Below are 42,368 nucleotides of genomic sequence, written 5' to 3' on the forward strand. Positions count from 1 at the left end.
GGATCTCGGTGCTCATGGGGTGTGTCCTTCCAAGTGGTGGAGCGCTGGTGTGCAGTGCTTCTGGGCGGTTCATGTACTTGGAGGCGACCTCGGGCCGGAATGTTCCCGGGAGGTCGGGAGTCGTTCGGACGGCCGATCCGACGACCGACTACCGTTTGTCGTATCACTCGACTTCGGAGGTTCACTGTGCAGCAGATCGGCGTCATCGGCGGAGGCACCATGGGTGCGGGCATCGCGGAGGTGTGCGCCAAGGCGGGCAGCGATGTCGTGATCGTGGAGGTCAAGCAGGAGTTCGCCGACGCCGCGCGTGGGCGCGTGGAGAAGTCGCTGGCCAAGGCGGTCAGCAGGAACAAGCTCGCCCAGGACGACGCCGACGCCGCGCTGGGTCGGCTTCGGGTGACGACCGACTACGCCGACCTCGCCGATCGCGAGCTCGTGATCGAGGCGGCCCCCGAGATCGAGGAGCTCAAGCGCGAGATCTTCGCGAACCTCGACGCTGCGACCGGCGCGAACACCATTCTCGCCACCAACACGTCGTCGATCCCGATCATCAAGGTGGCGACGGCGACGAAGACTCCCGAGCGGGTCGTCGGCGTGCACTTCTTCAATCCGGTGCCGGTGATGCCACTGGTCGAGATCATCTCCACGCTCACCACCGCACCCGAGACGGCCGACGCCGTGAGTGCGTACGTCACCGACACGCTCGGCAAGACCGCGGTCCGTGCGGGCGACCGGTCCGGGTTCATCGTCAACGCCCTGCTCATCCCGTACCTGTGCCAGGCCATCCGGATGTTCGATTCGGGGTACGCCTCGGCCGAGGACATCGACCTCGCGATGAAGGGTGGCTGCGGATACCCGATGGGTCCGCTCACCCTGGTCGACACCATCGGCCTGGACATCACGCTGTCGGCCGCGGAGTCGCTGTACGAGGAGTTCGCCGAACCCCATTACGCGCCGCCGGCGTTGTTGCGCCGCATGGTCGACGCCGGGCGGCTCGGACGAAAGACGGGCCGCGGCTTCTACTCCTACTGATCTGCCCCGGGCCGATCTGGATCTGTCCCCCACCGATCTCCCTGCGGATCGCCGCCGAACCCCGGCTCACCTCGGAGTGAGCCGGGGTTCGCCGCGTTCGGGGTCGCTCGGCCGGTGCTCTCACCCAGTGCTGTCGACCGGTGCGCAAACAGGCGCTAAGCTGACAGCAAGACAATCAGACAACACGTGTTATCAGAATGGGTGGGGCCATGACGCAGGGTGATCAGCGCATGTCGCGGGCGGAGATGGACGATATCGACAGCAGTTTCTTCGCGCGTTCGCCGCTGACGATGGGGCAGACGATGAGCACGACGAACGTGATCATGCAGCTGGCGAACCCGGCGGTCGGATACGGAGTCGCACACAGCAAGGTCGAGAACGGGCGGCTCGATCGGCATCCGGTCAAACGCGCGCGGACCACCGCCTCGTATCTGGCGGTCGCGATGCTGGGCAACGCCGACGACCGGCGCCGTTACCGGCATGCCGTCAACCGGCAGCACGCGCAGGTGCGTTCGGATGCGGACAGTCCGGTGGAGTACAACGCGATGAACACCGACCTGCAGCTCTGGGTCGCCGCCTGCCTCTACTACGGGTGGGAGGACATCTACGAGCGTGTCCACGGACCGCTGCAGGACGAGGAGCGCGAGAAGTTCTACCAGCAGGGCAAGGTCTGCGGCACGACCCTGCAGATGCCCGCGGAGGCTTGGCCGGCCTCGCGTGATGAGTTCACGACCTTCTGGGACGAGCAGGTCTCGCGGATCGAGATCAGTGACGAGATCCGCGACTTCCTGCTCGACATCGCCAACTTCGGCTACGCGCCCACCCGCATCCAGGAGAAGTACGGTCCGGTCAAGCTCCGCCGGACCATCGGGTATCTGCCGCAGCCGTTCCGGGACGCCCTCCGGGTCGAGTGGACCGACGAGGACCAGGCGTGGTTCGACGCTTACGTCGGCCGGCTCGTCGCCAAGGAACGTCGCACGCCGTTGTGGCTGTCGCAGTTGGGTTTTCGGCTCCTGCTGGCCGACGTCCGGCTTCGGGCCAGGACCGGACGGCCACTGGTCTAGGTGATGGCGGCCCCGCTGCGGCGGGTGGCGAGGAGGGCGAGTGTTCCGGCGAGCAGGCAGGCGGCGGCTCCGACGGCGAGACCGACACGGGCGTCGAACGTCTCGATGATCGCGCCGACGATCGGCCCCCCGATCGGCGTGGAACCCATGAAGGCCACCGACCACAGTGCCATCACCCGACCCCGCATCCGCGGTTCGGAATTGAGCTGCAAGGTGGCGTTGCCGGTCGACATGAACGTGACGCTGAGCCAGCCGACCCCGAAGAGTGCGCAGATCGCGGTCGGCAGATTCGGCGCGAGGGCGGTCGCCGCGACGGTGACCCCGAAGCCGAAGGCGGCCAGCGTGAGTGGGCGCAGGCCGGTGCTCCCGCGGGCGGCGACCACGAGTCCGCCGACGACTGCGCCCACCCCCATCGCCGACGTCATGAAGCCGAGGGCCTCCGGCCCGCCGTCGAACACGAAGTCCGCGGCGGCCGGCAGGGTGACCGGGAAGTTGTAGGTCAGGGTGCCGACGAGCGCCATCGTGGCCAGCGGGATCCACAGCGCGGGGCTGCCCCGGACATAGCGGAGACCTTCGCGCAACTGGCCCTTGGCACGGGGAATAGGTGTCTCGGTGGTGATCTTCGACGAGTCGAGCGCGAGAGAGAGGCGACCACGGCGACGAAGCTGACGGCGTTGACGGCGAAGCACGCACCGGATCCGACGAGGCCGAGGACCACACCGGCGACCGCCGGACCCACCGCGCGGGCAGCGTTCACCATCACCGAGTTGAGTGTGACCGCGTTGCGGAGCAGGTCCTTGCCGACGATCTGGTGGATGAACGCCTGTCGCGCCGGCTGTTCGAAGGCGTGCCCGAGCCCGAGCATCACGGCCAGTACGCCCACGTGCCAGACCTGCACCGCCCCGGTGAGGGTGATGGCAGCGAGCACCGCGGCCAGCAACCCCATCACCGACTGCAGGACGATGAGCAACCGGCGCCGGTCGACGCGGTCGGCGATGACCCCGGCGTACGGACCGATGAGCAGGACGGGTAGCGCCTGGAGGGCGACGACGAGACCGAGGACGGACGCCGATCCGCTCAGCGTCAGGACGAGCCACGCCTGCGCTGTGGCCTGCATCCACGAACCCGTCATCGAGACGGCCATCCCCGCGTAGAAGAGGCGATAGTTGGGGATGCGCAACGATGCGAACATGCTGGTCCGCTCGGGCTCGTCGGGGCGACGACCGCCCGGTTCACGGTCCCGCGGTAGGTCTGCGATCTCGGGAACACGGTCGTCGGTCATCGACGACCATCGTAGGCGCGCCGCGAGATCCGCCCGGCGGGTCACCTCCGGGCGGGGCCGGCGGGACGACCGGGGCGGTTCGCCTCGCACCGGTGACCGCGGTGGTGAACCGAGCAGACGTCAGGTGTGCGCGCGACCCGGGCGGGCGTGCACATAGGCCTCGACGACGGTGCGCATCACCGGTTTGCCCTCGGCGTTGCGCAGCTCCGCCGACGAGGTGACCAGAGCGCGGTCGCGGTCGTCGAACTCGATCGCGTCGATGACGGTCGAGCCGGTGAGGGTGTCGCCGGGACGCACCGGACGCAGGAATTCCACGTCGCCGAGTCGCTTGCCGGCGATCACCCGCCAATTGTTCAGCACGCCGGTGACATTGAGCTTCTGGTAGATCGACATCGTGTGCAGCCCACTGGCGATCAGTCCTCCGTAGGGGCCCCGTCCGGCGACATCGGGGTCGGTGTGGAAATCCTGCGGATCCCACGCGCGAGCGAAGTCGAGGAGTTCGTCCTCGCTGACGAAATGCGTGCCGAATTCGAAGATCTGGCCCACGGTCAGGTCATCGGCCCACAAGCGGTCCGATGCGTCGCTCACCTCAGGTCTGCCGCGATCTTCGGCCAGGTGGTCTCGAGGTCGCGTTCCCAGTAACCCCAGGAATGGGTGCCGCTCGGCCGGAAGGTGACCTCGTGCGGCACCTTGAGCGCCCGCATGCGCGAGACCATCTGCTTGGTGCACTCGTTGACCGCGGCCTCGATGATGCCGCCGATGACCATCTGGTTGGCCAGCGTCAGCGGATCGCCCGCGACCAGCGGTGCCTCGAGCCGGTCGAACTGGCCGGGCATGCCGGTCCCGCTGGTCATGTAGACCTTGGTGCCGCGCAGCTTGTCCGCGTGGATGTACGGGTCGTTGTCCCGCCAGCCGGCCGAGTTGACCGGTCCCCACATGTTGGTCAGATTGCCCTGCCCGCGGTCGGCGACGACCATCCGGATGTAGGCCTGTCCCACCGGATCACTGGTGCGGGCGCATCCGCTGTAGGCGGCGGCCGACCGATAGAGCTTGGGTGCGGCGATCGCGAGGTTGAGCACCGACGTGCCGGCCATCGAGATCCCGGCGATCGCGTTGACCTTGGTGGTGTCGAATTCCTTGTCCACCAACGGTGGGAGCTCCTTGGTGAGGAACGTCGTCCACTTGTTGCGGCCGAGCACCGGATCGTCCTGCTGCCAGTCGGTGTAATACGAGAATGCGCCGCCGATCGGCGTCACGACGTTGACGTCCTTGTCGGAGAAGAACTTCGCGTACTGGGTCTTGGCCGCCCAGGTCGCCGAGTCCTCGCCGCCACCGGCGCCGTTGAGCAGGTAGAGCGTGGGGCGCGACTTGGTGGTGTCCTTGGGGCGCAGGACGTTGACGGGGATGAGCTTGCGCATCGCCGCCGAGTACACGATGAGAGTCGACTGCTGGGCCGAGTCGTGGACCACGGTGTCGATGCGGGCGCGATCGGGGTCGGGGGTGGGTTCGGCCAGCGCGGCCGGAGCCCATCCGGCGGTCGCGACCGCCACGGCACAGCCGGCGACGCACAGTCGTCGCAACCAGGAGGATCGCACCTCTAGCCCCTTCTGTTAACAAAATTCTCAGACGTAACAAAGGTAGCCGAGTTGAGTGGGTGGTCCCAACCGAGGCGATCCGTCGTCACCCAGTTGTGACGTCGTCGGGCCGTGGGGAACTCCGGGTTGCTACTTGGCGCGGTCTTTGAGCAGGAGCCGGACGGTCAGCTCGAGTCGGTTGGTGACATCGGTCGCCGATGCGCGACGGGTGAGCCACTGCACCAGGTTCGACATCCACACATCGGAGAGGACGCGAGCGATCGCCAGGTCTTCTTCGGTGGGTTCGCCGTCGTCGACGATGGCGCCGGCGAGGAGCCGGTCGATGATCCCGGCCACCTGGTCGACCTCGGCGGTCGCGGACGCGTCGGCGAACATGAACGCGCGCGTCATGGCCTCGGTCAGGAGGGGATCGCGCTGCATGGCGAACGTGATCATGTCCAGGACGTGGCGGAGGCGGTCGATCGCGGTGTCGCCCCGCAACTGCGAACGATCGACCTTGGACTCGACGCGCTCGAACTCCCGGGCCAGGGCGGTGACGAGCAGGTGGACCTTCGACGGGAAGTAGCGATACAGCGTGCCGACGGCCACATCGGCCTTGTCGGCGACAGTGCGCATCTGCACGGCGTCGTACCCGCCCTTGGACGCCAGCGCGAGGGTGGCGTCGAGGATGCGGCGGCGGCGTTCGCGCTGCGCGGTGGAGCCGGCTTCGGGCGAAGCGGCGGACGCCGCAGCCCCGTTGGGAGCGTCGACCGCGGCGTTGCCGGGTGCAGAACGGGCCATGTGCTCTCGAACATCCTCACGTGTCAAAAACGTCTCTGGCGGGTGGATCGCGGGTGGCTACCCGATCCGAGTACACCCATGGCATATTAGAACAGGTTCTAATTATTCGTCACAACTCGACATACAGGGATTGCCAGTGACAATCGCCACGTCTTCCGAGCAGATCGCGGTGCGTGACAGCATCGCGTCCTGGGCGCGCTCCACCAGTGTGACCGACATCGTCCGTTCCGACATCGACAAGCCCCGCGACCAGTGGACGCAACTACTTTCCCAGATCGCCGATCTGGGCGTGTTCGCCGCCGCGGTTCCGGAGGCGTCCGACGGCCTCGGTGCGAGCTTCCTGGACGTGGCCGCCATGCTCGAACAGTGCGGGGTCGACCTCGTCCCCGGCCCGCTCGGTCCGACGGTGACGGCGGCGATCGCGCTGGCGGTTCTCCGCGGCGGTTCGCACGAGAGCGACGCCGACCGAGGCGCCGCGCTGTTGCCGGACCTGCTGACCGGATCGGTGCCGGTGGTGACGCCCGCGGCCGGCTATGCCGGGGTGGCCCTCGAACTGTCCGACGGCGAGATCGACCTCGGACTCGTCGCCGGTTACGTCGACGGGTGCGCCGTTCTGGTCGAGTTCGGCACCGCGGATCGGGAGCGGTCCTGGTGGATCGTCCCACCGGGTGCCGGTGTCGCCGACGTCGCGCCGCAGACCCCGCTCGACGGCACCGCGTCGGTCAGCCGCGTCCGCGTGTCCGAGATCGCGGTCGACGACCTGATCGAACTCCGGGACGGGACGTTCGTCGCCGGACTGCTGTCGGCGACACTCGCCGCGTATCAGAGCGGTGTCACCCGCTGGGCGCTCGACACCGCCGTCGAGTACGCGAAGGTCCGCACCCAGTTCGGGGTGCCGATCGGTTCCTTCCAGGCGATCAAGCACATCTGTGCAGAGATGTTGTGCCGCAGCGAACGGGTCACCGCGGTCGCGTGGGACGTCGCCCGGGCGGTCGACGACGTACTCGCGGCCGCCTCGGGAGGGGCGGAGACGGGCGGGTCCGCAGACGAACTCGACACCGCGCGTGAGCAACTCGAGATCAGCGGGCTGGCCGCCGACGTCGTGGTGGCCCGCGACCCGGTCGCCAACACCAAGGACTGCGTGCAGGTCCTCGGTGGCATCGGCTTCACCTTCGAGCACGACGCCCACCTCTATCTCCGGGCGGCGCTCGCCGCACAGGCGGCGTTGGCGAACGCCTCGGCGCACGCCGCGGCGCTCGCCGGACTCGGACTCGCGGGGACGCGACGACGTTTCCGCCTCGACCTCTCGCAGGTCGAGGACCGCCGCGACGAGGTCCGGGCGACCGTCGCGGCGATCGCCGATGCCGATCCGGGTGATCGCCGCCGGCTCCTCGCCGAGACCGGCTACCTGACCCCGCACTGGCCGGCACCGCACGGCCTGGGTGCGGATGCGGCGCTGCAGTTGCTGATCGACACCGAACTCGAGTCGGCCGGGATCGAGCGACCCGATCTGGTGATCGGGGCGTGGGCGATCCCGACGATCCTGGAGCACGGCACGGATGCGCAGCGCGAGCGGTTCGTCGCGCCGACGCTCGCCGGCGACCTGGTGTGGTGCCAGCTGTTCTCCGAGCCCGAGGCGGGCTCGGACCTGGCCGCGTTGCGGACCCGAGCGGTGCGGGTGGAGGGCGGCTGGCGGCTGGACGGCCAGAAGATCTGGACTTCGCAGGCCCACACCGCGCAGTGGGCGATCTGTCTCGCGCGCACCGATCCCGAGGCGCCGAAGAACAAGGGCATCACGTACTTCCTCGTCGACATGGGTTCGCCCGGCATCGACATCCGTCCGCTGCGTGAGCTCTCCGGGCGAGCCAACTTCAACGAGGTCTTCCTCGACGGCGTCGTCGTACCCGATGACTGTGTCGTCGGCGAGGTGAACGGCGGCTGGCGGCTGGCCCGGACCACGCTCGCGAACGAGCGGGTGGCGATGGGCGGGACCGGTCTCGGCAAGGAGATGGAGTCGCTGCTGTCGCAGGTGCGATCGATGGGGCGGGAGCTGACCGCCGAGGAGCTCGGTGCGCTCGGCACCCAGCTCGCCGACGCGCATGTCGGCCGGGTTCTCGACGCTCGTGCGGCGACGAGGCAGCTGGCCGGGCTCGACCCCGGCGCGCTGTCGAGTGTGCGCAAACTGATCGGCGTCGAACACCGGCAGTCGGTGCCCGATCTGGCGTTGCGGCTCCTGGGGGTGGCCGGTCTGGCGGCGTCCGAGGCGTCCGACGCGGTCCTGCAGAACCGCTGCCTGTCCATCGCGGGCGGGACGACTCAGATCCTGCGCACGGCCGCGGCGGAACGCATTCTCGGTTTGCCTCGGTCCTGACTGCCCCCGAAAGTCCCGAAACCGCAGATAAGCGCCGATTCCGACACCCGTGCGCGCGGACTCTGATACAACTAGAACAGGTTCTAGTTCTTGACGGGTTCATGGTGAGGGAGGCACAGGGTGGACTTTGCCCTGGACGGCACGGCGATCGCGGTTCGCGACGTCGCCGAGGACGTGTTCGCGCGACGACAGCCCGACTGGGAGTCGACGTTCGGTGGTCGCGATTCCGACGGCACGGGTACGACGCGAGGCGGGTTCGAGGCCGACGGCTGGCAGGCGCTCGTCGACGCCGGCCTGCTCGCGCTGCCGCTGCCGGCCGCACTCGACGGTGACGACGTCGACGAATCGGGTCTGCTCCCGTTGTTCCGCCGGATGGGACGCGCAGCGGCCGTGACGCCCGCTCTCGGTTCGCTGACCGCGGCGCTCGTGTTCGCGAAGGCCGACGCCCAGACGGGCGAGGGATCGGTGTGGTCGCGGTTCGGGGGCTCGCTCACCGGCGGAAGCTGGGTCTCGGTCGCGATCGGCGAACACGGCGACGCCCTGACCGCCACCCCGCGGACCTCCGTCCGCGACGGTCGGCTCACCGGGACGAAGGTCGGGGTGCTGCACGCCGACGGTGCCTCGCTGTTCCTCGTGGCCGCCGACGCGGGCGTCGTGGCCGTGTCGCCGGGCGCCGACGGGGTCGCCGTCACGCGTACGCCGACCTCGAGCGGCTGGGGCGAGTACACGGTGACCTTCGACGACGTACCCGTCGACGACGCCGACATCGTGGTTCGCGATCTCGCGATCCTCCGCGACCGGTATCGCCTCGCGCTGTGCGCCTATGCGGACGGCCTGGTCGCCGGCGCCACCCGCCTGACCGCCGATCACGTCTCCACCCGCGAACAGTTCGGCAAGCCGATCGCCCTGTTCCAGGCGGTGGGCCAGCAACTGGCCGACATCTACGTCGTCGGGCGGTCGATGGAACTGGCGACCACCGCCGCGGCCTGGCGACTGTCCGAGGGACTCGACGCGTCGACCGATCTCGCGATCGCCGCCTACTGGCTGGCCGAGGAGATCCCGCCGACCACCCGGACGATGACCCACCTGCACGGCGGGATCGGCGTCGACATCACCTATCCGCTCCATCGCTACTTCTCGCTCACCAAGGATCTGGCGCGGCTGGTGGGCGGCGCACACGTGCGGCTCGACGAACTCGCCGACATCACCGACGTCCCCGCCGACGACACCCGTATCGCAGAGGTGCCCGATGTTCATTGATCTCACCCCGGAACAGCGCGCGTTGCGCGCCGAACTGCGCGAGTACTTCGCCGACCTGGTCACACCCGACGAGGCGGCGGTGATGCTCACCGAACGCCACGGACCGACCTATCGCAAGGTCATCAAGCGGATGGGTGACGACGGCTGGCTGGGAGTCGGTTGGCCGAAGGAGTTCGGCGGCAAGGGCTTCGGTGAGATCGAACAGCAGATCTTCACCAACGAGGCCGTGCGCGCCGACGTCCCACTGCCGTCGGTGACGCTGCAGACCGTCGGGCCGACGCTTCAGGTCCACGGCACCGAGGAGCAGAAGCAGAAGTTCCTGCCCGCGATCCTTGCCGGCGACGTGCATTTCGCGATCGGTTACACCGAGCCCGAGGCCGGCACCGATCTGGCCTCGCTGACCACCACCGCGGTCCGCGACGGCGACCACTACGTGGTCAACGGGCAGAAGATCTTCACCACGGGCGGTCACGACGCCGACTACATCTGGCTCGCCGTGCGGACCGACCGGGATGCACCCAAGCACAAGGGCATCTCGATCCTCATCGTCGACACCTCCGACCCCGGTTTCACCTGGACGCCGATCATCACCGCCGACGGCGCCCACCACGTGAATGCCACTTATTACCAAGATGTTCGGGTACCGGTGTCGATGCGCGTCGGTGAGGAGGGCGGCGGCTGGAAACTGATCACGACGCAGCTCAATCACGAGCGCGTCATGCTCGGTCCCGCCGGCCGCATCGACGGCCTCGCGGCGCGGGTGCGTGCCTGGGCGCAGCGACCGGGTCCCGACGGAACGGTCATCGCCAAGCATCCGGACGTCCGCCGCGCGCTCGCCACCATCGACGCCTACGGACGAATCAACGAGTTGCTCAACTGGCAGGTGGCCGCGACCGGTGAGGCCATCTCGATGGCCGATGCGGCTGCGACCAAGGTGTTCTCGACCGAGCGCATCCAGACCGTCTGCCGGATGGTCGACGAGATCGTGGGCCGCTACGGCGATTTCACCGATCCCGAGACCGCGGCGCTGGTGAACTGGCTCGACGTGCAGCAGAAGCGGCACGTGGTCATCACGTTCGGCGGCGGGGTCAACGAGGTCATGCGCGACATGATCGCGACCGCCGGTCTCGGACTACCGCGGGCCAAGCGGTGAGCGCGCCCGAACTCGCCCGCGACGGCGTCGTCGGAGACGAGGCGATCCGAGCCGCCGCGCAGGAGATCATCGACGCCGGACCGAGCTCGCCGGTCGCCGGCCGGGACCCGATCAACCAGCCCATGATCAACAACTGGGTGGAGGCGATGGGGGACACCAACCCCGTCTACACCGATGCCCACGCCGCCCGGGACGCCGGGCATCCCGGCATCGTCGCGCCGCCCGCGATGGCACAGGTGTGGACGATGCGGGGCCTGCACGGGGTGCGGACGGCCGACGACCCGCTGGGTCGCGCGAGCGAACTCTTCGACGAGGCCGGCTTCACCTCGGTGGTGGCGACCAACTGCGACACCGTCTACCACCGCTACACCCGGCCGGGCGAAGAGGTCGCGCTGTCGGCCGAACTCGTCGAGGTGGTGGGGCCGAAGAACACCGCCCTCGGCGAGGGCTGGTTCTTCACCACCCGGAACGTCTGGTCGGTCGGAGGTGAGACCGGGGAGCGCGAGGTCGTCGCCGAGATGCGTTTCCGCATCCTGAAGTTCCGACCCGCTGCACAGAAGGCCACGCCCGAGCAGGTGCCGGCGGCGGCCGCGACACCCGACGACCTGGACCCGGCGCGGCTGCTCAGACCCAGCGCGTCCCGGGACACCGCCTTCTTCTGGGAGGGGGTGGCCGCGCACGAACTGCGCATCCAACGGGACGGCGACGGCGCACTGCGGCACCCGCCGGTGCCGGCCACCTGGAAACCGCGTGAGGCCGACGGAACCGTGCCGCCGACGGATTATGTGGTCGCGGCCGGTACCGGCGTCGTCTACAGCTACGTCGTCCACCGCGCGCCGAAGGTGCCCGGCCGCCGGTTGCCGTTCGTGGTGGCGCTCGTCGAACTCGACGAGGGGGTTCGGATGCTCGGCGAACTCCGGGGCGTGGAGCCGGACGACGTGTCGATCGGCATGCGCGTGCGCGCAACCTATCTGGACTTCCCGGCCGACGAGGCGGCCGGCACCGCTGCGTGGACCCTGCACGCATGGGAACCGGCCACGACCACGGAAGGGGAATCCGCATGACGAGCGTTGCCGCACACCCCGCGGCCGTCGGAACGACGCTGCCGCCGTTGACGATCGAGGCGACACCCACGTTCGTGGTGGCGACCGCGCTGGCCACGCGCGATTTCCAGGACGTGCACCACGATCGCGACCTCGCGCAGGCGAAGGGGTCCAAGGACATCTTCGTCAACATCCTCACCGACACCGGGCTGGTGGAGCGGTTCGTCACCGACTGGGCCGGTCCGTCTGCCAGAATCCGTTCCATCGCACTGAAACTCGGTGTCCCCTGGTATGCCTACGACACCGTCACCTTCACCGGTGAGGTCACCGAGATCGATGCCGGGGTGATCACGGTCGCCGTGACCGGGACCAATTCGCTCGGCAAGCACGTGATCTCGACGGTCACGCTGAGCGTCGACGATGCGGCCGTCTCCACGAGCCGAGGGGAGGACGTCTGATGGGGTCGCTGTCCGGGCAGGCCGTGATCGCCGGGATCGGTGCCACCGAGTTCTCCAAGGATTCCGGACGCAGCGAGCTGCGGCTCGCCGCGGAGGCGGTGTCGGCGGCGATCGCCGACGCCGGCCTCACACCCGCCGACGTCGACGGTCTCGTCACGTTCACGATGGACACCAACAGCGAGATCTCGGTCGCCCGGGCCGTGGGTATCAAAGACCTGACGTACTTCTCGCGGATCCACTACGGCGGAGGTGCGGCGTGTGCCACGGTCCAGCAGGCCGCGATGGCGGTGGCCACGGGCGTCGCCGATGTCGTGGTGGCCTACCGTGCCTTCAACGAGCGGTCCGGATTGCGCTTCGGACAGGTGAATTCGGCGGTGGCGAACCAGGAGAACTCCTCGGGTACCGAGAACGCCTTCACCTATCCGCACGGACTGTCCACCCCCGCCGCGTTCGTCGCGATGATCGCCCAGCGCTACATGCACGACTTCGGGGCCACCAGTGAGGATTTCGGTCGTATCGCCGTCGTGGACCGCAAGCACGCGGCGGTGAACCCGGACGCGTTCTTCTATGACAAGCCGATCACTCTGGAGGATCACCAGAACTCGCGCTACATCGCCGAGCCGTTGCATCTGCTCGACTGCTGCCAGGAATCCGACGGCGGTGTCGCACTGGTCATCGTGTCGGCCGAACGTGCGAAGGACCTGCCGCACAAGCCCGCCGTGATCGCGGCCGCCGCGGCCGGTAGTGCCGCCGATCAGTACATCATGACCAGCTATTACCGGCAGGAGCTGGCGGGTCTGCCGGAGATGGGACTCGTCGGCCGTCAGCTGTGGTCGCAGTCGGGCCTGCGTCCCGACGACATGGACATGGCGATCCTCTACGACCACTTCACGCCGTACACACTCCTGCAGCTCGAGGAACTCGGATTCTGCGGGCGGGGCGAGGCCAAGGACTTCGTCCGGGAACCGGGAGCCCTCGAGGTCGGTGGCCGGCTGCCGCTGAACACGCACGGTGGCCAGCTGGGCGAGGCCTACATCCACGGGATGAACGGGATCGCCGAAGGGGTCCGACAGATCCGCGGGACCTCGGTCAACCAGGTCGGCGGCGCCGAGAAGGTCGTCGTGACCGCGGGGACCGGTGTTCCCACAAGCGGATTGGTGCTGACCGCATGACGCCGCGACATCCGATGCTCTTCCACTCGATCCACCCACTCCGTATGACCAAGGAGCGCGCACGATGAAGTTCAACCTCGCCGATGTCTTCGAGACCGTGGCCGACTCGGTGCCCGAGCGGATCGCGCTCAGCTACCAGGGTCGCCAGATCAGCTACGCCGAACTCGACACCCTCTCCAACCAGGTGGCACATCTGTTCGCCGGCGCGGGGATCGGCGCGTTCGACAACGTCGCCCTGTTCCTGAAGAACAGCGTCGAGCACGTGACGAGCCTGCTGGGGCTGCTGAAGGTCCGTGCCGTTCCGGTCAACGTGAACTACCGCTACACCAACGCCGAACTGCAGTACATCTTCGACAACTCCGACTCCCGCGCGATCATCGTCGAACTGCCCGAGCATCAGCGCAGTGTGGCGGCACTTCTCGCCGAGACGCCCACCGTGCGTACGGTCTTCGTCATCGGTGACGTCGTGGAGGAACTGCGTGCGGCAGCTGCCGACCTGCCCGACGGTCGCGTCGTCGAGATCGTGTCCTTCGCCGATGCGGAATCCACACCGGACGGCCGGGACTTCGAGCCGCGCAACGGCGAGGAGCTGTACCTGCTCTACACCGGCGGCACCACGGGGTACCCGAAGGGCGTCATGTGGCAGCACGACGACTTCTTCCGCAAGCCGCTCTCCGGCGGGAACCCGTACGGAGAGGCCCGCCGGGATCTGGAGGAGATCGGCACGGCGGTCAAGGATTTCCCGCCCATCGCGTTCCTGCTCGCGGCCCCGCTCATGCACGGCGCGGCGTCGTACTCGCTCTTCACGTTCTTCACCCTCGGCGGACGCCTGGTCATCCAACGGGATTTCGATCCCGAGGCCATCGTCACCGAGATCGAGAAGGAGAAGGTGAACATCGTCCTCATCGTCGGCGACGCCATGGGCATGCCCCTCGTCGAGGAGCTCGAGAAGCGCAAGGACGCCGTCGACCTGTCGTCGATGTTCTCGATCACCTCCGGTGGTGCGATCTGGTCCCAGCACGTGCGTGACCGCATGCTCGCGGTGAAGCCGGATCTGGTGCTGCGCGACAACTTCGGGGCGTCGGAGTCGGGGAACGACGGCGAGATCATGATGGACGAGAACGGGAACCTGAAGGTCCCGCCGACCGACCGGATGATGGTGGTGGACGAGCGGCACAACAAGATCGAGCCCGGGTCGGGGGAGGTCGGTTACATCGCGCGCATCGGCAACGTCCCGCTCGGCTATTACAAGGACGAGGAGAAGACGGCGAAGACGTTCCCGACGCTGGCCGACGGGACCCGGATCTCGATCCTGGGCGACATGGGCACAGTGGAGGCCGACGGGTCGATCGTGTTTCTCGGACGTGGCTCCCAGTGCATCAACACCGGTGGTGAGAAGGTCTACGCCGAGGAGGTCGAGGCCGCGCTGCACGGGCACCCCGCGATCGCCGACGCGCTGGTGGTCCCGGTTCCCGACGAGAAGTACGGGCAGCGCGTCGCCGCGGTCATCGCCGTCGCCGACGGGTCCGACGAGCCGTCGCTCGAGGAGATCCAGGACCACTGTCGGGAGAGCCTGGCCCGCTACAAGGTTCCGCGTACCGTCGTCTTCGTCGACGAGGTCAAGCGGACCCCGGCCGGCAAGGCCGACTACCGCTGGGCCAAGGCCGCGGCGGCGGCCCAGGAGACCGCCGCGGTCTGATCAGCCCTCGAGTGCGAGGCGCACTCCGAGCCCGATCAACGCGACTCCGCCGATCGCTTCGACGCGACGGCGGATTCGTGCGCTCTGGAGCCATCCCGCGATGCGGCCGGCCGCGCCCACCAGCACGGTGAAGTACGCCGCGGTGAGCGCGATGTAGGTGGCCCCCAGCCCGAGGGTCGTCCATCCCGTCGAGTACCCGTCCGGCACGAAGCCGGGCAGGAGACTGATGAACAGGATGCCGATCTTCGGGTTGAGCATGTTGGTGAGCAATCCGGCGGTGAAGCCCGAGAACAGCAGCCCGACCCTTCGGTCGGCCGGGGGCGCGGCGGCCTCCTGAGCGGCCGCGAGGTCGGGTGCGGCCCGCAGCAACGCGCGGACCGAGCTGATACCCATCCACACGAGATAACAGGCTCCGATGATCTTGAGGATCTCGTAACCGGTCTGGCTGGCCTGCAGCAGCGCCGACAGGCCGAGCACGGCCGCGGTGACCCAGACCATCAGACCGCACACGACCCCGGCGGCGGTGCGCATCGCCTCTCCGCGTCCTCCGCGTACCACTCCGCGCAGAACCACCAGCGTGTCCGGACCCGGCAGCAGCACGATCAGCGTCGCGGTGACGACGAAGGACACGAGCGCGGTGAGCATGTGGTCATGGTAGGAACCGGATCGAGGACCTGCCATCCGTGCGCGTCCCGGTCGCCCCGCGCGCGCATCGGCATCAACCCGCTGTCGATAATTAGGTAAGCCTAAGTTACATTGAGTGGCGCGCCCGCGGGAAGAGGTGGTCGTCGACGTGGAGCGCCCGCGGGGCTGAGCAGCGGACACCACGGCCGCACCCGCTGCCGCGGATACCAGCAGGCAAGCCAACAGTGGCGTCGACATGCGCTGTGGCAGAACGACATACGGAGGAAACGAGTATGAACGCAACCCATCCGTACCCCCCTCACGTCGAGGATGCGGGCCCCGCCCACCACCGCCGGACCGCCTCCCCAGCGAAAGGCGACGCGTGACCACCGCCCCCTCAGCAGTGCACGGAACATCCCAGGCGGCGAGCCGGCGGCAGGTTCGTCTGGTGGTCGCGACGGTGTTCCTGACATACACCGCCATGATGGTCATGACCCCGTTGATCGCGCCACTGTCACGTGAGATCGGAATCGCGGAGTGGCAGGTCGGGCTCGTGGTGTCCACCGCGGCGGCATGTATCGCGGTGGCCGGTCCCATCTGGGGTCGGCTGTCTCAGCGGGTCGGCCCCAAACGCATCCTGACGGCCACGGTCGCCAGCGGGACGTGCGCGATGGTCGTGTTCGCCGCGGCCGCACAGGCAGGCGTCGAGGGCGCCCTGTCGGCCGGTGCCGTTTTCGTCGTGATGCTGCTGGTCCGGGGCGTGTGGTTCGGCCTGTCCGAGGCGGCGGTGATCCCCACCGCTCAGGCCTACATCGCCTCGGTCACGCCCACCGTCGACGAGCGCGTACGAGGCGTGGCCGCGATCGGCGCCGCCACCGGCACCTCCATGATCGTCGGCGCTGCGGCGGGCGGGCTGTTGGGAGGTGTGTCGACCCTGGTGCCGCTGTGGGCCGTGCCCGTGATGCTCGCCGCAACCCTGCTCGTGATCGTCATCGCGCTGCGTCCAGCCGAACCGGCCGAGGAGACGGTTGCTCCGCGCCGGGTGTCGTTCACCGATCAGCGGGTGTGGCCTTTCCTGTTGATTTCCTTCGGGCTGTTCACGGCGCTGGGGTTCATCCAGATCCTCGTCGGCTTCCTGGTCCAGGACCGCCTCGCGCTCGATACCGAGCAGGCCACCCTCATCACCGGGATCGCCCTGCTGATCGCCGGCGTCGGCCTCGTGATCAGTCAGGGGATCGCGGTACCGCGACTGCACTGGTCCCCGGTGCGATACATCCGTGTGGGTGCGCTCATCGCGCTCGGCGGCTTCTGTCTGCTGGTCCCGGACTGGGGAGCTCTCGGCCTGCTGGTCGCGATCTTCCTCATCGGCGTCGGCCTCGGCATGGCTGCGCCGGGGTACACCGCCGGGGCGTCGCTCGCTGTCACCGCCGACGAGCAGGGCAGTGTCGCCGGACTCGTCGCCGCCACGAACGCCCTCACCTTCATCGTGGCGCCGGCGGCGGCGACCGCTCTGTACGAGACTTCCCAACAAGCCCCGCTGGTAGCCGCGACGGTCACGACCCTGCTCATCGCCGTCTTCGCCTTCACCCACCCACGCCTGCGAGTCACGACCGGCGCGTAGAACGGGTGACTCTACGGGCCGTCGTCAGGTGAACCGCAGCACCGCCCACAGGGCGACCACCGCGACGACGAGCGTCGCCGGGACGGTGAGTGCGCCGAGGCGGAGGTACTCGCGGGAGGTCGGGGCGCCCGTGCCCCCACCGGAACCGTCGCGGTGCATGATGTCGCGCCACAGCAGGTTGGCCAGCGACCCGAAGTAGGCGAGGTTGGGGCCGAGGTTGACCCCGAGGAGCATCGCGAGCACCAAGCCCGGGTCGTGCGCGACGAGCGGGATGAGGAGCAGGGTCGCCGGCAGGTTGTTGACCAGGTTGGCCAGGACCGCGGCCAGCGCGGCGACCGCCAGCAGCGCGAGGAGGGTGGACTCGCCGGGGATCAACCCGCCGATCCAGTCGCCGATCGGGCCGGTTCGAACCGGGAGGATGACGACACCGAGCACGGCGACGAACCCGAGGAAGGGGATGTTCACCGCGATCAGCGTGTCCCGCATGGTGGGTAGCGGGGCGTCGAGCAGCCGCGGCACGGTGAACGCGACCGCGCCAACGCCGGCCACCGCGGCCAGGGGGACGCCCAGCGGTTCGGTCACGACGAAGGCGACCAGGAGCAGCCCGAGCATTGCGAGCATCAGGGTGGGGCGGGGTGGGTCCTCGGGTGCGGTGTTCTCGCCGGAGTCCGAACCGGAGGCGGGCGCCGTGCGCGCGAGCGAATCGGCGAAGTACAGGCGGAAGATCAGGTATTCGACGACGATCGCGGCGACCCAGGGTGCCAGCATCACGCCGGTGAAACCGAGGAAGCTCAGCCCGGTCGCGGAGAACGCCAGGAGGTTGGTCAGGTTGGACACCGGCATGAGGGTCGATGCGGTGTTGGCCAGGTGGGCGTTGGCGAACGCCACCGGTGTCACCCGCGCGCCGATCCGCCGTGCGGTGGCGACGGCCACCGGGGTCAGCAGGACGATCGTGGTGTCGAGGCTGAGGACCGCGGTCGTCGCCGCGGCCGCGAGGAAGACGATGCGCAACAGTCGATGTGGCGAGGCCCTGCTCCACCGGGCCAGGAGCGACCCGATCCAGGTGAAGACGCCGGCGCGGGCACAGGCGTCGGCGACCACCAGCATCGCGGCCAGGAAGCCGATGGTCGGCGCCATCGTGGTGATCTCGTCGGCGGCGTCCTGGAGGTCGGCGAGACCGAGCGCGATGAGCAACGCGGCGACCGGTGCGGCCACCACCACGGCCGGAATGCGCTGGGCGACAACGGTCGCGACGATCACGACGAGCAGGGCGGCGACACCGACCACGGTGCCGGCGACGCTGTCCGCGGTGAGTAGCACCGGGACAGGCTACGTCACTCAGTCACGGGCATAGGTGTCGTCGCGGTCCGGGTCGGGCTCTGCCACGTCCGACGGCACCTCGACGACGCGCCGCGGGGTCAGCCACAGTAGCGCCACCGAACTCACGAGCATGATCCCGCCGAGCACGAGCGACGCCTGCTCGAAGGGGGCGTAGAAGGCCTCTCGGCTGCCCTCGGCGATGGTCTCCGCGAGGTCGGCGGCCTGGCCGGACAATCTGTCGACGACCACCGTCGCCTCGGCGAGGGACCGTTCGATCAGCGTCGAGGCCTGCTCGGCCTCGGCGATCATGGCCTGGCCACCGGCGCTGTCGCCGGCGGCGATCCGCTGCTGACCGGCTGCGGCCAGCTGATCACGCGCCAGTTGTGCGGTGTCACCGATCCTCGACTGATACCCCGCGGCGACGATGCTGCCGGCGATCGCGATGCCGATCGCCGCGCCGATCTCGCGGGCGGTGTCGTTCACCGCCGAGCCGACGCCCTGGTTGTCGAGCGGGGTATTGGACATGATGGCCGTCGTCGCCGGCGCCGAGGCCAGGCCGATACCCGCGGCGATCACCGCGACCACCCCGGCCAGCGTCCAGTAGGTCTCGTACCGGAACGAACCGAGGAGGATCAGGCCGACACCGGACAGCAGCGCGCCGCCGGCGATCACGAACTTGAGTGAATCGAGCCGCACGGCAAGCCAGTTCGCGAACAGCGTGGTGAGGCCGACGCCGGCCACGAACGGCATCAGTGCGAGGGCGGACTGCAGCGGCGTGTAACCGAACACCAGCTGCAACAGTTGCAACAGCAGGTAGAACATGCCGAACGAGGCGAGGAACTGGACCGCGACCGACAGGGACCCGGATCCGAACGCGCGGTTGCCGAGTAGCCGGACGTCGAACAGCGGTGACGTCGACCGCAGTTCCACGACGACGAAAGCCGCGGCGAGCAACACGCCCCCGATGATGCAGACCAGGACGACGGGATCCGCCCAGCCCCGATGCGGAGCCTCCAGGAGACCGAGGACGACTCCGGTGATGGCGAGGACCGAACACACCGTTCCCAAGATGTCGAAGCGACCGGGGTCGCTGTCCTTCGACGTGCCGATGGTCAGACAGAGGGCGGCAGCCACGGCCGATGCCGCGGCGAAGGTGATGAAGATCGAGTGCCAGGAGAAGAACTCGAGAAGGAGGCCGGTGACCAGGAAGCCGGCGATCGCTCCGCCGCCGGCGATCGCCGACCAGATGCTGATCCCGACCGCTCGTTGACCTTCCGGCATCCCGGAGGTGATGAGGGACAGCGTAGTCGGCATGATCAGCGCCGCGGCGGCTCCGGCGAAACACCGGGCCAGGATCAACTGGGTCGGGCCGTCGACCCAGATCGCCACCAGCGAGGCGACGCCGAACAACACGAGGCCGGCGATCAGGACCTCGCGGCGACCCAGCCGATCGCCGATCGCGCCCGCCGGGAGCAGCAGCGCCGCGAGCGCCAGGGTGTACCCGTCGACGATCCACGTCATCTGTCCGGCGTCGGCGCCGGTGTCGATCGCGATGTCGGGCAGGGCGGTGTTGAGGGCCGCCATCGCGGCCACGACCATGCTGACCGACAGACAGGCGACGAGGACGAGCCACGCAGACTTCGCGTCGAGGCGGATGGCGGACGGTAATCTCATTCGGCGTCCTGCGCTTTCGGGGTCTGCATGCGGCGACACATGTTCGATCGGAGGCACGATCGCCGTCGCCGAGCCTGTGTTGCGATTTCGTTATCGCGACACGCTATGTGGGCGCCAACGCTACTCGAGTAACTTGTGACACATTTATCACTGCAGTATCGACACCGGGCGAACGCGAGACCGTGCCGGTCCCCGTTGGCCCCGGACAACCGAAAGTGGTGACAGGTCATGGCCTCACCCCGAATCGCACGAACCCCCGCCGCTGCTACCCCCGCTGTCGCGACCCCGGCCGCATCGCCCGACGTCGCCCCGAACGGGACCGAGATCTCGCCCGCTCGCGTCCACGTGTGGCGTGTGCTGTCGATGCTGGCCGCGCTCATCGGCGTCGTCGTGGCTCTCGTGGCCATCGCGTCGTCGGCGGTCTGACCCGACTCCGTCGGAGGGGCGGTCTGACCCGACTCCGTCGAGATGTCGGTGTGACCGCCGACGACGCGCGCGCCGACTTCTAGGCGGCGTGCCGCTCGATGGCGGCACCCAGACGCGGCAGTGCCGCGATCACGTACTTCTTCCCCTTGCCGCGCAGGGAGTTGTACGCCTTGGCGAGTGCGGGCTTGGCCGTCTCCGCCTGCGCGTCGGTGACCGACAGCAGGGCCTCGGCCGCCGCATCGCTGTGGGCCGTCAGGTGATCGCCGAAGGCGACACCGGCCGGCTTCGAATCCCAGAACGGCGCCAGCGCCTTCAGGAAGTCCTCGGCCATCTGATCGGTGGCGCTGCGCACGACACCGGGCTTCACCTTCTGGACCGCGGAGTAGGCGGTCTTCACAGCAGCGCCGCTCAGACCCGACTGGTCGGCCACCTCGGCGTCGATGACACCGACGAGGTCGGTCACCAGTGCGCTGCGGTTGTCGGCGAGTAGGGGCGTCAGCGAATCGCTCATGGGCGTCTCCTCGGGGATATGCGACACGGAACCTGCGGGCCGCCTCGCGGTCCGCGTGTGTAGCGTACTGGCCCCGCGCGACAGCGTCTCCGGGCTGCGTCCGAGCCGTCGCGGCTCCGGGACTAACGGCGACGTTCGCAGACCACATTGCCGAGGGCCTTCGCGCCGTCGCGTTCGGCGACGGTCGCGGTGGCCAGCAACCGGGAGCCGTCCTCCCAGACCTCGACCGCGAGGGTCTCGCCCGGGAACACCACGCCCGCGAACGATGCCGAATAGTCGGCGACCGCGGTCACGTCGCCACCGAGAACCTCGTCGACGATCGCGCGGCAGACCGTGCCGTAGGTGCACAGGCCGTGCAGGATCGGTCGGGGAAACCCGGCGCGAGAGGCGAATTCGGGGTCGGAGTGCAGTGGATTGCGGTCTCCGCACAGCCGGTAGAGCAGGGCCTGCTGGGGGAGCGTCGCGACGGTCAGGCGATGATCCGGCGCGCGGTCGGGATAGTCGACCCTCGCCGACGAACCGCGTTCGCCGCCGAAGCCGCCCTCGCCCTTGGCGAAGATCGACGAGCGGGAGGTCCAGAGTGTCTGGCCGTCGTCGTCGGCGGTCACCGACTCCTGCACGATCACCGCGGCCGAACCCTTGTCCTGGATCTCGGCGATCCGGGTGCGGGTGGTCGCCTTGCCGCCGGCCGGCAGTGGCCGGTAGGCCGTCACCTGCTGGCTGCCGTGGACGACCTTCGCGAGGTCGATGTCGATGCCGGGGAACGACACCTTCGGGGGTTCGGTGGTGTGGAAGCCGGCGGCCACGGTGGCGAAGGTGGGCAGCACCTTCGGTGTCGAGTCGTGGACGTACTCGAGTCCGGTGGTGTCCATCGGGTCCGATGCGGCACCCACCGCGAGGTTGTAGAGGGCGGCGTCCGACGCCGACCATTCGAAGCTCACCTCGGGCAGCTCGGCGCCGAGGGCGACGGAGAGGTCGATGGGCATCGTGTCAGGCTCCTGTGGATGCGGGGGCGGCGGCCTTGGCGGCGATGTCGGCGGCGGCGAGGTAGCCGAACACCATGGCCGGACCGATCGTCGCGCCCGGACCGGCGTAGGTGTGTCCCATGACCGGGGCGCTGGTGTTGCCCGCCGCGTACAGACCTTCGATGACCGAGCCGTCGGCCCGCAGAGCGCGACCGGACGCATCCGCATTGATCCCGCCCTTGGTGCCGAGATCGCCCGGGACCATCTTGACCGCGTAGAACGGGCCCTTGCTGACCTCGCCGAGGCTCGGGTTGGGCTTGTTGGTGATGTCGCCGTAATAGTGGTCGTAACCGCTTGTGCCACGCCCGAAGTCCTCGTCGACGCCCTTGCGGGCGAAACTGTTGAACCGCTCGGTGGTGGCGGTCAGTGCGTCGACCGGCACACCGATCTTCTCGGCCAGTGCCGCGATGCTGTCGGCCTTGACGACGACACCCGACTCGAACCACTTCTTGGGCAGCGGCTGTCGTGCGTTGATGCCGGCGAAGAGGTAGCGGTTGCGACAGCGCTGGTCGAAGATGAGCCACGACGGCACGTTCTCGCCGGGACCCTCGCCCTGACCGAACCGGCCGCCGTACATCTGGTGCACCGCTTCGACATACGGCAGGGACTCGTTCATGTAGCGCTGTCCGCGGGTGTTCACCATGAACGTTCCGGGTACCGCCCGCTCCGACAGCGCGAACCACGGACCGCGCGGCAGCGGGATCGTCGGGCCCCACCAGGCGTCGTCCATCAGGGACACCGCGGCGCCGATCTTGAGTCCGGCGTTGATGCCGTCGCCGGTGTTGCTCGGCGCGCCGGTCGTCCATTCGGAACCGATCGGGTCGCGCTGGTACTTCTTGCGCATCTCGTCGTTGTGCTCGAACCCGCCGCAGGCGAGGATCACGCCGTGGCGTGCGCGGATCTCGACGCGCTTGCCGTCGGACTCGGCGATCACCCCGACGACGCGGCCGTCTTCGGTGATGAGGTCGGCCAGGCCGGTGTTCAGCCGGACCGGGACGCCGGCCTGGCGTACGCCGATGAGGAGTTCGGCGGCCAGCGCGGCGCCCATGGCGATCAGCTTCTTGCCCCGGCTGCGCGCCCAGAAGAACCGGCTGCCGACCTTCGCCATCCGCAGCGGACCGCGCCAATGACGCAGGCCGGTGTTGAGCCAGCGGTAGTCCGACTGCAGCACCACCATGTTCAGTGGTGCCTTGGTGTACTGCGGGTGCAGGGTCTTCAGGTCGTCCCCGAGGCGGCGCGCGTCGAACGGGCGCGGCTCGATCGACCGTCCGGCGAGCCGGCCGCCGGGTGCCTCCGGGTAGTAGTCCGAGTAGTTCTTCACCCACTCGAGGTCGAGGGGGGCGTGTGCCATCAGGAAGTCGAGGGCCTCGGGCCCGCGGTCGATGTAGGCGTCGATCCGATCGGCCGGGGCATGGTCGCCGATGATCGCGTGGACGTACTCGCGGGCCTTGTCCGGTGTGTCGATGACACCGTCGCGGCGCAGCACCGAGTTGTTCGGGATCCAGACCCCGCCGCCCGACCGCGACGTCGAGCCGCCCCAGTACGGCGACTTCTCGATCAGGACCGTCGACAGGCCCTTCTGAGCTGCGGTGATCGCCGCGCTCAGGCCCGCACCGCCGGCTCCCACGACGACGACGTCGAACGTCTCGGGTGCCGGGGTCTCGGATCGGGTGCTGGTCTGTTCTGGTTCGGTCGAGCCGGCCATTGGGTCCCCTTCGTGCGCGCAGCTGGAACGTGTTCTACCTGAATTAGAACACGTTTCAGAAATGGGACGCCAGGGGTGCTTCCGATCCCGTCGACTGGGCGTCTGTTCTCGTCGACTGTGCGCCCGATTTCGTCGACTGGGCGTCTGTTTTCGTCGACTGGGCGGCTTTACGCGTTGACTGTGCGTCCGATCCCGTCGGCGCTACGTCGACCGGTGGCGACGGGGCGAAGCGACCAGAGGTCGATGCCTGCGGCAGGCGTGGACGACCTGATCAACGCACCGGTTCCTATCGGCCGCCGCAGGTCGTCTTCGTCAAGGTGGGTGTTCAGGCGACGACGCCAGGCTTTCCGACACACCGAGTAAGGAATTCAACGGCCTCAACAGGCTCAACAGTTCCGGTCCCGCCTGCGTGTCGGTATGGACTAGGGCGCACGGTCAACGGGATTGGATGCACGGTCGACGGGATCTGACGCCCAGTCGACGGGATCGGCTCTGCCGGCGAGTTCGGTGCGCAGGAAGGCGCGCACCTCGTCGCGGAGGGAGTGCAGGACGTCGTCCGAGACGGCGCCCCGGCTCATGACCGGCCGGGACCGCGGGACGACCAGTTCTGCCCCTTGCGCGCCATCGACCACATCTGGGTGCCGCGCTCGATCTCGATCGCCGAATCCCACGTCGCCGCCGGGGGTCCGAGTTCCATTCGGACACTGGCCATCACACGCCGCGTCAACTCGGGGTCGCGCGCGGCGGGCCCGGTCAGACCGTCGACGATCGCCGGAATGTCCGGAAGGGGTGCAGCCGCGTACGCCAGGCCGCGCTCGACGGCCTGCTCGCCGGACAGCGACTGGCCGCACGCCGCGAGGGCGATGGTGTTCGCCCTGCCCACCGCCCGATTCAACAGCGTGAGGTGACCGCCCCCGGGGTGTATCCCGCGAGCGAGGAATCCGCTGTCGAGGACGGCGTCGGGCGTGGTGACGAGCAGGTCGACGGCGAGTGCGAGATTGAGGCCTGCGCCGACAGCCCCGCCGACGACGACCCCCACTGTCGGTACCGGCAACGAGCCGACCCGCACGAACGCGCGGTAGACGGCCGACAGCTGCGCGACCGACGACGGCGCGGCCGGATCGGCGGACGCCGCGGCCAGGATTCTCGTGTCGGCGCCGCTGCAGAAGTAGGAGCCGACGGCGTCCACGACGACGGCGCCGACGTTGTCGTCGTCGATGACCCGATCACAGAATCGCTCGATGGCCGCGGCCATCTCGAGGGTGATGGCGTTCTTGCGGCGGGGGTTGTTGAGCGTCAGCCTTCCCACTCCGTCGTTGACGGAGGTGAGGATGGCCTCGCCGGTGTCGTCGTCGTCCGGCGAGACGGGATTCGGGGACTCGGAACTCATGACGACGACCGTAGTCCCCCGCCGCTGGTGTGATCGTCGATCCCGGCGTCGCCGCGAAAAAGTTCACCGATCGCACCGAGGAGTGCCCCGACACTGCAACGTGTTCTAAACTAGAACACGTTCACATTCGGAAGGCGAGGGCGATGGCGGTTGAGCAGGGGATTCGCGAGCAGATCGCTGCCGATCTGGCGCGGGCGGAGGCGTCGGCGACCGCCATCGACCGGCCCACCGACGCCCACCCCGGCCTCGATGTGGTCGACGCCTACGAGATCCAGCTGATCAACATCCGCAAGCGCCTCGACGCCGGGGCGAAGGTCGCCGGGCACAAGGTCGGCCTGGCCTCGGAGGCCATGCAGAAGATGATGGGCGTCGACGAGCCGGATTACGGTCATCTGCTCGACGACATGCAGTACTTCGAACACACCCCGATCGACGCGAAGAAGCTGTGCTTCCCGCGCGTCGAGGTCGAGGTCGGCTTCATCCTGGGCGAGGACCTGCCGGGCGAGGGCTGCACCAACGAGGATGTGATCGACGCGGTGGCCTGGGTGGTGCCCTCGATCGAGTTGATCGACTCCCGGATCAAGGACTGGAAGATCACGCTCTGCGACACGATCGCCGACAACGCGTCGTCCTGTGGGTGGATCCTCGGTCAGCAACGCGTCCCGATCTCCGAGATCGACACCGGCGACATCGAGGCGACGCTGACGCGCAACGGCGAGATCGTCGCCAAGGGCAATTCGTCTGCGGTACTGGGTCATCCGCTGAACGCTGTGAGTTGGCTCGCGCGCAAGGTCGAGGGCTTCGGGGTGCGCCTGCGCAAGGGCGATGTGATCCTACCGGGCACCGCGACGCGGGCGATCGACATCTCGTCCGGCGATCACTTCGTGGCCGACTTCGCCGGCCTGGGCCGCGTCACCCTCGACTTCAACTAGACACGAACGACTTTCACCGAGTATGAGGAGGAACCCGTGGTAGCCAAGCTGACCGCAGCGATCATCGGGTCGGGCAACATCGGCACCGACCTGATGTACAAGCTGGAGCGCTCCGATGTGATCGAGCCGCGCTGGATGGTCGGCATCGATGCCGCCTCCGAGGGCATGAAGCGCGCGGCCGATCATGGCCTGATCACGATGAGCGGCGGCGCCGACGAGCTGCTGGCGTCGTCGGAGCGTCCGGATCTGATCTTCGAGGCGACCTCGGCCTATGTGCACCGCGAGTACGCGCCGAAGTACGAAGAGGCGGGCATCATCGCCGTCGACCTCACCCCGGCTGCCGTCGGTCCCGCGGTGGTACCGCCGGCCAATCTCCGCGAGCATCTCGACGCGCCGAACACCAACATGATCACGTGCGGAGGGCAGGCGACCATCCCGATGGTGCATGCGGTGAGTTCGGTTGTGGCGGTTCCGTATGCCGAGATCGTGGCGTCGGTCGCCTCGGTGTCGGCCGGACCGGGAACCCGCGCGAACATCGACGAGTTCACCGCGACGACCTCGGCGGGGGTGGAGACGATCGGCGGCGCGCAGCGCGGCAAGGCGATCATCATCCTCAACCCGGCCGACCCGCCGATGATCATGCGCGACACCATCTTCTGCGCCATCCCCGAAGACGCCGACACCGATGCGATCGCCGAGTCGATCCACCGCCGGGAGAAAGAGATCCAGGCGTACGTGCCGGGCTATCGACTGTTGCAGGACCCCCAGTTCGACCCGCCGAGCGTCGTCAACGGCGGCTTCGCCCGGGTGTCGATCTTCGTCGAGGTCGAAGGTGCGGGCGACTTCCTGCCGCCCTACGCCGGGAACCTGGACATCATGACCGCCGCCGCCACGAAGGTCGGCGAAGAGATCGCGAAAACCAAGTTGGGAGTCCCGGCGTGACCGCCTGCGTGAGTGCCCACGAAACAGCAAAAACCAAGTTGGGAGTCCCCGCATGAGCACCAATGTGGTTTCCACGCCGCGTGACCCGAAGCTGATGGCGAACGCACGCAAGTACTCCGACGTCCTCGACATCCGCATCACGGACTCGTCGCTGCGCGACGGCAGCCACCACAAGCGCCACCAGTTCACCGAGGACGAGGTGCGCGCGATCGTCGGCGCCCTCGACGAGGCGGGTGTGCCGGTGATCGAGGTGACCCACGGCGACGGTCTGGGCGGGTCGTCGTTCAACTACGGCTTCTCCAAAACTCCTGAGCAGCAATTGATCAAGGCCGCCGCGGAGACCGCGAAGCGCGCGAAGATCGCGTTCCTGATGCTGCCCGGGTTGGGCACCAAGGACGACATCCGGGCCGCGCAGGACAACGGCGGCCAGATCTGCCGCATCGCGACGCACTGCACCGAGGCCGATGTCTCCATCCAGCACTTCGGACTCGCCCGCGATCTGGGCCTGGAAACCGTCGGGTTCCTGATGATGAGCCACAGCCAGCCGCCGGAGGTCATCGCCAAGCAGGCCCGCATCATGGCCGATGCCGGATGCCAGTGTGTCTACGTCGTCGACTCCGCGGGTGCCCTCGTCCTCGAAGACGTGACCGTGCGGGTGGAGGCCCTGGTCGCCGAACTCGGCAACGACGCGCAGGTCGGGTTCCACGGTCATGAGAACCTCGACATCGCGGTTGCCAACTCGGTCAACGCGATTCGTGCGGGTGCGCAGCAGATCGACGGCTCGATCCGGCGCTTCGGTGCGGGCGCGGGCAACACACCCACCGAGGCCTTCGTGGGTGTGTGCGACAAGCTCGGCATCACCACCGGAGTCGATTTCATGAAGATCGCCGACGCCGCACAGGATGTCGTCCGTCCGGCCATGCCGTCGGAGTGCCTGGTCGACCGCTCGGCGATGATGATGGGCTACGCCGGTTGCTACAGCTCGTTCCTCAAGCACGCCGAGGGTCACGCCGAACGCTATGGCGTCTCGGCGGCGGAGATCCTCCTCGAGGCGGGCAGCCGCAAACTCGTCGGAGGTCAGGAAGACCAGCTGATCGACATCGCGCTCGAACTCAAGAAGAAGCAGGACGCGAACGCCGGGGTGTGAGGGCGATCCGTCGAATGCCCGTCGGCTGGGTGTCGCTCAGCTGCGGATGATGTGCGCGAGGAAGTCGCGTGCCGCGCCGGCGCCCGGTTGGGCCCCTGACAGCCACACCGCGCGCAGGGGTCGGGCGAGGTCGAGGTCGGCGATGTCGATGTGGGCCAGCCGGTGTCCGAGATCGTCGGCGACCGAGAGGTCACTGAGCACGGCCGGCCCGGCTCCCGCGATGACCGCCGCCCGCACCGACGCCGTCGTGGACAGTTCCAGCACGGGTGGCGCGGTCTCCCGTCCCGGCCCGAGGGCCCGCGTCAGGGCGCGTTCGAAGAACTCCCGCGTCCCCGAGCCCTCTTCGCGGGTGACCAACGGGGTGCGGGCGAGGTCGGCGGCTGTGACCGGACGCCGCAGCCGCGTCCACGGATGCCCCGGCGGCACGACGAGGACCAGCTCGTCACGCGCGACGCTCCGGCTGCGCAGACCGGTCGGGACACGTGACCCCTCGACGAAACCGAGTTCGACGTCGCCGGCACGGACGAGGTCGTACACGTGGTCGGAGTTGGTGGCGGTGAACGACACCTTCGGCGCGTGATCGTGCTGGGCGCCGAACGACACGAGCCAGCGGGGCAGGAGATGTTCGGCGACGGTCAGGCTGGCCGCGAGGCGTAGCTGATCACGGCGTTCGAGGCGCAACGCGGCCAGCCCGGCGTCGAACTCCCCGGCCAGGGTCAGCAAGCGGTCGGCCCATTCGGCGACGAGTCGTCCGGACTGGGTGGGTACCGAACCTCGTGGTGTGCGGGTCAGCAGGGTGACGCCGAGCTGGGTCTCCATCGCGCGGATCCGCGCCGAGACCGCCTGCTGGGTGACGCCGAGCTGGGTCGCGGCGGCATTGAGACTGCCTGTCCCGACCACCGCCTGCAGGGTCTCCAGCGAAGCGAGGTCGGGCATCCGCGGACTCAGCACCATCGTTCGAGGGTACAAGCATCGCTGATACCCCCGGTACAAACACGATTTGTATCCTGTCAACGCTTTGGGTCCTACCGGCGTCGTGACATTCGCGCGAACGTGGTGAACATGACCACGACGACCCCCACCGCCGGACTCGCCGCGACAGATCGCGGGCCCGCAACCGACACCGGGACAAAGCGTCGCCACGTCTCCTACGTTCCGCCCAACTGGTTCGCCGCGGTGATGGGCACCGGGATCGTCGCGATCGCCGCGCACAGCCTGCCCTGGCAACCTCCGGGCCTGGCAGTGGTGGCGACGGTCTTCTGGCTGTTGGCCTGCGCGGTGTTCGCGGGTGTGGTGGCCGCCACCGTCCGCCACTGGGTCCGCGACCCGGAGATCGCCCGCGGTCACCTCGCCCACCGGGTGGTCGCCCACTTCTACGGCGCGGCACCGATGGCGGTGATGACAGTCGGGACCAGCACGATGCTGGTCGGCACGACGGTCATCGGCCGCGATCTGGCACTGGGGATCGACGTCGTGTGCTGGATCATCGGCACGATCGGCGGGGTGTTCACCGCCGTGGTCATCCCGTACCGGCACCTGATCGTCGGCCGCCCGGCTGTAGGTGAGGCTTTCGGCGGCTGGCTGATGCCGGTCGTCCCCCCGATGGTGTCGGCGTCGGCGGCCGCGGTGCTCACCCCGCAGCTGCCCGCGGGCTGGGCGGAGGTCGTGATGGTGATCGGCTGCGCGATGTTCGTACTGGCCGCACTCGCCTCGCTGCCGATCCTGGCGGTGCTGGCGGCGCGGCTGCGCAGCGGTGATGTCGGTGCCGCCCACATGGTCCCCACCTGGTGGATCGTTCTCGGTCCGCTCGGCCAGTCGATCACCGCCGCATGCTTGCTCGCCCATGTCGCACCGCACGTCGTGGGCGCCCCGATCGTCGGAACGCTGCAGTCGTTCGCGATGGGCTACGGCCTCACCGTCTGGGTGGTGGCCACTCTCTGGATCGTCGTCGCTGCGCAGCTCACCGTGCGAACGCTGAGGTCGGGGATGCCGTTCGCGATGACCTGGTGGTCGTTCACCTTCCCGCTCGGCACCTACGTCACGGGTTCGAGTGCGCTGGCACTCACGTTCGGCGGCGCGATCTTCCAGGTCACGGCCGTCGCCGGGTTCGCGGTCCTCGTCCTGGCATGGGGTGTGGTGGCGGTTCGGACGGTGCGCGGCGTCGTCACCGGTGAGCTCCTGCGGGTGCCGTTGCTGCCGGTGCGGTGAGTACCCCCACCCGCAAACCCACCCCTTTTCCGTAAACCCAACGCCTTCGGACCGGGTGGGTTTACGGAAAAGGGGCGGGTTTGTCGAAAGTTGGTTTACAGCAACGTTTTGCGTTACGAGATCCCGGCAGGAGTGGGCCGGGGAGTGCTCATGCCTCCGGTCGGCGACGGCGCATCGTGCATCCGGTCCACGTCTTCGAGACTCAGTCCGGTGGTCTCGACTCGGAAGGTCCATGTGACGAATGCGCCCAGCGCCGACGTTCCGGCGAGAAGAAGCACGATGATCGCCGTTCCCCAGGCATCGAGGAGGACGGGGAACAGGAAGGCGGTGAGGACTGCCCCGACCTTGGCGACCGAGGCGGCGAGGCCCGCGCCCGTCCCACGCAGCGAGGTGGGGAAGACCTCGCCGGCCAGCAGATAGGTCATGGAGTTCGGACCCAGGTTGGTCATGAGGTTGAACAACATGAAGCCGACGAACACGAGGACGACTTGCAGGGTTCCGTCGAGGAGGGTGGAGGCGGCGGCTGTCACCAACCCGACAGCGCAACCGAGGAAACCGAAGACCTGTAGTCGGATTCGGCCGAATCTGTTGACGAGGAGGATGGCCAACGCGATGCCGATGAGGAGGAAGGCATCGATGAGGACTGCGCCTTCGGCGCCGTGCAGGTCGTCGGCGACCACGCTGCTGACGGTCGCGTCGTCTGCGGCGGCGGTTCCGATCGTCGCGGCGATGATCGTCGGGGTGAAGATGCCGATCCCGTACGTTCCGAGGTCCTGCAGAAACCAGGGGATCGAAGCCAGGATCGTCGAGCGGCGCCAGGGTCGCCGGAACAGCGACCCGATGTTGGATGGTGACCCGTCGGCGGAGTCGGGGCCGGAGGCAGACTCGTCGCGGAGTGCGAGGGAGACGGTGGACGGGTACTGCGGTCGGCGAGTCAACAAACGCTTCAGCTCTCGCTCCGCCTCGTCGACTCTGCCTGTGCCGAGGAGCCAATGCGGACTCTGCACGATGAAAAGCCGGCCGACGATCACCAGGACGGATGGGACGACAACCACGCCGAACATCCAGCGCCAGTCCGACAGTTCGTCGCGATTGCCCAGGATGATGACGCCGACGAGTGTGCCGGCCAGGGCGCCGACGGCCTGGAAGCCGAACGCCGCGAGCACCCCTCGACCCCGGATGCTGGTGGGCATGGTCTCGGAGATCATGGTGTGTGCGGTCGGGTAGTCGCAACCCAGCGCCATTCCCATGCCGACGAGACACACCACCAGCATCGGGAAGCCGGTGCTGAACGTGACGCCCACCAGGAAGGCCGTGAACAGAACCATCTCGGCCAGGAACAACTGACGGCGACCCCACCGATCGGACAGCCCGCCGAGGGCCGATGCGCCGATCATGATGCCCAACAGGGGCGCGGCCGTCACGACGCCGGATTGGGCTGAGCCGAGCCCGAAGTCGTCGATGATCAGTGGTAGGGCCACGCCCACCATGAAGACGATCATGCCCTCGAGGAACTTCCCCGCGGACGCGAGCAACCAGATCCGTCTTTGCATCGAGGTCATCGAGCCGGCGGTCGCGGGCGTGCCGTCCCGCCAGGCAGGGACCTCGTCCAGGTAGCTCTGGACGGTGTCGGGAAGAGCTCCGGACTCGGTGGCGGACATGCGATTCCTGTTCTGCGCCGACGACTTCCATTCGATACGACGGTGAATCGTGCTGTGGAAGTCGGACGCTACAGGTTGTCGCTGGCCGTCTCGTTGCGGCGTGATGAACGTTTGTGGCCGCCGCTGAGCTGCTCGGTAGGACTCATGCGCGAGCCGCGTGAGTCCTACCGAGGCCGGACCTCACATGCCGGCGGGCGGGTGCCCCAGACAGATGAGGGCGCCCATCGGGTCCTTGATCGCCGCGAGCGTGCCGTACGGGGTGTCCTCGCCGGCCATGAGGATCTCGGCGCCGAGTGACTCGGCCTGTTTCACGGTGGCGGCCACGTCGTCGACGGTGATGTAGATCTGCCAGAACGACGGCACCCCGGCGGGGAAGAGCTTGACCGAGTCCATGATGCCCGCGTACGACGTCTCGCCGTAGAAGATCTGGGCGTAGTTGTCGGGCCCGACGGCATCCGGGTCGCCACCGGTACCGATCTCCTCGATGCGCGCGCCGAGCACGGTCCGGTAGAAGTCGACAGACTTGGCGTAGTCCATGCTCTGGCATTCGAACCAGTAGGGCGTGCCGTGGTCGCCGAACTCGGAGTAACCCTTGTGCTTGTCCGGCTGCCAGAACCCGATCGCCGCGCCCGCTGTGTCGAGAGCCATCAGCATCGTGCCCTCCTCGCCGATGGCCATCGGGGGCACCATGATCGAGCCACCCGCCGCCTCGACTGCCTTCACCGTCGCGTCGGCGTCCTCGGTGTGGAGGTACACCGTCCAGATGTCGGGAGGTCCGGCGCCTTCCATCACCGGGCTCAGCCCCGCGACACGTTTGCCGTTCTTGAGGAGGTTGCGGTAGCCGCCGAACTCCTCGTCGGGAGCCTCGGCCTCCCAGCCGAAGATCGCCCCGTAGAACTCCTCGGCCTTCGCGGTGTCACTGCTCATCAGGTCGAACCAGATCGGTGCCCCCGAGGGGGCCGCATACTCTGCCATTTCTGTGTCCTCTTCCTTGTTCCGCACAATCTGCTGGGCAACTGCTCATCGACACACTTCTGACCGACAGGGTCGCGCAAACTCATCGGTCGCGGACCGCGTTGGGGGAGAGTCGACTCATATCCACCGGGATGGGTCATGGCACGCTGGTCGGATGACGACGCACTCGGCCACCGTCGAACGACTTCGCACCACGGCGTGGCCGGTGATGCTGGCCGGCGGACTGCTACTGGTCCTGCTCGCGCAGGTCCAGTGGGGTTGGACCGACGAAGGTGTGGAACCGTCGATCACCGGGTTGGGACACGTCAAGATCCTGGGGGCCAGCGACGACGACGTCGCGTTCTTCTTCGAGGACAAGACCGACCGGCCGGGTCTGAGCGTGGTCGTGGCGGGGGCGGTGATCGCCGTCGTCGCGGCCCTGGGCTGGTGGCGTGCCCGACTCCGGCCGTCCGCCATCGGAGTGATCGGTCTCGCGTCCCTCGTCGCATTGGTCGTCGGCGTCAGGGTGCTGAGTGACCCTGCCGCGCAATTGTTCGCCGACTCGGTGTCGGAGGCGCTGGGTGCAGACCTGCCCGCGATGCGGGCCGGTTACGGACTGATCGGGACCGTCGTGGTCGCGGCCCTGTTGCTGGTGGTCGTCGTGGGATGGGTGCTCACGACGTGGTGGCCGCGCCCGACGCTCAGCCGAACCGACGAATCGTCTTGATGTATCCCATGTCCTTCAGCTTTGTGAACCCGATCGGGACACCGTTGGGGCCGTAGGCGTTGAACACCCGGCCGGCGCCCGCGTAGATACCGACGTGTCCCGCGTCGCGACCGAAGATGATGATGTCGCCCGGTGCGAGCGCGCGGAACGGGATCGCGTGTCCGACCTTCGCCTGTTGCTGGCTGGTCCGGGGGAGGTGGACGCCGGTCGTGTAGAACGCCCACCGCACCAGCCCGGAGCAGTCCCAGGAATGCGGGCCGACGCCTGCCCACTTGTACGGCTTGCCGATCTGGGTGATCGCCGCCCCGAGTGCGTTGAGGCCGACGGTGGTCGGCACCGGCAGATAGATGGGAACCGAACCGGAGGAGTCCGACGATCCCGCGGCCGCGGCGCGGCCGGTGTCGAAAACCGGAGAGCCGATGAGCGGTACGCCGACCGACAATGCGGCGGTGAGTGCGATGGTGCAGGTCACGCGCCTGAAGCGCGGTGGCGATACGGACATGACGACAGCTTGGCGGAGCCGGGCCGGCGTGTCGTCGGTCGTTCTCCAGGTGTGACGAAGGTGTGACCGCTGTGATGCTTGAGGCTTGTGTTACCGAATGTTGCTGGTGTGGTAGTTAATCGATCACCAGTATCCGTCGGGATCCGAGACGGGTGACTGGGCGGGGATGATGCCCTCGGAAACCCCGTGGTCGATACTCGCCGACAACCGGGCGCACGTCGGCATCATCGCGCCGGGAAGCAGGGGGCCGTTCCCCGTGTCGTCGTTCCCACCGTCGCCGCCCGCGCGCATCTGCTCGAGGCCGAGGCAGCGCTCCCGGGCGTCGGCATTCCATTGCACGCTGGTGTGGAACGAACTCGTCTTCTTCACGAGAACGCAGGCGTGGCACGCGCGGCACTCGATCTCGCGCATGCCGCCCTGCAGATAGTGCTCACGGTCGCGGCGGGTGGCCTCGTGGACCCGGGCGAGCCGGTCGGGATCGTCGTGGAAGTCGGGCGCCTTGGCCCAGCGGTCGGAACCCACGCGAACCCCTGCTGCCCGGGTCACCGTCAGACCTCGGCCTTCTCGGTGGACTCCGAGCCGGCGGCGGAGTCGGCCTTCTCGGTTTCCTGGCGACGCAGGTTCTCCTGGATCTCCTCGTTCCAGCTCTCGAGGGCCTTGGAGGTGTCGATCTCGTACTCGAATCGGCCGGTCATCTCGTCGGTGACTGCCGCCTTGTCGACGTAGAACTGGTCGTACCAGCGGCGGAGCTGATAGACCGGACCGTCCTCCTCGACGAGCAGGGGATTGTCGATGCGGGTCTTGTTCTTCCAGATCTCGACGTCCTGCAGGAAGCCCACCTCGACGCCTGCGCTGATCTTGGTGGCCATCTTCGACGCCTGTTCGGCGGTCAGTCCGTCGGGGACCTTGGCCATCACGCCGTACATGAGGACGAAGGAGTTCTCGTCGATCGGGTAGTGGCAGTTGGTGAGGATGGTCTCCACGGCGTACCCGCCGTAGTACTGGATCATCGGGTTCAGCATGTACGACGGCCCGTAATACGCCGCGATCGATTCGAGACGGCTGTCGCCGTAGTTGGTGCCGAGGGTGACGTCGGGCCGGCCATGCGAATTCATGTACTGCGCGGCGATCTCACCCTCGAAGACGTTTTTGAAGTAGTCGGGGAGTGCGAAGTGCACGTAGTAGAAGTGCGCCATGTCGACGACGTTGTCAATGATCTCGCGGCAGTTGGCGCCCTCGATGACGATGCGGTTCCAGGTCCAGGGCGTCCACTCCTCGGATCCGAATTCGTCGAGTTCGGGGATGATGCACTCGTCCGGCGGCGGGTTGCCCTCGGGATCGTTGTAGACGAAGACCTGGCCGTTGCGGACCATCGACGGCCATGAGCGCGTCTTGGCGAGCTTGGGGTTGCGCTTGGCGTACGGCACCCCGGCGCAACGTCCGTTGCCCTTCCACAGCCAGCCGTGGAACGGGCACGCGACGTTGTCCCCGGACACCTTGCCCTGGGAGAGGTCGCCGCCCATGTGCCGACAGAAGGCGTCGAGGACGTTGACCTCGCCCTTGGTGTCGACCCACGCCACCAGCTTGGTGCCGAAGATCGTGACTGAGTGGGGCTTGCCGTCGGAGAACTCCTCGAGCAGTCCGAGGCAGTGCCAGCCCCGCGCGAAACGCGTGGGTGGCGCACCCGTGTCGATCTCCCGGATGCCCACGTCCGCTCCGTCGGAGGCGGCGGCTGCGCTCGGCGTGCCGGGGCTGCTCGGGGTCATCGTCTCGGGTCCTGAAGACATGTGCCCTCTCCTGTCTGTGACTCGTGTCGCGTCGAAGAACTGTACCCAATACTAGAACACGTTTCAGATTTGTCAGCACGATCGACGCCGCGGAGGGCAATAGGGCCTGTACATGGGCATAAAGTCGGCGTGCTCGACAGAAATGAGAACGTGTTCTAATCTCGAACTCGATGGTTACAGCGGCCGGCGTGCCCGGTCGAGGGAGAGACGAGTAGGAGCAGGCGAGATGCCAGCACAACGGAGCGAAGCCGCCGAGCAGGTCCTGGAGAAGATCAACGTCCTGCTCCCGGAACTCGAGCAGCGTGCGCAATCGACCGAGGATCTGCGCCGCATCCCCGACGAGACCGTGTCGAGCCTCGAGACCGCCGGCTTCTTCAGGCTGTTGCAGCCCGAGCAGTGGGGTGGTTACGAGGCCGACCCGGTCACCTTCTACGAAGCGGTACGCCGCATCGCGTCGGCGTGCGGGTCCACGGGGTGGGTGTCGGGCATCATCGGCGTGCACAACTGGCACCTCGCGCTGTTCGATCAGCAGGCACAGGAAGACGTGTGGGGTTCGGACACCAACGTCCGCATCTCGTCGTCGTACGCCCCGATGGGCATGGGCGAGGTCGTCGACGGCGGTTACAAGGTCAACGGTTCGTGGGCGTGGTCGTCGGGTTGCGAGACTGCTGACTGGGTCTTTGTCGGGGGTCCGGTCATCAAGAACGGCAAGCCCGTCGACTTCGTCAGCTTCCTGATCCCCCGCGAGGACTACACGATCAGGGACGTGTGGAACGTCGTCGGCCTGCGCGGCACCGGGTCCAACACCATCGAGGTCAAGGACGTGTTCGTGCCCCGGCACCGCATGCTGAGCATGCGCACGATGTCGATGGGGCAGAGTCCGGGCCTGGAGCGCAACACCGCGCCGGTGTACAAGATGCCCTGGGGCACAATTCATCCCAGCACCATCGCGACACCGATCGTCGGGATGGCCTATGGCGCCTACCGCGCCCACGTCGAGCATCAGGGCAAGCGGGTCCGGGCCGCCTACGCGGGCGAGAAGGCCAAGGAGGATCCGTTCGCCAAGGTCCGGATCGCCGAGGCCGCCAGCGACATCGACGCCGCCTGGCGTCAGCTGTCGGGCAACCTGCAGGCCGAGTACGACCTCATCCTCGCCGGCGAGGAGATCCCGATGGAGTTGCGCCTGTCCGCCCGGCGCGACCAGGTGCGCGCGACCGGACGGGCGATCGCCGCGATCGACCGGCTCTTCGAGAACTCGGGCGCACACGCCCTGGAGAACGGGACGCCCATCCAGCGCTTCTGGCGCGACGCCCACGCCGGGCGCGTGCACGCCGCGAACGACCCGGAGCGCGCCTACGTCGCATTCGGCAACGGCGAGTTCGGGATTCCCATCGGCGACACGATGGTGTGAGACCTCGCCGCTGCCGACCAACACAGAGCCACAAGGAGTCTTGGAGATGAGCGACAGTCCGATCCGCTCGCTGGGGTACATGAGGATCGAGGCCACCGACATCGAGGCGTGGCGTACCTACGGCCTCAAGGTCCTCGGGATGATCGAGGGTTCCGGTCTCACCGACGGCGCCTTGTACCTCCGGATGGACGATTTCCCGGCCCGGCTGGTCATCGTGCCGTCCGAGCACGACCGGCTCGCGAGTGCGGGCTGGGAGGTCGCGAACGCCGCCGAGCTACAGAACGTTCGGGATCGCCTGGCACGCGCGGGAGTGGTCTTCCGTGAGGGCAAGGACGAGGAGATCGCCGACCGTCGAGTTGCCGAGATGATCGTCTTCGACGACCCGGCGGACAACACGCTCGAGGTCTTCCACGGGGCCGCGCTCGAACACCGGCGCGTCGTCAGCCCGTACGGGCACCGTTTCGTCACCGAGGAGCAGGGCCTCGGGCACGTCGTACTGACCTGCTCCGACGACAAGGCGGCCCTCGAGTTCTACCGGGACGTACTGGGATTCCGGCTCCGCGACTCCATGCGCCTGCCTCCGCAGGTGGTCGGGCGCGAAGAGGGTGACGAGGTCCCGTGGCTGCGCTTTCTCGGATGCAACCCGCGGCACCACTCGCTGGCCTTCCTGCCGATCCCGAACAGCACCGGCATCGTCCACCTGATGGTCGAGGTGGAGAACGCCGACGACGTGGGGTTGTGCCTGGATCGCGCGCTGCGCAAGAAGGTGCCGATGTCGGCGACACTCGGCCGCCACGTGAACGACCTGATGCTCTCCTTCTACATGAAGACACCCGGTGGCTTCGACGTCGAGTTCGGCTGTGAGGGAAGAACGGTCTCCGACGACGAGTGGATCGCCCGCGAGAGCACGGCCGTGAGTCTGTGGGGGCATGACTTCAGCGTCGGGTTCAAGGGCTGAGATGCCCCCCGACGCCACGACCCAGCAGTCCCACGCGCGGTCACCCTACGGGTCCGCCGACTTCGATTCCCGCCAGTTCCGGACCGCGATGGGCCAGTTCTGCACGGGCGTCACGGTCATCACGACGCTCGACGACGCGGGTAACCCGGTCGGCTTCGCATGCCAGTCGTTCGCGGCGCTGTCCCTCGACCCGCCGCTGGTCCTGTTCTGCCCGATGAAGACCTCTCGAAGCTGGAAGGTGATCGAGAAGACGCGCAAGTTCTGCGTGAACGTGCTCTCGAACCGACAGCAGGACGTCAGCGCGGCATTCGGCGCCCCGGGTGACGACAAGTTCGCGAACATCACCTGGGACCCGTCGCCGGCCGGCCTTCCGGTCATCCGCCACGCACTCACCTGGGTCGAGTGCGACGTGGACAGCGTCACCGACGGCGGCGACCACCACATCGTCATCGGGCGTGCGCTGACTCTCGGAGAAGTGCTGCAGGACAAGCCGTTGCTGTTCTACCGTGGCGGCTACCTGTCGACCGAACACCCGCGGGTCACCCCCGCACAGGCAGAACTCGAGAATTTCCTGACTTGGACGGGCGGGGACACCTGGCTATGACCGTCGACGACACGACGAGTACCGACACCGACACCACCGACACCACCGGAATCGACAATCCGAGCGCCACACCGCAGCTGGTCACCCAGCCTCTCATCGATGCGATCGCGGAGGCCGAGAAGCTGGTCGCGTCAGCCGATTTCGCCGAGACCGAACAGGATCTCGCCGAGGGTTATGACTACCTCGCCGGGAGCATCGCCGCGATCGTCCAGCTGGTACGCGCCCGGTCGATCTCGCACCCGAACTTCGTGACCTCGACCGGGCCGTCGACGAAGATGGGCCTGGACAACCCGGACACGCTCTACTACCACGCCGACGTCGAGCCCACCGGGACGTATCGGGTGCGCGGACGGCGCGGTACCACAGCAGATCTGAGCTTTCAGGTGCTGCGCGGGGACTACACGGCGTCGTCGGTGCCGGGTGGCGAGGACGCCTTCGACGATCGTCGACTGACGATCGCCGAGGACGGCTCTTACGAGCTGACTTTCGGCCCGCCCATCCCGGACGCGCCGGACGACTACTTTCCGCTCGGCGAGGGCGCGTCGATGCTCGCGGTACGAGAGGTGTACTCGGACTGGTCCGAACGCAAGGGGTCGATCACCATCGAGCGGGTCGACACGGTCGGGACCGCCCCGGCGGAGCCCGACCTGGCACGGGTGTCCCGCCGGTATGCGACCGCGGGCAAGATGCTGACCGCGCGCATCAACACGTGGTTCAACTTCCCGAAGTGGTTCTACCTCGACGAGCCGGTCAACACGTTCACCGCACCGCGTCAGACCCCCGGCGGGCTCAGTACGCAGTTCTCCTCGGTGGGTCACTTCCGGCTGGGTCCCGACGAGGCGATGGTCATCACCATCCCGCGGTCCGACGCCCCGTACCAGGGATTCCAGCTCGGCAGCATGTGGTACATCTCGCTGGACTACGTCAACCATCAGACCAGCCTGAACTCCGCTCAGGCGCAGGTGGATCCGGACGGCATGATCCGGATGGTGGTGTCACATCGCGATCCGGGCGTCGCGAACTGGATCGAGACGACGGGCCGGTCGAAGGGCATCCTGCAATTCCGCTGGCAACGCAGCGATTCCCCGATCGGCCCGGACCTGGGGCCGACCGCGCAGGTCGTCGCGTTCGACGACGTGCCCGCCCACCTGCCGCACCTCGACCACAACAGGATCGACGCCGACGGCTGGGCGGCGCGCATCGCGGCACGCCAGCGTGCCTTCGCCGAGAGGATGCTCGGATGAGTGTGAACAGGGGTCTGCTCGCCGACAAGGTCGTCGTGGTCTCGGGCGTCGGCCCGGGACTCGGGCGCTCCATCTGTCTGCGCGCGGCCGCGGAGGGTGCGCGGGTGGTCCTCGCCGCCCGCACCGAGTCACGTCTGAAGGAGGTCGCCGCCGAGATCGACGCCGCCGGCGGGACCAGCCTCGTCGTCCCGGCCGACATCACCGATGACGCCGCCGTCGACAACCTGGTCGCCACCACCGTCGCCGAGTTCGGCCGAGCCGACGTGCTGGTCAACAACGCCTTCGCGCTGCCGTCGATGAAACCGTTGTCTCGCACCGACTTCGATCAGATCGCGAGCAGCATCGACGTCACCGTGCTGGGTACGTTGCGGGTCATCCGATCGTTCACCGATGCGCTGGCCACGGCCGACGGTTCGATCGTCAACATCAACTCGATGGTCATCCGGCATTCCGAACCCCGGTACGGCAGTTACAAGATCGCCAAGTCGGCGCTGCTGGCGATGTCGCAGTCGTTGGCCTCCGAACTCGGCGACAAGGGAATCCGCATCAACTCGGTTGCGCCGGGATACATCTGGGACGACCAGCTGAAGTGGTACTTCGGCGAGGTCGCCAAGAAGTACGGGATCTCACCCGACGACGTCTATCAACAGACGGCGTCGAAATCCGACCTCAAGCGATTGCCGGAGCCGGACGAGATCGCCGACGCCGTCGTGTTCCTCGCCTCGCCGATGGCGCGCGCCATCACCGGGCACACCTTGGACGTGAATTGCGGTGAATACCATGACTAGTGCGGCACGCACCGACGTCGGCACGATCGAGGACCTGCATTCCTCGGCCACTCGCGCCACCGGCCTCGACGACTTCGGGGACACCGACTACCTGGAGCCCCTGGGCATCCTGCTCGAGTCATACCGCTCCGAGGCGGGGCTGACCGAGTTGGGCAGCAAGATGTTCCGCTTCTTCCTCAAGGGTGCGCTGGTCGCCCGTCTGCTCAGCGAGGCGTCGTGGAAGGCGAACCCCGGGTACGCCGACGTCGAGGTGACCCGGCCGATCTTCGTGACCGGCCTGCCGCGCACGGGAACGACTGCGCTGCACCGGTTGTTGGCCGCCGATCCCGCGCACCAGGGCGTCGAGATGTGGCTCGCGGAGTTCCCGCAACCCCGGCCGCCGCGCGGCACCTGGTCGGACAATCCGGTCTACCAGCAGATCCAGGCCGGTTTCGAGCAGCACCACGTCGAGAACCCCGAGTTCATGGGGCTGCACTACATGGACGCCGCCGAGGTCGAGGAATGCTGGCAGCTGCTCCGGCAGAGCGTCATGTCGATCTCGTACGAATCGCTGGCGCATGTCCCGACCTATTCGCAGTGGCTGAGCCGACAGGACTGGACACCGGCGTATCTTCGGCATCGCAAGAACCTACAGCTGATCGGTCTGAACGATCCCGGCAAGCGGTGGGTGCTGAAGAACCCCAGCCATCTGTTCGCCCTCGACGCGCTCATGGCCGCATACCCGGATGCCCTGGTGATCCAGACACACCGGCCGCCCAGCACGCTCATCGCGTCGATGTGCAGCCTGGCCGAGCACGCCACACCGGGCTGGTCGACGACGTTCACCGGCGCGCAGGTCGGCCGGGACCAGCTCGAGTTATGGTCGCGTGGGCTGCGGGAGTTCTCGACGGCGCGAAAGCGATACGACCCGGCCCAGTTCCTCGACATCGAGTTCACCGATCTGCGGTCGGACCCCATGGGCACCGTCGAACGCGTCTACGCCGCGCTGGACACCCCGATGACGGATGCGGCGCGGGCCGCGGTCACCGCCCTCGACGAGGAGAGCCAGTCGGGCGCCCGCAAACCCCAGCATCGTTATCAGCTCTCCGATTACGGGCTCGACGAGGCAACGGTCGAGGCGGCCTTCGCTAGCTGAGGACTACGGGCGAACCGCATGCCCGTCGCACTGGTGGATCGACTCGACCCCAGGAGCTGGTGGGTAGGTGTCGAACCGAGACCGGCTTTGTCGGACCATCCATCTAGTCTGTCTGACATGGGTGTACTTCATCGTGGACAGATGTCAACGGCCAGTTTGATGT

39 protein-coding genes and 1 pseudogene are annotated in these 42,368 nt (G+C 67.8%); 22 read left to right on the forward strand and 18 right to left on the reverse strand.

Annotated features, from left to right (window positions below; all coding sequences use genetic code 11):
- Positions 1-186: 186 nt before the first annotated feature.
- The gene (locus AMD30_RS20060) at positions 187-1,032 is read left to right on the forward strand and encodes a 3-hydroxybutyryl-CoA dehydrogenase (RefSeq protein ID WP_055476857.1); all 846 of its coding nucleotides are present in this window, start codon (positions 187-189) and stop codon (positions 1,030-1,032) included.
- 197 nt (positions 1,033-1,229) lie between these two features.
- Positions 1,230-2,096: an oxygenase MpaB family protein gene (locus tag AMD30_RS20065; protein ID WP_055476858.1), complete on the forward strand. Its 867-nt coding sequence runs from the start codon at positions 1,230-1,232 to the stop codon at positions 2,094-2,096.
- Here the strand turns inward: AMD30_RS20065 and AMD30_RS20070 are convergent.
- The 4 genes and pseudogenes from AMD30_RS20070 to kstR form a co-directional block, all read right to left on the reverse strand.
- A pseudogene (locus AMD30_RS20070) lies at positions 2,093-3,378 on the reverse strand (MFS transporter). The gene AMD30_RS20065 and the pseudogene AMD30_RS20070 overlap by 4 nt on opposite strands.
- A gap of 120 nt (positions 3,379-3,498) precedes the next feature.
- The gene (locus AMD30_RS20075; RefSeq protein WP_055476859.1) at positions 3,499-3,966 is read right to left on the reverse strand and encodes a MaoC/PaaZ C-terminal domain-containing protein; all 468 of its coding nucleotides are present in this window, start codon (positions 3,964-3,966) and stop codon (positions 3,499-3,501) included.
- Positions 3,963-4,973 carry an alpha/beta hydrolase gene (locus AMD30_RS20080; RefSeq protein WP_014925456.1) on the reverse strand — a complete coding sequence of 337 codons (1,011 nt, stop codon included), beginning with the start codon at positions 4,971-4,973 and terminating at the stop codon, positions 3,963-3,965. The genes AMD30_RS20075 and AMD30_RS20080 overlap by 4 nt, the downstream gene beginning before the upstream one ends.
- Positions 4,974-5,102: 129 nt before the next feature.
- Positions 5,103-5,753: a cholesterol catabolism transcriptional regulator KstR gene (kstR, locus tag AMD30_RS20085; RefSeq protein ID WP_010842157.1), complete on the reverse strand. Its 651-nt coding sequence runs from the start codon at positions 5,751-5,753 to the stop codon at positions 5,103-5,105.
- 136 nt (positions 5,754-5,889) lie between these two features.
- Between kstR and AMD30_RS20090 the strand changes: the two genes are divergently transcribed.
- From AMD30_RS20090 to AMD30_RS20120, 7 genes are all read left to right on the forward strand, one after another.
- A complete protein-coding gene (locus AMD30_RS20090; RefSeq protein WP_055476860.1) occupies positions 5,890-8,124 on the forward strand; it encodes an acyl-CoA dehydrogenase in 2,235 nt (744 codons plus the stop codon).
- Positions 8,125-8,244: 120 nt separating this feature from the next.
- Entirely contained in the window at positions 8,245-9,384 is a 1,140-nt protein-coding gene (locus AMD30_RS20095; RefSeq protein ID WP_055476861.1) for an acyl-CoA dehydrogenase family protein, read from the forward strand.
- Positions 9,374-10,537: an acyl-CoA dehydrogenase family protein gene (locus AMD30_RS20100; protein WP_055476862.1), complete on the forward strand. Its 1,164-nt coding sequence runs from the start codon at positions 9,374-9,376 to the stop codon at positions 10,535-10,537. Before AMD30_RS20095 ends, AMD30_RS20100 begins: the two co-directional genes overlap by 11 nt.
- Positions 10,534-11,601, forward strand: a complete 1,068-nt coding sequence (locus tag AMD30_RS20105; protein ID WP_055476863.1) for a bifunctional MaoC family dehydratase N-terminal/OB-fold nucleic acid binding domain-containing protein — start codon at positions 10,534-10,536, stop codon at positions 11,599-11,601. Before AMD30_RS20100 ends, AMD30_RS20105 begins: the two co-directional genes overlap by 4 nt.
- On the forward strand, positions 11,598-12,038 hold the full coding sequence (locus AMD30_RS20110; RefSeq protein WP_055476864.1) for a MaoC family dehydratase: 441 nt from the start codon (positions 11,598-11,600) through the stop codon (positions 12,036-12,038). The genes AMD30_RS20105 and AMD30_RS20110 overlap by 4 nt, the downstream gene beginning before the upstream one ends.
- On the forward strand, positions 12,038-13,210 hold the full coding sequence (locus AMD30_RS20115) for a lipid-transfer protein (RefSeq protein WP_055476865.1): 1,173 nt from the start codon (positions 12,038-12,040) through the stop codon (positions 13,208-13,210). Before AMD30_RS20110 ends, AMD30_RS20115 begins: the two co-directional genes overlap by 1 nt.
- Positions 13,211-13,274: 64 nt before the next feature.
- On the forward strand, positions 13,275-14,909 hold the full coding sequence (locus tag AMD30_RS20120) for an acyl-CoA synthetase (protein WP_055476866.1): 1,635 nt from the start codon (positions 13,275-13,277) through the stop codon (positions 14,907-14,909).
- Here AMD30_RS20120 and AMD30_RS20125 read toward each other — a convergent pair whose 3' ends face one another.
- Positions 14,910-15,554: a LysE family translocator gene (locus tag AMD30_RS20125; protein WP_055476867.1), complete on the reverse strand. Its 645-nt coding sequence runs from the start codon at positions 15,552-15,554 to the stop codon at positions 14,910-14,912.
- A 361-nt stretch (positions 15,555-15,915) separates the two neighbouring features.
- Between AMD30_RS20125 and AMD30_RS20130 the strand changes: the two genes are divergently transcribed.
- Positions 15,916-17,154 carry an MFS transporter gene (locus AMD30_RS20130; RefSeq protein WP_055476868.1) on the forward strand — a complete coding sequence of 413 codons (1,239 nt, stop codon included), beginning with the start codon at positions 15,916-15,918 and terminating at the stop codon, positions 17,152-17,154.
- Between the two features lie 24 nt (positions 17,155-17,178).
- On the opposite strand, the gene AMD30_RS20135 is transcribed toward AMD30_RS20130, so the two are convergent.
- Positions 17,179-18,474, reverse strand: a complete 1,296-nt coding sequence (locus tag AMD30_RS20135) for an SLC13 family permease (RefSeq protein WP_055476869.1) — start codon at positions 18,472-18,474, stop codon at positions 17,179-17,181.
- A gap of 18 nt (positions 18,475-18,492) precedes the next feature.
- Positions 18,493-20,148, reverse strand: a complete 1,656-nt coding sequence (locus tag AMD30_RS20140) for an MFS transporter (protein WP_055476870.1) — start codon at positions 20,146-20,148, stop codon at positions 18,493-18,495.
- 228 nt (positions 20,149-20,376) lie between these two features.
- Here AMD30_RS20140 and AMD30_RS20145 point away from each other — a divergent pair, with 228 nt between their 5' ends.
- Positions 20,377-20,574 carry a hypothetical protein gene (locus tag AMD30_RS20145; RefSeq protein ID WP_010842145.1) on the forward strand — a complete coding sequence of 66 codons (198 nt, stop codon included), beginning with the start codon at positions 20,377-20,379 and terminating at the stop codon, positions 20,572-20,574.
- A gap of 79 nt (positions 20,575-20,653) precedes the next feature.
- On the opposite strand, the gene AMD30_RS20150 is transcribed toward AMD30_RS20145, so the two are convergent.
- The 5 genes from AMD30_RS20150 to AMD30_RS20165 form a co-directional block, all read right to left on the reverse strand.
- Positions 20,654-21,085: a DUF6918 family protein gene (locus tag AMD30_RS20150; RefSeq protein WP_055476871.1), complete on the reverse strand. Its 432-nt coding sequence runs from the start codon at positions 21,083-21,085 to the stop codon at positions 20,654-20,656.
- Between the two features lie 122 nt (positions 21,086-21,207).
- Positions 21,208-22,071: a MaoC/PaaZ C-terminal domain-containing protein gene (locus tag AMD30_RS20155; protein WP_055476872.1), complete on the reverse strand. Its 864-nt coding sequence runs from the start codon at positions 22,069-22,071 to the stop codon at positions 21,208-21,210.
- A 4-nt stretch (positions 22,072-22,075) separates the two neighbouring features.
- Positions 22,076-23,815: a 3-oxosteroid 1-dehydrogenase gene (gene kstD, locus AMD30_RS20160; RefSeq protein ID WP_055476873.1), complete on the reverse strand. Its 1,740-nt coding sequence runs from the start codon at positions 23,813-23,815 to the stop codon at positions 22,076-22,078.
- 422 nt (positions 23,816-24,237) lie between these two features.
- Positions 24,238-24,393, reverse strand: a complete 156-nt coding sequence (locus AMD30_RS25555) for a hypothetical protein (RefSeq protein WP_231632804.1) — start codon at positions 24,391-24,393, stop codon at positions 24,238-24,240.
- Positions 24,390-25,205: an enoyl-CoA hydratase-related protein gene (locus AMD30_RS20165; protein WP_055476874.1), complete on the reverse strand. Its 816-nt coding sequence runs from the start codon at positions 25,203-25,205 to the stop codon at positions 24,390-24,392. Before AMD30_RS20165 ends, AMD30_RS25555 begins: the two co-directional genes overlap by 4 nt.
- 143 nt (positions 25,206-25,348) lie before the next feature.
- Here AMD30_RS20165 and AMD30_RS20170 point away from each other — a divergent pair, with 143 nt between their 5' ends.
- The 3 genes from AMD30_RS20170 to dmpG are packed head-to-tail and all read left to right on the forward strand — an operon-like array spanning position 25,349 to position 28,226.
- Complete coding sequence (locus AMD30_RS20170; RefSeq protein ID WP_055476875.1) at positions 25,349-26,137, forward strand: 2-keto-4-pentenoate hydratase; 789 nt, start codon at positions 25,349-25,351, stop codon at positions 26,135-26,137.
- Positions 26,138-26,173: 36 nt separating this feature from the next.
- Complete coding sequence (locus AMD30_RS20175; protein WP_055476876.1) at positions 26,174-27,079, forward strand: acetaldehyde dehydrogenase (acetylating); 906 nt, start codon at positions 26,174-26,176, stop codon at positions 27,077-27,079.
- Between the two features lie 52 nt (positions 27,080-27,131).
- Entirely contained in the window at positions 27,132-28,226 is a 1,095-nt protein-coding gene (gene dmpG, locus AMD30_RS20180; protein ID WP_055476877.1) for a 4-hydroxy-2-oxovalerate aldolase, read from the forward strand.
- Between the two features lie 36 nt (positions 28,227-28,262).
- On the opposite strand, the gene AMD30_RS20185 is transcribed toward dmpG, so the two are convergent.
- Positions 28,263-29,180: a LysR family transcriptional regulator gene (locus AMD30_RS20185; protein WP_084817330.1), complete on the reverse strand. Its 918-nt coding sequence runs from the start codon at positions 29,178-29,180 to the stop codon at positions 28,263-28,265.
- A 108-nt stretch (positions 29,181-29,288) separates the two neighbouring features.
- Between AMD30_RS20185 and AMD30_RS20190 the strand changes: the two genes are divergently transcribed.
- Entirely contained in the window at positions 29,289-30,434 is a 1,146-nt protein-coding gene (locus tag AMD30_RS20190) for a TDT family transporter (RefSeq protein ID WP_055476886.1), read from the forward strand.
- Between the two features lie 113 nt (positions 30,435-30,547).
- On the opposite strand, the gene AMD30_RS20195 is transcribed toward AMD30_RS20190, so the two are convergent.
- Both AMD30_RS20195 and AMD30_RS20200 read right to left on the reverse strand, forming a co-directional pair.
- Positions 30,548-32,095: an MFS transporter gene (locus AMD30_RS20195; protein WP_055476878.1), complete on the reverse strand. Its 1,548-nt coding sequence runs from the start codon at positions 32,093-32,095 to the stop codon at positions 30,548-30,550.
- 180 nt (positions 32,096-32,275) lie between these two features.
- Entirely contained in the window at positions 32,276-33,070 is a 795-nt protein-coding gene (locus AMD30_RS20200; RefSeq protein WP_010842133.1) for a VOC family protein, read from the reverse strand.
- Positions 33,071-33,224: 154 nt separating this feature from the next.
- Here AMD30_RS20200 and AMD30_RS20205 point away from each other — a divergent pair, with 154 nt between their 5' ends.
- Positions 33,225-33,776, forward strand: coding sequence for a hypothetical protein (locus tag AMD30_RS20205; protein ID WP_055476879.1), 552 nt, complete (start codon positions 33,225-33,227; stop codon positions 33,774-33,776).
- Here the strand turns inward: AMD30_RS20205 and AMD30_RS20210 are convergent.
- From AMD30_RS20210 to AMD30_RS20220, 3 genes are all read right to left on the reverse strand, one after another.
- The gene (locus AMD30_RS20210) at positions 33,751-34,278 is read right to left on the reverse strand and encodes a C40 family peptidase (protein ID WP_055476880.1); all 528 of its coding nucleotides are present in this window, start codon (positions 34,276-34,278) and stop codon (positions 33,751-33,753) included. The genes AMD30_RS20205 and AMD30_RS20210 overlap by 26 nt on opposite strands.
- 123 nt (positions 34,279-34,401) lie before the next feature.
- Positions 34,402-34,824, reverse strand: a complete 423-nt coding sequence (locus AMD30_RS20215) for a hypothetical protein (RefSeq protein ID WP_425307020.1) — start codon at positions 34,822-34,824, stop codon at positions 34,402-34,404.
- Positions 34,825-34,826: 2 nt separating this feature from the next.
- Positions 34,827-36,065: a Rieske 2Fe-2S domain-containing protein gene (locus AMD30_RS20220; protein WP_055476881.1), complete on the reverse strand. Its 1,239-nt coding sequence runs from the start codon at positions 36,063-36,065 to the stop codon at positions 34,827-34,829.
- Between the two features lie 226 nt (positions 36,066-36,291).
- Between AMD30_RS20220 and hsaA the strand changes: the two genes are divergently transcribed.
- The 6 genes from hsaA to AMD30_RS20250 are packed head-to-tail and all read left to right on the forward strand — an operon-like array spanning position 36,292 to position 42,205.
- Positions 36,292-37,476 carry a 3-hydroxy-9,10-secoandrosta-1,3,5(10)-triene-9,17-dione monooxygenase oxygenase subunit gene (hsaA, locus tag AMD30_RS20225; RefSeq protein WP_010842128.1) on the forward strand — a complete coding sequence of 395 codons (1,185 nt, stop codon included), beginning with the start codon at positions 36,292-36,294 and terminating at the stop codon, positions 37,474-37,476.
- Positions 37,477-37,522: 46 nt separating this feature from the next.
- Positions 37,523-38,434, forward strand: a complete 912-nt coding sequence (gene hsaC, locus AMD30_RS20230; protein ID WP_010842127.1) for an iron-dependent extradiol dioxygenase HsaC — start codon at positions 37,523-37,525, stop codon at positions 38,432-38,434.
- A 1-nt stretch (position 38,435) separates the two neighbouring features.
- Complete coding sequence (gene hsaB, locus AMD30_RS20235; RefSeq protein ID WP_055476882.1) at positions 38,436-39,038, forward strand: 3-hydroxy-9,10-secoandrosta-1,3,5(10)-triene-9,17-dione monooxygenase reductase subunit; 603 nt, start codon at positions 38,436-38,438, stop codon at positions 39,036-39,038.
- Positions 39,035-40,282 carry a hypothetical protein gene (locus AMD30_RS20240; RefSeq protein WP_055476883.1) on the forward strand — a complete coding sequence of 416 codons (1,248 nt, stop codon included), beginning with the start codon at positions 39,035-39,037 and terminating at the stop codon, positions 40,280-40,282. Before hsaB ends, AMD30_RS20240 begins: the two co-directional genes overlap by 4 nt.
- A complete protein-coding gene (locus tag AMD30_RS20245; protein WP_014925476.1) occupies positions 40,279-41,070 on the forward strand; it encodes an SDR family oxidoreductase in 792 nt (263 codons plus the stop codon). Before AMD30_RS20240 ends, AMD30_RS20245 begins: the two co-directional genes overlap by 4 nt.
- Positions 41,063-42,205 (forward strand): sulfotransferase family protein, encoded by a 1,143-nt coding sequence (locus tag AMD30_RS20250; protein WP_055476884.1) that lies wholly within the window; start codon positions 41,063-41,065, stop codon positions 42,203-42,205. The genes AMD30_RS20245 and AMD30_RS20250 overlap by 8 nt, the downstream gene beginning before the upstream one ends.
- Positions 42,206-42,368: the final 163 nt, after the last annotated feature.

It is taken from the genome of Gordonia sp. HS-NH1 (assembly GCF_001418765.1).
Taxonomy (GTDB): domain Bacteria; phylum Actinomycetota; class Actinomycetes; order Mycobacteriales; family Mycobacteriaceae; genus Gordonia.

Coding starts and splice junctions, on each gene's coding strand:
- AMD30_RS20220 (WP_055476881.1), bottom strand. CDS start 36,065: ATGTCTTCAGGACCCGAGACGATGACCCCGAGCAGCCCCGGCACGCCG.
- AMD30_RS20100 (WP_055476862.1), top strand. CDS start 9,374: ATGTTCATTGATCTCACCCCGGAACAGCGCGCGTTGCGCGCCGAACTG.
- AMD30_RS20185 (WP_084817330.1), bottom strand. CDS start 29,180: ATGGTGCTGAGTCCGCGGATGCCCGACCTCGCTTCGCTGGAGACCCTG.
- AMD30_RS20205 (WP_055476879.1), top strand. CDS start 33,225: ATGACGACGCACTCGGCCACCGTCGAACGACTTCGCACCACGGCGTGG.
- AMD30_RS25555 (WP_231632804.1), bottom strand. CDS start 24,393: ATGAGCCGGGGCGCCGTCTCGGACGACGTCCTGCACTCCCTCCGCGAC.
- AMD30_RS20155 (WP_055476872.1), bottom strand. CDS start 22,071: ATGCCCATCGACCTCTCCGTCGCCCTCGGCGCCGAGCTGCCCGAGGTG.
- AMD30_RS20240 (WP_055476883.1), top strand. CDS start 39,035: ATGACCGTCGACGACACGACGAGTACCGACACCGACACCACCGACACC.
- hsaB (WP_055476882.1), top strand. CDS start 38,436: ATGCCCCCCGACGCCACGACCCAGCAGTCCCACGCGCGGTCACCCTAC.
- AMD30_RS20110 (WP_055476864.1), top strand. CDS start 11,598: ATGACGAGCGTTGCCGCACACCCCGCGGCCGTCGGAACGACGCTGCCG.
- AMD30_RS20125 (WP_055476867.1), bottom strand. CDS start 15,554: ATGCTCACCGCGCTCGTGTCCTTCGTCGTCACCGCGACGCTGATCGTG.
- AMD30_RS20140 (WP_055476870.1), bottom strand. CDS start 20,148: ATGAGATTACCGTCCGCCATCCGCCTCGACGCGAAGTCTGCGTGGCTC.
- AMD30_RS20065 (WP_055476858.1), top strand. CDS start 1,230: ATGGGTGGGGCCATGACGCAGGGTGATCAGCGCATGTCGCGGGCGGAG.
- AMD30_RS20120 (WP_055476866.1), top strand. CDS start 13,275: ATGAAGTTCAACCTCGCCGATGTCTTCGAGACCGTGGCCGACTCGGTG.
- AMD30_RS20115 (WP_055476865.1), top strand. CDS start 12,038: ATGGGGTCGCTGTCCGGGCAGGCCGTGATCGCCGGGATCGGTGCCACC.
- AMD30_RS20200 (WP_010842133.1), bottom strand. CDS start 33,070: ATGGCAGAGTATGCGGCCCCCTCGGGGGCACCGATCTGGTTCGACCTG.
- AMD30_RS20250 (WP_055476884.1), top strand. CDS start 41,063: ATGACTAGTGCGGCACGCACCGACGTCGGCACGATCGAGGACCTGCAT.
- AMD30_RS20170 (WP_055476875.1), top strand. CDS start 25,349: ATGGCGGTTGAGCAGGGGATTCGCGAGCAGATCGCTGCCGATCTGGCG.
- AMD30_RS20245 (WP_014925476.1), top strand. CDS start 40,279: ATGAGTGTGAACAGGGGTCTGCTCGCCGACAAGGTCGTCGTGGTCTCG.
- AMD30_RS20165 (WP_055476874.1), bottom strand. CDS start 25,205: ATGAGTTCCGAGTCCCCGAATCCCGTCTCGCCGGACGACGACGACACC.
- hsaC (WP_010842127.1), top strand. CDS start 37,523: ATGAGCGACAGTCCGATCCGCTCGCTGGGGTACATGAGGATCGAGGCC.
- AMD30_RS20150 (WP_055476871.1), bottom strand. CDS start 21,085: ATGAGCGATTCGCTGACGCCCCTACTCGCCGACAACCGCAGCGCACTG.
- AMD30_RS20210 (WP_055476880.1), bottom strand. CDS start 34,278: ATGTCCGTATCGCCACCGCGCTTCAGGCGCGTGACCTGCACCATCGCA.
- dmpG (WP_055476877.1), top strand. CDS start 27,132: ATGAGCACCAATGTGGTTTCCACGCCGCGTGACCCGAAGCTGATGGCG.
- AMD30_RS20195 (WP_055476878.1), bottom strand. CDS start 32,095: ATGTCCGCCACCGAGTCCGGAGCTCTTCCCGACACCGTCCAGAGCTAC.
- AMD30_RS20190 (WP_055476886.1), top strand. CDS start 29,289: ATGACCACGACGACCCCCACCGCCGGACTCGCCGCGACAGATCGCGGG.
- kstR (WP_010842157.1), bottom strand. CDS start 5,753: ATGGCCCGTTCTGCACCCGGCAACGCCGCGGTCGACGCTCCCAACGGG.
- AMD30_RS20145 (WP_010842145.1), top strand. CDS start 20,377: ATGGCCTCACCCCGAATCGCACGAACCCCCGCCGCTGCTACCCCCGCT.
- hsaA (WP_010842128.1), top strand. CDS start 36,292: ATGCCAGCACAACGGAGCGAAGCCGCCGAGCAGGTCCTGGAGAAGATC.
- kstD (WP_055476873.1), bottom strand. CDS start 23,815: ATGGCCGGCTCGACCGAACCAGAACAGACCAGCACCCGATCCGAGACC.